This window comes from Clostridium liquoris, from assembly GCF_002995785.1.
GTDB lineage: Bacteria > Bacillota > Clostridia > Clostridiales > Clostridiaceae > Clostridium_AO > Clostridium_AO liquoris.
Genome location: NZ_PVXO01000028.1, coordinates 1 through 57,671, shown reverse-complemented (window position 1 = coordinate 57,671; position 57,671 = coordinate 1). Strand labels below are relative to the sequence as shown.

General features: G+C 32.1%; 52 protein-coding genes and 1 pseudogene (1 of these 53 running past the window's edge). 19 read left to right on the top strand and 34 right to left on the bottom strand.

Translation table 11 applies throughout. The annotated features are described in order from the left end of the window. A protein-coding gene (locus CLLI_RS04845) for a relaxase/mobilization nuclease domain-containing protein (RefSeq protein WP_106063108.1) crosses the window boundary here: on the top strand, window positions 1–1,342 show its 3' portion. Its footprint begins 2 nt before the window's first position; the window shows 1,342 of its 1,344 coding nt (coding positions 3–1,344); only part of the start codon is in view: it crosses the left edge, with 1 base visible at window position 1; its stop codon occupies window positions 1,340–1,342. A 19-nt stretch (window positions 1,343–1,361) separates the two neighbouring features. On the opposite strand, the gene CLLI_RS04840 is transcribed toward CLLI_RS04845, so the two are convergent. The 5 genes from CLLI_RS04840 to CLLI_RS04820 all read right to left on the bottom strand — a co-directional run bounded on the left by CLLI_RS04840 (window position 1,362) and on the right by CLLI_RS04820 (window position 5,977). Further along, complete coding sequence (locus CLLI_RS04840; RefSeq protein WP_242975529.1) at window positions 1,362–2,201, bottom strand: hypothetical protein; 840 nt, start codon at window positions 2,199–2,201, stop codon at window positions 1,362–1,364. Next, on the bottom strand, window positions 2,170–2,688 hold the full coding sequence (locus CLLI_RS04835; RefSeq protein WP_106063106.1) for a Mov34/MPN/PAD-1 family protein: 519 nt from the start codon (window positions 2,686–2,688) through the stop codon (window positions 2,170–2,172). The genes CLLI_RS04840 and CLLI_RS04835 overlap by 32 nt, the downstream gene beginning before the upstream one ends. Further along, window positions 2,688–4,430, bottom strand: a complete 1,743-nt coding sequence (locus CLLI_RS04830; RefSeq protein ID WP_106063105.1) for a ThiF family adenylyltransferase — start codon at window positions 4,428–4,430, stop codon at window positions 2,688–2,690. Before CLLI_RS04830 ends, CLLI_RS04835 begins: the two co-directional genes overlap by 1 nt. Before the next feature lie 5 nt (window positions 4,431–4,435). Continuing rightward, window positions 4,436–5,461: a nucleotidyltransferase domain-containing protein gene (locus CLLI_RS04825; RefSeq protein WP_106063104.1), complete on the bottom strand. Its 1,026-nt coding sequence runs from the start codon at window positions 5,459–5,461 to the stop codon at window positions 4,436–4,438. Window positions 5,462–5,767: 306 nt separating this feature from the next. After that, window positions 5,768–5,977, bottom strand: a complete 210-nt coding sequence (locus CLLI_RS04820) for a helix-turn-helix domain-containing protein (protein WP_106063103.1) — start codon at window positions 5,975–5,977, stop codon at window positions 5,768–5,770. 789 nt (window positions 5,978–6,766) lie between these two features. Here CLLI_RS04820 and CLLI_RS04815 point away from each other — a divergent pair. The 5 genes from CLLI_RS04815 to CLLI_RS04800 all read left to right on the top strand — a co-directional run bounded on the left by CLLI_RS04815 (window position 6,767) and on the right by CLLI_RS04800 (window position 9,969). Beyond that, a complete protein-coding gene (locus tag CLLI_RS04815; protein WP_170063649.1) occupies window positions 6,767–8,059 on the top strand; it encodes an IS30 family transposase in 1,293 nt (430 codons plus the stop codon). Between the two features lie 743 nt (window positions 8,060–8,802). Further along, window positions 8,803–9,099, top strand: a complete 297-nt coding sequence (locus CLLI_RS04810; protein ID WP_202972469.1) for a PC4/YdbC family ssDNA-binding protein — start codon at window positions 8,803–8,805, stop codon at window positions 9,097–9,099. Window positions 9,100–9,122: 23 nt separating this feature from the next. Continuing rightward, window positions 9,123–9,248, top strand: a complete 126-nt coding sequence (locus tag CLLI_RS14985; RefSeq protein ID WP_278335567.1) for a hypothetical protein — start codon at window positions 9,123–9,125, stop codon at window positions 9,246–9,248. Then, the gene (locus CLLI_RS04805) at window positions 9,245–9,544 is read left to right on the top strand and encodes a hypothetical protein (RefSeq protein ID WP_146127074.1); all 300 of its coding nucleotides are present in this window, start codon (window positions 9,245–9,247) and stop codon (window positions 9,542–9,544) included. Before CLLI_RS14985 ends, CLLI_RS04805 begins: the two co-directional genes overlap by 4 nt. A 2-nt stretch (window positions 9,545–9,546) precedes the next feature. Then, entirely contained in the window at window positions 9,547–9,969 is a 423-nt protein-coding gene (locus tag CLLI_RS04800; protein WP_106063100.1) for a hypothetical protein, read from the top strand. Window positions 9,970–10,018: 49 nt separating this feature from the next. On the opposite strand, the gene istB is transcribed toward CLLI_RS04800, so the two are convergent. Continuing rightward, the gene (gene istB, locus CLLI_RS04795; RefSeq protein WP_106063099.1) at window positions 10,019–10,780 is read right to left on the bottom strand and encodes an IS21-like element helper ATPase IstB; all 762 of its coding nucleotides are present in this window, start codon (window positions 10,778–10,780) and stop codon (window positions 10,019–10,021) included. Beyond that, on the bottom strand, window positions 10,777–12,357 hold the full coding sequence (gene istA / locus CLLI_RS04790; RefSeq protein ID WP_106063098.1) for an IS21 family transposase: 1,581 nt from the start codon (window positions 12,355–12,357) through the stop codon (window positions 10,777–10,779). Before istA ends, istB begins: the two co-directional genes overlap by 4 nt. Before the next feature lie 199 nt (window positions 12,358–12,556). Between istA and CLLI_RS04785 the strand changes: the two genes are divergently transcribed. From CLLI_RS04785 to CLLI_RS04745, 9 genes are all read left to right on the top strand, one after another. Continuing rightward, a complete protein-coding gene (locus CLLI_RS04785) occupies window positions 12,557–13,051 on the top strand; it encodes a hypothetical protein (RefSeq protein WP_106063097.1) in 495 nt (164 codons plus the stop codon). A gap of 215 nt (window positions 13,052–13,266) precedes the next feature. After that, window positions 13,267–13,476, top strand: coding sequence for a hypothetical protein (locus CLLI_RS04780; protein ID WP_106063096.1), 210 nt, complete (start codon window positions 13,267–13,269; stop codon window positions 13,474–13,476). Between the two features lie 16 nt (window positions 13,477–13,492). Continuing rightward, complete coding sequence (locus tag CLLI_RS04775) at window positions 13,493–13,852, top strand: DUF5681 domain-containing protein (protein ID WP_106063095.1); 360 nt, start codon at window positions 13,493–13,495, stop codon at window positions 13,850–13,852. Between the two features lie 4 nt (window positions 13,853–13,856). Then, window positions 13,857–14,540, top strand: coding sequence for a hypothetical protein (locus tag CLLI_RS04770; RefSeq protein WP_106063094.1), 684 nt, complete (start codon window positions 13,857–13,859; stop codon window positions 14,538–14,540). A gap of 258 nt (window positions 14,541–14,798) precedes the next feature. After that, window positions 14,799–15,038 (top strand): helix-turn-helix domain-containing protein, encoded by a 240-nt coding sequence (locus CLLI_RS04765; protein ID WP_242975528.1) that lies wholly within the window; start codon window positions 14,799–14,801, stop codon window positions 15,036–15,038. 12 nt (window positions 15,039–15,050) lie between these two features. After that, window positions 15,051–15,584 (top strand): HNH endonuclease signature motif containing protein, encoded by a 534-nt coding sequence (locus CLLI_RS04760; protein ID WP_106063093.1) that lies wholly within the window; start codon window positions 15,051–15,053, stop codon window positions 15,582–15,584. Window positions 15,585–15,763: 179 nt separating this feature from the next. Then, a complete protein-coding gene (locus CLLI_RS04755) occupies window positions 15,764–15,985 on the top strand; it encodes a hypothetical protein (protein ID WP_106063092.1) in 222 nt (73 codons plus the stop codon). Then, window positions 15,982–16,623 (top strand): recombinase family protein, encoded by a 642-nt coding sequence (locus CLLI_RS04750; RefSeq protein ID WP_106063091.1) that lies wholly within the window; start codon window positions 15,982–15,984, stop codon window positions 16,621–16,623. The genes CLLI_RS04755 and CLLI_RS04750 overlap by 4 nt, the downstream gene beginning before the upstream one ends. A 2-nt stretch (window positions 16,624–16,625) precedes the next feature. Next, complete coding sequence (locus tag CLLI_RS04745; protein ID WP_106063090.1) at window positions 16,626–17,939, top strand: site-specific integrase; 1,314 nt, start codon at window positions 16,626–16,628, stop codon at window positions 17,937–17,939. Window positions 17,940–17,987: 48 nt separating this feature from the next. Here CLLI_RS04745 and CLLI_RS04740 read toward each other — a convergent pair whose 3' ends face one another. Further along, window positions 17,988–18,167, bottom strand: coding sequence for a hypothetical protein (locus tag CLLI_RS04740; protein ID WP_009532310.1), 180 nt, complete (start codon window positions 18,165–18,167; stop codon window positions 17,988–17,990). Window positions 18,168–18,330: 163 nt separating this feature from the next. Between CLLI_RS04740 and CLLI_RS04735 the strand changes: the two genes are divergently transcribed. From CLLI_RS04735 to CLLI_RS04725, 3 genes are all read left to right on the top strand, one after another. Then, complete coding sequence (locus CLLI_RS04735; RefSeq protein WP_207655076.1) at window positions 18,331–18,894, top strand: hypothetical protein; 564 nt, start codon at window positions 18,331–18,333, stop codon at window positions 18,892–18,894. 28 nt (window positions 18,895–18,922) lie between these two features. After that, window positions 18,923–19,348 (top strand): DUF6508 domain-containing protein, encoded by a 426-nt coding sequence (locus tag CLLI_RS04730; protein ID WP_106063088.1) that lies wholly within the window; start codon window positions 18,923–18,925, stop codon window positions 19,346–19,348. A gap of 324 nt (window positions 19,349–19,672) precedes the next feature. Beyond that, entirely contained in the window at window positions 19,673–21,040 is a 1,368-nt protein-coding gene (locus CLLI_RS04725; RefSeq protein ID WP_106063087.1) for an Alw26I/Eco31I/Esp3I family type II restriction endonuclease, read from the top strand. 14 nt (window positions 21,041–21,054) lie between these two features. On the opposite strand, the gene CLLI_RS04720 is transcribed toward CLLI_RS04725, so the two are convergent. From CLLI_RS04720 to xerA, 26 genes and pseudogenes are all read right to left on the bottom strand, one after another. Continuing rightward, window positions 21,055–23,967 carry an Alw26I/Eco31I/Esp3I family type II restriction adenine-specific DNA-methyltransferase gene (locus CLLI_RS04720; protein ID WP_106063086.1) on the bottom strand — a complete coding sequence of 971 codons (2,913 nt, stop codon included), beginning with the start codon at window positions 23,965–23,967 and terminating at the stop codon, window positions 21,055–21,057. A gap of 148 nt (window positions 23,968–24,115) precedes the next feature. Further along, window positions 24,116–25,945 carry a JAB domain-containing protein gene (locus CLLI_RS04715; protein WP_170063648.1) on the bottom strand — a complete coding sequence of 610 codons (1,830 nt, stop codon included), beginning with the start codon at window positions 25,943–25,945 and terminating at the stop codon, window positions 24,116–24,118. Then, on the bottom strand, window positions 25,935–26,111 hold the full coding sequence (locus CLLI_RS14455) for a hypothetical protein (protein WP_170063647.1): 177 nt from the start codon (window positions 26,109–26,111) through the stop codon (window positions 25,935–25,937). The genes CLLI_RS04715 and CLLI_RS14455 overlap by 11 nt, the downstream gene beginning before the upstream one ends. A 188-nt stretch (window positions 26,112–26,299) precedes the next feature. Further along, on the bottom strand, window positions 26,300–34,039 hold the full coding sequence (locus CLLI_RS15105; RefSeq protein ID WP_207655075.1) for a helicase-related protein: 7,740 nt from the start codon (window positions 34,037–34,039) through the stop codon (window positions 26,300–26,302). Between the two features lie 65 nt (window positions 34,040–34,104). Beyond that, window positions 34,105–35,061, bottom strand: coding sequence for a DNA cytosine methyltransferase (locus tag CLLI_RS04705; RefSeq protein WP_106063084.1), 957 nt, complete (start codon window positions 35,059–35,061; stop codon window positions 34,105–34,107). Beyond that, window positions 35,058–36,755, bottom strand: coding sequence for a DNA topoisomerase 3 (locus CLLI_RS04700; RefSeq protein ID WP_106063083.1), 1,698 nt, complete (start codon window positions 36,753–36,755; stop codon window positions 35,058–35,060). The genes CLLI_RS04705 and CLLI_RS04700 overlap by 4 nt, the downstream gene beginning before the upstream one ends. Before the next feature lie 94 nt (window positions 36,756–36,849). Next, complete coding sequence (locus tag CLLI_RS04695) at window positions 36,850–39,168, bottom strand: VWA domain-containing protein (protein ID WP_106063082.1); 2,319 nt, start codon at window positions 39,166–39,168, stop codon at window positions 36,850–36,852. Then, window positions 39,168–40,058 (bottom strand): CD1107 family mobile element protein, encoded by an 891-nt coding sequence (locus tag CLLI_RS04690; RefSeq protein WP_106063081.1) that lies wholly within the window; start codon window positions 40,056–40,058, stop codon window positions 39,168–39,170. The genes CLLI_RS04695 and CLLI_RS04690 overlap by 1 nt, the downstream gene beginning before the upstream one ends. After that, on the bottom strand, window positions 40,045–40,317 hold the full coding sequence (locus CLLI_RS04685) for a conjugal transfer protein (RefSeq protein WP_106063080.1): 273 nt from the start codon (window positions 40,315–40,317) through the stop codon (window positions 40,045–40,047). Before CLLI_RS04685 ends, CLLI_RS04690 begins: the two co-directional genes overlap by 14 nt. A gap of 20 nt (window positions 40,318–40,337) precedes the next feature. After that, window positions 40,338–42,845: a CHAP domain-containing protein gene (locus tag CLLI_RS04680; protein ID WP_106063079.1), complete on the bottom strand. Its 2,508-nt coding sequence runs from the start codon at window positions 42,843–42,845 to the stop codon at window positions 40,338–40,340. Between the two features lie 4 nt (window positions 42,846–42,849). Then, window positions 42,850–45,300, bottom strand: a complete 2,451-nt coding sequence (locus tag CLLI_RS04675) for a VirB4-like conjugal transfer ATPase, CD1110 family (RefSeq protein ID WP_106063078.1) — start codon at window positions 45,298–45,300, stop codon at window positions 42,850–42,852. Further along, window positions 45,185–45,631, bottom strand: coding sequence for a PrgI family protein (locus CLLI_RS04670; RefSeq protein WP_146127072.1), 447 nt, complete (start codon window positions 45,629–45,631; stop codon window positions 45,185–45,187). The genes CLLI_RS04675 and CLLI_RS04670 overlap by 116 nt, the downstream gene beginning before the upstream one ends. 14 nt (window positions 45,632–45,645) lie before the next feature. Next, window positions 45,646–46,089: a hypothetical protein gene (locus CLLI_RS04665; protein ID WP_106063077.1), complete on the bottom strand. Its 444-nt coding sequence runs from the start codon at window positions 46,087–46,089 to the stop codon at window positions 45,646–45,648. Window positions 46,090–46,112: 23 nt separating this feature from the next. Then, entirely contained in the window at window positions 46,113–46,904 is a 792-nt protein-coding gene (locus CLLI_RS04660; protein WP_479723241.1) for a VirB6/TrbL-like conjugal transfer protein, CD1112 family, read from the bottom strand. A gap of 96 nt (window positions 46,905–47,000) precedes the next feature. Then, window positions 47,001–47,216, bottom strand: coding sequence for a Maff2 family mobile element protein (locus tag CLLI_RS04655; protein WP_106063075.1), 216 nt, complete (start codon window positions 47,214–47,216; stop codon window positions 47,001–47,003). 1 nt (window position 47,217) lies between these two features. Beyond that, a complete protein-coding gene (locus CLLI_RS04650; protein WP_106063074.1) occupies window positions 47,218–47,538 on the bottom strand; it encodes a single stranded DNA-binding domain-containing protein in 321 nt (106 codons plus the stop codon). A gap of 145 nt (window positions 47,539–47,683) precedes the next feature. Beyond that, window positions 47,684–49,423, bottom strand: coding sequence for a VirD4-like conjugal transfer protein, CD1115 family (locus CLLI_RS04645; RefSeq protein WP_479723242.1), 1,740 nt, complete (start codon window positions 49,421–49,423; stop codon window positions 47,684–47,686). 75 nt (window positions 49,424–49,498) lie between these two features. Then, window positions 49,499–50,035 carry a hypothetical protein gene (locus CLLI_RS04640; RefSeq protein ID WP_106063072.1) on the bottom strand — a complete coding sequence of 179 codons (537 nt, stop codon included), beginning with the start codon at window positions 50,033–50,035 and terminating at the stop codon, window positions 49,499–49,501. A gap of 20 nt (window positions 50,036–50,055) precedes the next feature. Then, entirely contained in the window at window positions 50,056–50,778 is a 723-nt protein-coding gene (locus tag CLLI_RS04635) for a phage antirepressor KilAC domain-containing protein (protein WP_146127071.1), read from the bottom strand. A gap of 10 nt (window positions 50,779–50,788) precedes the next feature. Next, the gene (locus CLLI_RS04630) at window positions 50,789–51,637 is read right to left on the bottom strand and encodes an ATP-binding protein (RefSeq protein ID WP_106063070.1); all 849 of its coding nucleotides are present in this window, start codon (window positions 51,635–51,637) and stop codon (window positions 50,789–50,791) included. Window positions 51,638–51,650: 13 nt separating this feature from the next. After that, window positions 51,651–52,442, bottom strand: a complete 792-nt coding sequence (locus CLLI_RS04625) for a replication initiator protein A (protein WP_106063069.1) — start codon at window positions 52,440–52,442, stop codon at window positions 51,651–51,653. A gap of 60 nt (window positions 52,443–52,502) precedes the next feature. Next, complete coding sequence (locus tag CLLI_RS04620; protein WP_106063068.1) at window positions 52,503–52,997, bottom strand: PcfB family protein; 495 nt, start codon at window positions 52,995–52,997, stop codon at window positions 52,503–52,505. A gap of 128 nt (window positions 52,998–53,125) precedes the next feature. Continuing rightward, window positions 53,126–54,358, bottom strand: a complete 1,233-nt coding sequence (locus CLLI_RS04615) for a DUF4238 domain-containing protein (protein WP_106063067.1) — start codon at window positions 54,356–54,358, stop codon at window positions 53,126–53,128. 184 nt (window positions 54,359–54,542) lie between these two features. Then, window positions 54,543–55,664, bottom strand: a pseudogene (locus CLLI_RS04610) (type I restriction endonuclease); the annotation flags it as partial. Window positions 55,665–55,700: 36 nt separating this feature from the next. Further along, window positions 55,701–56,312: a restriction endonuclease subunit S gene (locus tag CLLI_RS04605; protein ID WP_106063066.1), complete on the bottom strand. Its 612-nt coding sequence runs from the start codon at window positions 56,310–56,312 to the stop codon at window positions 55,701–55,703. A gap of 49 nt (window positions 56,313–56,361) precedes the next feature. Continuing rightward, window positions 56,362–57,348: a site-specific tyrosine recombinase/integron integrase gene (xerA, locus tag CLLI_RS04600; protein WP_106063065.1), complete on the bottom strand. Its 987-nt coding sequence runs from the start codon at window positions 57,346–57,348 to the stop codon at window positions 56,362–56,364. Window positions 57,349–57,572: 224 nt separating this feature from the next. On the opposite strand from xerA, the gene CLLI_RS15040 reads away from it, so the two are divergent. Then, a partial coding sequence (locus CLLI_RS15040) for a terminase gpP N-terminus-related DNA-binding protein (RefSeq protein WP_146127075.1) occupies window positions 57,573–57,671 on the top strand: 99 nt, incomplete at its 3' end.

Below are 57,671 nucleotides of genomic sequence, written 5' to 3'. Positions count from 1 at the left end.
GGCTATTACAAAAATACACCCCATCAAATCTACTCTCAATCTTGCTATTAATTATATTACTAGTAATGATAAAACTGATGAGCAAATATTGATAAGTTCTGATGGCTGCTCTCCTTCAACTGCCCATTTACAGTTTATGAATACAAGGGAAGTCAATGATACTAGAGGAACAGTTTTAGCTAGACATTTAATACAAAGCTTTGTTCCTGGAGAGGTAAGTCCTGAAAAAGCACACGAGATAGGTCTTGCTCTGGCTAAAGAAGTTTTAAATGGTGAATACGAATATGTACTAGCTACTCATGTAGACCGTAACCACATTCACAACCATATTATTTTTAATAATGTTAATTGGAAAACAGGAAAATGCTATCAGTCTAATAAACGAAGTTACCATAGGATTAGGTATCAAAGCGATAAACTCTGCAAAGAAAATAATCTAATGGTTATAGATGAATATTATGAAAAATATAAGAAAAAATATAAGACTAGGGGTAAATCCTATAAGGAATATCAAGAAGATAAGAAGGGAACTTCATGGAAAGGCAGACTCCAATTTGATATAGATAGAGCTATTAAGAAAGCTAAGGATTGGGAAGATTTCCTCCATCTTATGGATCAATATGGATATGAAATCAAGCATGGAAAACATATTTCTTTCAGAAAAACAGATGGTCAACAACGTTTTACAAGGACTATGAGAATAGGGAAAAATTATACTGAAGAAAGATTAAAAAAACGTATCCTAGAAGAAGTTGACATGAAAAGCAAACGCCCTAAAGCTCCTTTTAAACCTTTAGATAATGTTATTAATATAAATGCTAATGATAAGATTAAAAGCTCTCCTGGATACAAGCATTGGGCAGTAAAGCATAATCTTTATACTATGGCAGATACAATCAACCAGGTTAGAAGTGAAGGCTTTAAAACACAAGAACAGTTAGAAAAAGCACTCCAGGATAAAGCTTCTGAAATTCAAAATCTTCTTTCAGAAAACAAGGAGATAGAAAAACTAATTGAAGAAAAAAAGCAGACTATGGAAAACAGATATATCATTGAGCAGTATAAAGAAATTTATAGATATGCTAAAAATCATCCCAAGGATAAGGCTTTTACTAACGAGTATAATGCTCAACTTTTACTTTATAAAAAAGCAGTTACCGAAAGTTTTCAGAACTCCAATACTTTTCCTACCACAAAACAGATATTTGAAGAGCTTGAAAAATTAAATACAAAAAAAGAGTCTCTCATTGAGAAAATCAATCAGTCCCGCCAGGAACAAAAGAAACTATATCAGTATAAGAAAAACTATGATACCTATTTAGGGAAAGAGGTCGAGCGATGAACCCGACCTCAAGCCTGGTTTATTCTTCTTCAAAAAATCTATATATTTTCTTCCTTTTAGTAAACTTACGTGTATTCCCTCTTTCTTGCTGATAGATATATAACTCTTTTATATTGCCCCTATTAGCAAGAGAAAAAGCCTGTTTGGCTATTTCATAGTTGTGTCTTGGGTTAGTTGTAGAGTAAATATTAACAATAGTTTTTTCAGGTAAAGCTCTTACTTCTTTACATATTTCTTTCACAAATTTATTATTATAAATTCTAGAAACATCATCTTTTCTATCATGCTTTATTATTATGGTTCGTAAGGGTTTCTTAAGTTCAGGAATTTGACTTTTGGTTATAGGGTAAGTATCTTCTAAAATTAAATTAATCTCATTAGCATTTTCTGCATCTTTATTCTCATATTTAACTATGACATTCATATCCCTTTCTGGGAAACTTTCCTCAGGAATTGGATATTTTTCAAATGTTCCTCGTATTACAAGTTTGTATTGCATTGCAATTGGAACTAATATTAAGTTACAACTATTATATCCAAGAATTTTAGAACAAATCCAAAACCAAATATATGAATAATCGTGATAAATATTTCCCTTAAGCAAAATTTTTTCCTCATTACTTTTACGAATAAATTTAAACAATACAATTGTTGCTAATAATATTCCCATTGTACAATTTCCAGATTGCATAAGATAATAGTATTTAGCAGTAGAAAAATCAGGACTTTGACCCCCAAATAACGTTCTTATTATCTCAGATAAGTTTACGTGTTTAGGAAATAAAAAACAAAATACAAGCAATAAAATTTGAATAATTGCCCTTCCATTATCTATTATTTTGCCAACAAACTTTTTCATCAAAGTCCATCACATCCTCCCAATATATTGTTTTAATCAAATCAGGATCCTTTAGTAATTTTCCAAACTTCCAAATTCTTATAGCTTTACTGCCAACTATAATATGAAAATGCTCTATATTTCCTGGCGATTCTTTCATTATTTTCTTCCAATTTTTCAAGTCTAATCTGGAATAGTTAGGCAAATCTTCATCATGGGTATGCCATTCCCCAATATAACAATATATTTCATTGCTTGAATTAAAAATCTCATTAAATATTTCAATGTGTTTTTTATCTTTTCTAATAAATCTATTATATCTACGTTTATCGCTTGCATAAGGCTCAGTAATATATTTAATGGTAATATTATCATCTGATATGTTTTCTTTGCCTATTAAAATACCACCTGCTTCCAAGGATCTAGCCCCTAGCTGGATATATTTCCTCATTACTTGAAAAACAGAATAACAAATCTTTATTTCTATATTGTTTGAATTAATCCTCATTATTTGCCACCACACACATTACAAGCAATATTTTTAAAATCATTGCCTTTTATTGTAGAAATTTTATCTTTTTGATTATTATAGTTATCTGATAAAATAAAACCCGATTTTTTAAAGTAATAATCATCACCTTTTTCTGAGACTACTATATTTTCCTCTATTCTTCCTTCAGCAAATTTTTTAAGTAAATCAATAAATAATATGCTACTTTGAATAGATATAAGAGAACCATAAGGTATAAAGGTGCCACTACACCCAGATACATTTTTAGTAACATTTTGTCCTGGTTTACAGTATGAAATAGAATCATATAGTCCTAGTTTCTCATCTCGTTTAAAAATACATTCATAGCAACCTATCTTATCAAATTGAATTATTGCTACATGAGAACCTATATCTAGTGTTTCATTCCAAATATAAAACACAGGAGTATTAATTTTATTAGTATTTATATAGTCATTTATCCACATATTTAAAATTGCATTTCCTGTTGCCGCAATTACATAATCATAATCATTAAAATCTATACCACAATCATCAATTGCATCCTGTATTTTTTCAGCAACGGTTTTTATTTTTAAAGCAGGTAAGCTTCTCTCCCCAAATTTTCTAAGTGCTTCTACTTTATAATCCCCAATATAATCTCTTCCAAGTAAATGCCTGTAAATATTTTCTGACTGAAGCATATCATGATCTATCAAGGTAATATTTTTACATCCTGACTTTATCAAGTTATTAAACACATATCCGCCTATTGATCCACACCCTATTAAAAGATACTCTTTATTAGATAAAATATTTTCGTCAAAAGAGGTTCTGTTTAAAAGGCTGCGTTCATCTAGCCTTTCTACATACAACGGAATTATCTCTTTCATTTCTTTTAATTCAAGAGTAGAATCCATATTAAAACATGGAGCTTTTATAATAATACCAAAAGTATTAGAAATACCATTGGGTTGTTTGATTTCAAATATAATAAACAATTCTTCTTTAGGTTTTCTTATGATTTTTTCTATATCTGGTGTAATTTTTACATTTTCAAAAATTACATTCAAATATTCTACAGATATTGGCTTATCAATTTTAGGGGGATAAATAATATCCATAGCTTTACAATATAAATACAATCCATTTTTAATTGGGCTGTTATACCCCCATTCCTTAAAATCATTTGTATCTATACTTGCAAAATAGTCATTTACTTCAGTTCTTTTTAGATATTGTAAATGGGACTCATTCTTTCTTCTTTGTTTCTTTATTTCTTTTGTTGGACAATAAGATATTTTTTTACTATATTCTGAATTTGGTATAACTACTTTAGCTCTTTTCCATTCTGGTAAGCATAATATATAAGAATCAAATTCTTCTAAAAAGTCATTCCAATTTTTCTTATTTATTCCCTCTTCGATTATCAATTGTGCCCGTAAAATACATTGATTCAAAATTCCCAACAAATCTTTCTCTATAATAGAACCTTCTAAATCATATAAGCAAAGTTTACCTTTACTATCGATATGGGGAATATATGGTATTTCTTCCAATGCAATATAAATATCAACAAGATTCTGTCCCCAATCATTAGGAACTCCTATTATTATTGGAAACCATGAATTGCCTGCCTTTAGCTCACATTTAATCTTCACATCATAGCTTTGATTTTTATAACTCTCATTATTTTTTATCTTAATTCCTGATAAGTAAGGTCTATCTAATAAATCATTTTTTATTAAATTCAAGTCCATACAAGTTACTCCATTCCAGAAGAACTGGAACTTGGTATATAATTATATTGTTTCTTCGCTGTCTTTTCTTCCTCTGGAACCTCAAAATCTTCTCCAAATATTTTTTGGAGTTTTTTATACTTTTCATGTTCATCAGTTTCACTCTCTACATCATTTAAATCAGATTGTAGCTTTTCTGCCTTTTCTTTAAAATCAGTCATTTGTCTATCACTCATCTTTTCAAAAATATCAGAATTTAGTTCAAATGCAAGTTCCATTGGTAATGGTAATTTTATTCTATATAAAAAGTCTCCATCTTTATCAATTCCTTCAAATACAAATTTATTAACAATAGAATCTACTATATGAACTAAAGCACTAAAATCATCTTCTTCATAATATATAAAATTATCTAGAGCCATTAAGGTAAGTCCAATGCTTGGTGGTTCTGAATGTCCTTTTGCGTCAAATCTCCTATGTTTCCATCTTTTAAGATACCTTAATATCCTCCTGAATTGATCTCTTTGTTCCCCCTTCTCTACTCCATCATTAATATAATCTACTAATCCCTTGGGATCTGCCATCTCCCATTTCTGAGAATCTTTATTACTATTAATTCCTTTTGCAATATAAATCTGACTATCCGTATTTTCTTTATCCTCATAAACATACACTACTAAATCTACATGAAAAGAAGGTTCTCCATCTTTTTTATAAGTTACTGTTACGCAAGGTTTTTTTATTTCTGCACCATATTCTGTATGATTTTTTAAAAGCTCTTCTATATCTTTCTTTAAATCCATAGGATCATACTCTGATTTACTAACATTAAATCTTAATCCCACATCAATATCATATTCTCTGTCATCTCCTGGTTCTATTCCAGTATGCATAGCATAACTTCCCTGATCCAACTTCTTGAATGATGGTAAATCTTCATCCTTTTCTAAAATTCCTAATAAAATATCTCTTTTCTCTGCAAGTTCTGAATTGGTTCCATAATCAAGTCTTATCTTGTCATTAAATTTTTTAAATTCTGATTGAACACTCATTATTTTCCTCCTTTATCTGTAAGTTCATGCTTTCTAAAAAGAATATTTGTTCATATCAAATTTTCTTTACTCGGCTATAAAAACAACCTACATCATAATCATCTATTTCATTATTTATTCATTACGTACACGCATTCAAAAGTAATTCCCTAGTGCCAGCAAAAAAATCAAAGAATTTAAGATTCATATTTTACCTCCTATTCTAATAATCCTAATAATTATAATAATTATTTTATCATTCAAAAATTATTCCTCTATTATTTTAGTATTTGTATTTTTTACTTTTAACTATATTATTTAAAGCATCTAACCTTCATCAAATTCGTAACTTATTATATCTCCAATATTACAATGAAAGTATTCACATATTCTTCCCAATATCTCCATACTAATATTTTCACCTTTTCCCATTTTTGCTAATGTTGTGGGACTCATATTTACCGCTTTTTGAAGATCTGTTTTCATCATTTTTTTATCAATCAATAGTTTCCATAATTTATTATAGCTAAATCCCATTTTTAAAACCTCCTAACTTTGTTTTCATGGAGATAAACTATATAAAACATTATATCATATTTAGAAGTATTTAAGCCTGTTAATCTTCACAATATTTAATCCCTTTTTATTATATTTTGTATTTATAATTTTATTTATCTTATCTCCAAGAATATCTATTTTATTTTATAGTACATTAACATCTTTGCTAATCTATACTGAATGTTCCCAGGCATCTTAAAAACGCTTGTCAGGTTCCCTTTTCTTTATCTCATATACATTTGAGCCAGTTCATTTAATAAGCTTTTAACTTAACTACCCTTTGAAATAAGATCTCTTATTTTTTAAAAAAGAAATCTAGTGATAATAATCTTTGACATCTTTCAAAATTTTAACCTTGTATTATACCACACCCAAATTACTTTGTCAGCACCTAAGGGGCTGCTTTTTCTCATTATCTCTGATATGTTAATTGTAAAACTAAATTAGACCCCTTTTTGCTTTTCAGTCTAATTTAGTCTTACAAATCTAGGGGTCTAATTTAACCTTACAAATTTCTAAGACATATAACATTTGTTTTGTGAAGCCTGAGGGGGATTTGGATCAGAAGGAGCCGCCGCAGGGTAGTGTTGATATGGGGTTCTGAAAATGATAAAATATTCCATCCCGAAGCAAATGTAGCAATTAACTTTGTTTTGCTTGCCTTCGGGTAATTTCTTTACATCATTTTCAGGTTCACATGTCAACATCGGTGGAGTTTGTAGTATTATTATGTTATGCCCGGATAATAGCTCAAAGGAGGAAGCTATTATGGCAAAACATTTAACTTATGATGATAGATTGGAGATAGAAAGATATCTGAAATTGAACTTTTCTTTATCAAAAATATCTAGAGAACTTAATAGGCATAAAACAACTATTTCAAGGGAAATTTCCCTTAGATCTACTATTGATAAGAAGGGTTGCTACGGCCGTAGTTACAATGCATGTATTTATAGGTATGATTGTGATTTAAATAATATTTGCAAAGAAAAGATGTGTAAAAGTAAATATAAATACTGCAGATTCTGTGGTTATTGCAATGATAATTGTGAATATTTTAAGGAAGATATTTGTGAGAGATTAAAATCTTCACCATATGTATGTAATGGTTGCGAAGATAGAAATAGATGTACTCTTTCAAAATGCTACTACTCCGCGAAAATAGCCCAGAAAGACTATGAAGGTTTACTAGTTGAATCTAGAGTTGGTATTGAAAGTTCTCCTGAGGAACTTAAGAGATTAGATGATATTATTAAACCACTAATTAATAATGGACAATCAGTGCATCATGTACTTGCCAACAATAAAGATACAATCATGGTTAGTGAAAAAACTATATATAACTATATAGAAATAGGAGCATTATCAGTAAAAAATGCTGATTTACCAAGGAAAGTAAGATATCGACCCAGACGGAAAATCCAAATGGGATATAAGGTTGATAAAAAATGTTTAGAAGATAGAAGGTATGATGATTATTTAAACTTTCTAGATGGCAATAAAGATATTTCCATAGTTGAAATGGATACCGTAGAAGGTAAAAAGGGTGGGAAAGTACTGCTTACAATCCACTTTGTTGATACATCTTTTATGCTTATGTTTATTAGGGATGCTAATGATACAAAGAGTGTCAGAGAGTGCTTTAAGATGATTTATGATGCTGTAGGACCTGATTATTTTAAAAAGCTCTTCCCTGTCATTTTAACGGATAATGGAAGTGAGTTTTCAGATCCCAATAGTATCGAAAAAATACAAGGTGAAGAGAAACTCACGAATATATTTTACTGTTATCCATATTCAGCTTACCAAAAGCCAGAAGTTGAGAATAATCATGAATTAATTCGTAGGGTCATTCCAAAAGGCAAAAGCATGGATAATTTTACACAAGCAGACATCACGTTATTAATGTCTCACATAAACTCTTATACAAGAAAAAAGCTGAATGACCAGTCTCCGTATGACCCATTCAGCTCTAGACATGGATTTAAGTTAATAAATGCATTAGGTATCACTAAAATCGAACCTAATGATGTAATCTTAAAACCATCTCTACTTAAATAATTTAATTATTATCCGGGCATTTCATACTGCAACTAGGGGTCTAAATTAGTCTAACAAAAAAGTTTAATTATAGTAGACCTCTTAAACTTATGCCCAAATTTAACTAATCTGACTTTATTATAACACAAAAACGAGCTTTTTGAAGCTCGTTTTTGAAGGATTGTGCTTGTTTGTTCAGCAAGCGTAATACTGACATCACAAGCAATATAGAAAAAGCATAGCATTGAGTTTCACTTTTGGCAAGGCAGAAAAGGTTAACAAAGTATTGCAGTTAAAGGCTTTTATGACAATTATCTCTCATACTGCACAATGCAAAACCGAACAAATGAGTTTCTGTTTATTTGCCCTAAATCCTCTGTGTATTTTAATGATAATTATATCAACTTTATACTATTGTATTACTTAAGGGGTATCATCAGAGGTTCCCAGATAATCCAGAATTGACTTTTAGGAATAGGATATATAAAATATAGGTTAATCCATTAAAATCAATCTGGGGTCAATCTGGTTAATCTGAGGATTATATATAAAAAGGACCTCAAGAAAATTGTCGGAAAAATAAAGAAAAAAGTTTCAAAAAGTAGTGTACAAATTTCGAGACTTGTGGTATAATATATATAGGTCGGAAAAGACCAGTTAATTTAATATTTTGAATGCTTAGAGAAGCAAAGTTACCTTTAGACGAGGTTTAACTGGCTTCTCTTTTTTTGTTGCATAAAATCAAAACGAAAGGAACAAGGAAAATGGATAACAAAACAAATAAGCATGAATTTGCGTGTAATGCTGGTAAGGTTACCGAGTACGAAGTAAAGGAACATATTGACACTATCATGGTAGGCTTTCGTGGATTCTCAAAGGAAGTGTCGATTGTAAAGTGGAACGACAAGAAGCCTGTGTTTGATATTAGAGCATGGCGAGTATCTGACAGAGACGGATTGCAATATCCTTTACGTGGTATCACTTTCTCTAAGGAAGAGTTTATCAAGTTAAGGGAAATCTTGAATAGCATTGATGTGAATTGCATTGATGACTATATGTGAGCAAAGAATGTGAGGTATTGAATATGAATGGAGCAAAGACTGACGAAAGAAATTATTATGCTGAAAGCTACATTGCTTTAATCAAAGCAATTATCAAGGAAACAACTTCAATAATCAAAGACATAAAGAAAGCAATGGGTGAGGTGTGAAAATGGGAAAAGTAAAAGAAATATGTAGTGATGAATATAGAGAACTCACAATAAAGCGAGAGTTTCTCAATGAAGCAGGCCACTTTAGAGTTGTAGATACAACTGAAACAAATTGCGTTATCTGTGGCAAAGGCTTTAATGACCCAGAAAATCATGAGCAAGGTAAAGAAATCTGGTTTCATGATGTTGGTGACAAAAACGAAGAAAATGGCTTTTGCTATGGGCTTTGCGATAAGTGTTATAGACACCTTAAAAAAGCAATACTGAATGATATTGTTTCTGAATTGAGGTGTTAAGAATGGCTGAGAGAAAGAAGCGAGTAAAAAGAAATGGACACAAGCAAGGTACAGATAACTATGAGTTTGAGGTTGCATTTCAAAGCAATCTAAAAGATTTGCCTGAACAGCCACTTATAAATGACCAGGGTAAAAGATACGGGACTGTCAAGGTTGTAAATGGAAAAGCGACAGTAAACTTGGTTCTTCCAGAGTTTGTAAGGGACAACAACATACAGCCTTTTACACTAACGGATTCTATTTACTTAGAAATATGTAAGAATGATGTTGAAAAGCAGCTAAAGCAAATCTTAGGCAGTGAAATTACAAGCACAGTAAAATCTATTGAGTGTAATATAACGCAGAAAGTTAGCGGAAAAGCATCTCAATCTGATGTGTTGAATTTGCTGTGCCATGCAACATTATCAACTGTATTTGTCAAGTGAAAATTCCTCTATATTCTAATCCAAAATTCCTCTAGTTTAGGTAAAAAAATTATTGCTTTTCTAACCAAAGCTGTGTTTCTTTTAATCTATAAGAATTGCCATTCATATTTACAATATATGATTTATGAGTAAGCCTGTCTATCATTGCCGCTGTCATTACTGGATCCTTAAATATTTCATCCCACCTTTCAAAAGATAAATTTGTAGTTATTATTGTAGATTTTCTTCCTGCCCTTAAAGACAGGTAAGTAAATAAAAGTTCAGAGGCTTCTTTATCGAAAGAAATATATCCTAATTCGTCTGCTATAATAAGGTCATATTTTTCAAATTTCTTTTCAAAAGCCCTTAGTGTCTTTGCAGATCTAGATTCTTTTAGTTCATTTACTAGCAAAGGTATTGTGGTAAAAAGAACCTTATATCCTTTGTTACAGGCCTTAATTCCAAGTCCTATGGCTATATGTGTTTTTCCTGTACCAGGGTTTCCTGCAAGTATTATATTTTGCCCCGTTTCTATAAAATCTAATGATGAAAATACTTTTATCTTATCTCTTGCATCTTGAGGTAAATCCTCTAGGCTTAGGTCTTCTATATACTTTTTATATGGAAATCTTGCTTGCCTAATTCTATTTTTTATTCCATTTGCTTTTCTTAAGTCATATTCATTTTCTAATAAGGATAAAAGAAAAGCTTCATATGTTAAATTTTTTATATTTGCTTCCTTTATTTCATCCTCTATATTTCTAGTTATATATGGTAATTTCAACTCCTTTGCTACGGTTTTTATATTAGTTTTAACGATATCTTTTTTCATATTATCAAAGCCTCCTTATCAAAACCTCCTGATGAATTTTTTAGTAAATCTCCATAATGATTAAGGATTAACTTTGAATGCTCCTCTATTTCTGTGTTTTTATGCTTATTTTCATCTATGGTTTCTTTTTGTCTATTACATAAAAGCTTTATTTTTTCTGTATCTATATTTAAAGGATTTATCTTTTCCAATCCTTTTATTGATTCTTCTATTTTTTCTAAGCCTTCTTTTGAAATTAATTCAATTAGGTCTATGAAATCTTTTGGATTTTCGGTATAATATTTATTATATATCTCTTGAAGCTTGGAATTCATTTGTCGCATGGCTGTGCTTCTATGAATTGCTCCAGGCTTCTTTTTTAATGTATTCAGGTAATGTTCTATTTTTATATTCCATGTATTAGCTCCAAAACTTCTTACGTGTTCAGCTACTAATTCATTTTCATGATAGACTAGTATATTATTTGGATAAATTTTTGCTGTTACGAATTTTCCAACCAATGAATCTGGAACTGAATATTTGTTTTCCTCTATGTTTATTACAGAATACTTATTTACCCTTAACTCTACTACTCTCGAAATATCATATGATGGCACAAGTTTTATTAAGTGAGGTAATTCCTCTTCTAAAAATTCTTTTGCACTTTTATTTTCATTATGTTTCTGTGGTTTAGAATTTAATTTCTTAAGTTCTTCTTTTAAATACTCGTTGGCCTCTTCTAATGTTTCAAATGAATCTTTTTTACTAAATACTTTCCTCCTCACGTATTCTACAGATCTTTCCACATGACCTTTTTCATTTCCACGTCTGGCATTACAAAATCTATATTTAAAACCATAGTACATAGATAATTTTAAAAGATCTTCTGTAGGTTCCTTTTCTGTTTTACTTACAAATCTTGCTACTGCAACTTTCATATTGTCATATACTATTTCCTTATGAACCCCTCCTACATGGTTAAAAAATCTAACATGAGAATCTAGAAAACTTTCCATTTTTTGATTTTGATAAAGATACGCAAATCTGTAGTTTCCTCTTGCTGTTGTCATTACAGCCATTTGTATTGCTTTAGCTTCTCCACCTATTTCTAGTTTAACATGTCCCCAGTCAAATTCACTTACATCTCCTGGATCATATTCTTGCCTTATATATGCTTCCTTTTTCTCATTCAATTTATTTTTTATATAGTTACATACGGTTGAATAACTTATGTCATAGCCTTCTTCTTCAAGGCATTCATGAATATCTATTCTTTTCTTTTGCTGCTTACTTTTTCCTGCTTGTATCTTCTTTTCATTTTCCTCTAGATAAAAATCTATTTTATCCATTATTTCTTCTGTTAATTTAACTTTAGTTCTATTACTCGCATCGTATTTTGGTGATTCTACAATTTCTTCAGTTAAAATTAGTTTATCTCTTTCTCCCTCCAATAGCATAGCTCTTTTTTCTTCATATTCTCTGATATATTTTCTAATTGTTTTTCTATCAATTCCAGTTTCCCTATGGATTGCCCATTGAGATTTTCCTCCTAAAAACCCATCTATTATTATTTTTTGTTTATCCATTAAACTTATCATCCCCTAGCCTCCCTATGAATTGTCATAGGGTTATTATATATTTCTTCTAGAGGAATTTTCAATTAGAATTTGGGGTACTTTTAGAATATCATATACATCAACAGATAGTGATAATCACAAATGGGTTGGGGCAAGTAAAAACAGCAAATATAAAGAGGTAACGAGGACCATCACACATACAAGACAACACTACTATGTGTTGAAAGCATACGATAAAACTCGTGAGCAAGAGACACGAAACAAGAAAGAAAACAAACACAATGAATCTGTACCAAAAGGGTTGTTTAGAATAGAAATCATCATGCAAGACAGAATCATCAAAAAGCTATTTGGAGATAAAACCAGCTTTTCAGATATTCTAACTAAAGATAGCTTAATTGCAATCATTCAAGAATATAAAAGAATCTTCTGTGATGAATTGATTGAGCATGATGTGAAAACATATTTGAGTGGTTGTAAGTGGAAGCTAATTGAGTCTTTGACGCAGACGGACAATGTAGCTGAAACCATTGCTAAAGAGCGTGAGTTAATCCCAGATGTTGAGGTGTTAAAAAAGGCTATGAGTAAGTATCTTAAATTGCGACATAAGCCTACATCTAACTTATCGAGGGATATTAAAGCATACGCTGAAAGATATGCATTGCCACAAGACACAATTCTTACTTTGCATGATTTTAAGGAATCTTGTGGTTAAACATTCTGGTCGGTTTCAATCACAAAATGATTAAAATGATATAGAAAGTTTTCAAAAGCGAAATTGCTCAAATGGCTTGTAAATAGGCTCAAACAAAGCGTATAAGTGCTTCTACAACATTTTTGAGCAAAAACACATTTTCAAAAACTGTCCAATAAAGCTTGACAGATACACAAGCAGATAACAGTACAATAACAATAAGGGGGTGTTCACTAATGCAGGTAGAACGCATATCAGCAGACATTACATTGAAGCATAAACCCAAAACGGGAACACAGGCTTACAATATGCTGATCGAATCTCTCAAAGCAGAGATACAGGAAAAACAAGAGATTTTATCTCATCTCTCACAGGACAAAGTAAAACAGAAATTCATAGAGAACTGGAATCCTACAACAAGGAGCGTGAACATCTATGATATGTAGAAAGGAGTGATTTTATATGCCGTTTGAGAAAGGCAGGTCTGGTAATCCAAAAGGCAGACCTAAGCAAACCGCAGAGCAGAAATCACAAAAGGAGCACTTCAAGAGATTGCTAAAATCGTCTACTGTATCTGCCCTTGAATCCATTATCGCTATCTCACAGGACAGATACAACAAGGACCGATTCAATGCTTGTAAGTACATCATAGAAAAAGCATATGGAGCAAATACTGCTTTTCTGTTAGACGGTACAGAGGAAACAACTCCTACTGTGATTGAGGTTGTGCCACACAGAACAGAAGATGACGAAGATTGGGACGAAGTAATGAAAGCCTCACCCGATGAAGATGATTTAGAAGATGATGAATGGGAGGAATAAAACAATGAGCAAAACAAAAACAGTAGCAAATAATGGATTAAGTATTATTGAGAACTACAACAATCTCTTTACGCAGATTAACGCTGCCAAGACTGTCGATGATGTACGTACACTTCTTGCAGATGTCAGAAACTTTATTGCGATTTACAGGAAAGTAGACAATACTATGGCCAACAGAATTTATGAGAAGTTTCAAAGCAAATTGCAAGGACTAATTGAAGAAAATACCTTTGTGTATGAACGTATGCTCAACAAAGTAAATGAAATTCGTGATTGGGCTTATGACTATGCAGGAGAAAAGGACGATTCGCAAGCGGTACAAAGCAAGGTGCTTCAACTCATTGCAAAGCTACCAAAAAGCAAGACCACAGCCAATGAAAATGGAATCACAACAGTTATTTCAAATACCATTAACTCTGGTGTTGTTGGTAGTAAAGCAGTATTAGAGCTATTAAAATATCCTGCTTATGCTGACATGGTATCTGCAAGATTCAGAGAAAAAGCATTTGATGGTAGCAAGACCCCAGCACAACAAGCATTTGAGCGGATGAAAGAAACCAGTCTGAAAGAAGCTGAACAAGCGCTTTCTTCTGTGTATTTGCAAGGATTCCACTTTAGGAACGTAGAGAAACAAGCCAATGCCTTAAAGAAACCTACTCACTGGAATGCAACCGAGGATAACGCATAACAGATATACGCCAGAAGAAACCAGAGCCACCCAGATTTAATTTAAAGTCATAAGGTAATGATTCCTATAGGTATAGGACAAAGACCTTCCAGAGTCAACCAGTGACTCCAGAGGATAAACATAAAATTGAGAATAATATAAAATAGGTCGCTATGATTAGCCCAGTTTCCGAGGACGGAGCAAATACAAACATGGGTAATCAGTACAACAGTTCAGTCGAATATGTATTGGTCCCTCTAAGGAAAGGGAGCAATCATAATGAAAAATGTAAATACTACAACTAAAATTGAGAATATCGAAGCCATCAGCAACGTTACAGAGCTAAAAATACCTCGTATGGTACCTATTCAGACAGTAGCGGATGAATGTGGCTTCTCATATAAAACGCTGTGGAAGATGTGTAAAGAAAATCAGATTGTGTATATAAAGGCCGGTAATAAGTATCTCATCAACTTTGACAAGTTTATTGAGTTCCTCAACACCGGAGTGCAGGAATAGGAGGAATGCATAATGAACGCTGACGAAAGGAACGGTACAATAAAATGGAGTAAAATAAAAAGCTTTCCTCGTTATGAAATTTCTGACGATGGAATGGTATACGATACCAAGTCTGATAGATTCTTAGTTCCAAGCAATAATAACGGTTATTTATGGGTGTGGGTGCATTCGATTGACGGTAAAAGATATAAGAAAAGCATTCACCGACTTGTATATGAAGCATTTGTTGGTCCTATTCCAGAGGGGTTAGAAATCAACCACAAAGACGAAGTTAAGAGCAACAATAACCTGTCTAATCTGGAATCGCTCACCAAAAAGGAAAACTGCAATTATGGTAGTCGAAATCAGAAAATCAGCAAAGGTAATTCAAAGCGAGTATATCAATATACATTAGATGGTGTGTTGCTGAAAGTATGGAACAGCATTACAGAGGTCCAACAAGCACATTATGCTAGAACAGGGGTTGCAGAATGCTGTAATGGACATAGAGAGCATTTTAGAGGGTTTGTCTGGTCATTCACCAAGATATGCCAACGGGCCGCATAATTGCATGGTATCAGAATTTATAAAATTTGATACTATCTCTAAAGGCTTAAAAATAGGGTTCAAAAAGTACACGATAAAACTTTTGATTATTCTCAAAAAAGAGGTGTACTTTTTGATACTTGCCTGATATGATTAAATCAGAAACGAACAGTTGTTCGATAAAGAAATGAGGTGTTCAGATGAACAAAGACAATTACTTCAAGAGTAAAATATGGTCAGAACAGTTTTGTATGAGAAGAATCACAAACAATGATTTAGTGTGCAAAGATTGCTTATATCGTTATGATGATACAGAGATATTAGGCAATACATCACGATGTGAAATGTACGAAGAATGTAAACCTAATGATGTGATTGACGGTGGTCCATGTGATTTATACGACAAGGAGGAATCCGTATGAAGTATGTAGCATATCACAGGACAAGTACAAAGGACCAGCACTTAGACAGAGGAATTGCAGAACTTACCAAGTATTGCAAAACACATAATATCCAGTTGTATAAAAGCAAAGTTTATACAGACCAGAGAACAGGTAAAGACTTTGACAGGCCACGATATATTATGTTGAAAGAGGAAATCCTTGAAAGTGGTGATGTGCTGATCGTCACAGAACTTGACCGATTAGGGCGAAATAAGGAAGCCACACTAAAAGAATTACGATTCTTTAAGGACAACGGCATTCGTGTTATGGTGTTAGAATTGCCCACAACATTGATTGACCTATCAGCTATGGAAAACTCAATGGCTCGTATGATGTTAGAGACTATCAATAATATGATGATTGAGTTGTATGCAAGCATGGCACAGGTTGAAATTGAGAAAAGAGAGAAAAGACAGCGAGAAGGCATTGAACAGAAAAAGGCTCGTGGAGAATGGGACGACTATGGACGGCCAAGAATAATGAGTCTTGATGAATTTTCTACCCACTATCGCTTAGTACAGCAAGGTAAGAAAAAGCCCTTTGAACTTATGCGTGAATTGGGTATGACAAAACCAACCTTCTATCGTTACAAAAATCAAATTGAGAAAGGGTGTTAAATATGGCCTCAGTAAAGAGAGTTGAACATAAAAGCGGTAGAGTGGTATATCGCATTGTGATTTGTCAAGGATATGACAAACAAGGCAATAAACTGGTGAAGAATCTTACATATTCAGTAAACCAGTCTGCCACACCCAAACAACAAGAAAAAGAAGCGTTCAAATATGCCCTTGATATGGAAGATAAAATCAAGTACGGTTATGACTTTGACGCTGAAAAAATGTCATTTGAAGATTTTGCATACAAGTGGCTTGAGAGTGTTAAAGATAACATCGCCTATGGAACATACACAGGATATAAACAGGTGTTGGAAAGTAGAATCATTCCCTACTTTAAGGGATATAAAGTTGCCTACATCAAAACACCGCACATTGAAGCCTTTTATAAAACTTTGGTGTCAGACTATTCCACAGGCACAATAAAAAGATTCGCTAATGTATTGAATCTGATATTTAAGACAGCCAAGCGTTACAGTATGATTGAGAACAATCCATGCCAAGACGCACAAAAACCAAAAAGAAAAGATGAGGACGAGGGATTAAAGTTCTTTACCCCAAAGCAAGGCTTAATGTTTATGAAATCTTTGGATATGTCATACGAGGTAACCTATAAAGGCCATAAACGAATTGACGATACAGGAAAGCCTTATTATGTGAACGATTATGTGGAGTCCTACACAGTACCGACACAATACAAAGTGTTTTTTGCCATATCTCTATTTTGTGGTTTTAGAAAAGGCGAAACGCTTGCTTTGCATTGGGGCGATATTGACTTAAAGAACAAGAAAATATCTATTTCAAAGTCAGTTGGTATGACGGAAAATGGATTTGATTATAAGGAACCCAAAACAAAACAGTCTGTAAGAACAGTAACGATTCCAGACTATATACTGCCCCTCTTAAAGCAATACCGTATGGAGTATATGCAAACACGATTCCAACATGGTACGGCATGGCGTGGGGATATGAACAACGGTGGCAACCTCTTTATTCAAGCGGACGGTAAACTAATGGGCCATACAACCCCATATCAGTATTTTACCAAGCACTTACACCGTTACAATGAATGGGTGCAAAACAATCCAAACAAAGCTAAAGTTGAGAATTTAGAGGAATTGCCGATTATACCTCTTCATGGTTTAAGACACTCATGTGCTACCTTACTTAATTCGATAGATGTAAATATCATTGCAATATCAAAGACTTTAGGACATTCAACCTGCTCTACTACAATGAATATTTACGCTCATAGTTTTGAGGAACAGCAAGAAGAAGTTGCAGTAAAATTAAATGAGTTCTTACAAATACACGCTTAAAATGAGTAGAGAGCCAAAGGACAAAATCCAAAGGCTCTCATTTAGTCATCATTCATCTTTCAATTCCATGTGGTCAAGGGCATATTGCAAAGCCATGCTGATTAGTTCATTACGAGAACGATTCGTTTTAGCTGCTAAATCGTTATATTCCTCTTGCAAGGCTCTATCTATGCGTATCGTCATTGTGACAGATTTATCTTCTTTAGGTGTTACGATAAATTTCTCCATAATGCAATTCCTCCATTGATTTTAATTACATTATAGTATTGACAAGGCACATAAAACTATGACACAATAATAAGTTGAATTTACACTGTACTTTTGTATTACACTCTGCTATAATGGTATTGCTGACGGGTTAGTGATTGTTGGCAAGTCCAAGAGTGTTAGGGTGAACAAAATGCAACCAATATTTACAATGCAGTATGGAGAGTTTGCAGTTGCAGATTATCTATCCAAAAAAATAAAAGGTACTTCTGTTTTTATTCCTGCTTCGGCACAGGAAAAAGGTATTGACTTATTGCTATATCGCTATGACCATGGGTGCAACAAAGCCAACACTATTCAAGTTAAAATGTCCAGGACATATTATAATGACAAGGAAGATTCTGGCTATCCATTCTACTTGTGGTTTAATAGGTTCCCTGTTCAGCAAAACGCAAACTGGTATATACTGGTCGGGATATATGCAAAGCACTCTGATGATGTTAAAAATGCAGGTGCAAAAAGCACTAAATGGGACACGATAATGCTCGCATTTACGAATAAAGAAATGTTGCAATTTATGTCAGAGGTTAAACAAAGGCGTGACCCAACAAAAGATGATAAAATGTTTGGTTTTGGCTTTGATTCAAGCAAAGCTATTTTTCAAACGAGGGGTTGTCCAGAAAATCGTGATATGAGTCACTACCTTATAGAAAACCGCATTGACGAAATTACACATTCATTTATTTAGTGGTATCTTATTAAAGGGGTGGTGGAAAATGAATACCTACACAAAGTTAACCGCATATTTGCCTATTCTTGAAGCTGATAATTTTGGAAAGTGGATAGTTGATAGCAAAAGCAAAGGAACGATTGAGAGCCCTATACAAATGCCCTATGTAACTTATTCCAGAATGGTGAGACACTTTATAGATGATGTTTACACTTTCGCTGATGAATACCAAGAATACGGCCTTTACAGCTACAATGATATTCTGTTTGAAAACGGAATCGAATGGGATAATGTTTCCATGAGCGAAGTTGATACTTCTACTTTGGACGGAAAATGTATTACAGCCTTGCTTATGGGTGCAATTCGAGCAGATAGGTTTTCAGAGGGTGCGTTACTATACTTTTTTGAAACAGGTACAATTACAAAATGGCTTAATCGCCTTAAAGAGATAGATGAGAAAAAAGAGTCTTGACTGAAACAAACAGCCAAGGCTCTTTCTTTATACTATTGTTATACTAAACTTATGGCGTGATATGGCGTGATAGGCCGAGTTAGGGAAAGTAGAAATCCCAAAAAGGTAATACGGGTAGCACTTATGGAGAGTTATGGAGAGATAGGGCGAGTGCCTGTTAATCTTTGAAGAATTAAACTATTCAAAGTTGTGTATTTTTGTAGCTTTTTGAAAAGGTCTAATTTAACCTTACAAAGTCTAATTTAGTTTTACAATTGACCATTATCTCTGATACAATATAATTTGGTGCATTAGAGTATTTTATATATTTAAGGAGGTCTTTTTATGTCAGAAAAAATATGGCATCCAAATTTTATGAAATATATGGATGATATTGTTCGTCACAAAAATTATAGCGGATTGCCAATTGAAAAAAGAAACGATGGTACTTACGCTTGGATTGCTACCAAAAAAAGCAAAATAGGGCAAGCAAGAATACAGTGGGCTTTAAATAAAGCACATCAATTAGGAATACCTAATGAAGCAGGTGTATATGCTAAAGTAATGTATGAGGTGCATCCTACAAAGGAAAAGGTTTGCCAAATATGCGGTAAAACAATGTCTATTAGATATATTTATCCAAATAAAAATTTCATAAACTATTTAAACAAAAATTATGGATATAAAAATAATGTTTTTGATTCCATACATGATGTTAACTATTTTTTGGCAAAACAAGGATTATCAGAAGCTGAAATCAAAAAAATCTACATTAAAAGATTAAAATTTCCACCAAACAAACAAAATCTACCTTTAAATAAACTAATGGATGAAGTTGAACTTCATTGTAGAAGTGGAAATTCTAAATTATGTGGTCCTGGTGCAATGTCAAACTTTCCAGATCGTTATGATGGCTTCCATACTTACAATCGTTGTTGTAGAAGTGTACAAGACACAGGAAGACACGCTGATAATATGAAAACTTATACAAAAGATAGGCGGGCATATGAATACTGGAGTGATGGAAATATTCATGCAGCAAATAAATTTATGGGTAGTTCGTTCTTCAAAGGTGCTTCTGCGGACCATATCGGCCCTATTTCTTTAGGATTCATTCACGATTCACGATTCTTACAACCTATGGCTTCTGGAGATAATTCTGCTAAGAGGGATCGACTTGTAATGGAAGATTTTATAATATTACAAGAAAAAGAGAAAGAACATAACATTTGTCCTGTTTCATGGTATGCAAAACTTATTTGGGAACAAATGAAAAAAGAAAAAAATATAGATTTAGAAAAGTACAGAACTCTATTAAAAATCAATATGAATAATTTTATGTATTGCTTATTTCTTATTATCGAAAATACAGGTAAAAACGGTAAACTATTTCTTGAAAATTTCTATTTAAAACCCAAAATGAACGATTTTATGTATGATTACAATTTTAATCCAGATGGAACATTTAAACGTTCCAAAAGAAATATAACTGACTCAACAAACAAAGAATATTCTCGTTTTAAACGAATTGCTTTTGAATCAATTTACGATTACCAAGACAAAGAAAATAGAAATATAAAGAATACATCTTTTAAATCTATCAATAATGATTTGAAAAAATTATATCAAGGAATCAAAGCTGATCCACATGATATAAACAATAAATGTCTTTTTGAATCTATAATAGAAATACTTGAAAAAGAATTGTTTTAATAAAGAGGGACAGATTAAATCTGTCCTCTTTTATTTTTTGAAGAAAGATTTAATACATATTCTTCATAAGATATATGATTTTTTATAAACCTTTGAAATTCTGATTCACTTTTAGGTATTATAACATTTTTATTTAACTCGATTTTTTCCAAGTCTCCTATTGCATCCTTAACAGTTATTTGAGTTTCTTTACTTTCTGTTATTTTATCTGGGTACAACGATTCTGGACTGATATTCAAATCGTTTCTTACACCAATCACAATAACTCTTTTTCTTTTTTGTGGAACTCCATATTCATTAAACATTAAAGCCTCACCATGAACATTGTACCCAAGTTCTTTAAACAAAGTTTTTATTTCTTCATAAGTTTTTCCCTTTTTATAACTAAGAATTCCAATAACATTTTCAAATACAAAGACTTTAGGTTTAACACTTTTTACAACATCATAAAAGTCTCTAAATAATTTATTTCTTGGATCATCACTTCTTCTAAAACCTGCTAGTGAAAATCCTTGACAAGGAGGCCCACCACAAATAATATCTGTATTTTTATATATTCCTTTATTAATAATTTCAGTTTTTACTGCCTCCTTAGTTATATCCCCATATAAGACTTCAATTTCAGGATTATTAACCTTTAAAGTAACACAAGCACTTTTATCAAAATCATTTGCCAAAGCATGTGTTATCCCCGCTTTTTTCATCCCATAAAGTAAACCACCCGCACCTGAAAACAAATCTAACGAAATACCACAACCCAGAGATTTAATAATTTTTTCCCCTATCAAATATCCTATTACTGGAGGAACAGCATTACCTATCTGGTTTAAAATATCTTTTTGATTCCCATAGAAATAATAATCATCTGGAAAACACTGTAATCTTGCTGCTTCACGTGTTGTTAAAACTCGATTGTTAACTGGATGAATATAGCAACCATTACCAGGTCTATTGAAATATGTGGTTATTGTATAACTTGGTTTATCATATTGTAGTCTACCATATAAAGTTGTTCTTCCACCTGTTTTTTGTATTCCTAAAAGTCTTTTGGACTTATTCATTGTTTCTTGAGGAATATTTTGCCAATTCCCACCAGCTGGTACCGATGTAATAATCTCCATATCTAAATCACTCATTTTGTAACTTTTATTATTAATAACAAAATTATTAGTAATATACTTTTGTTTTAGCTTAGTTACTTCGTCAACTTTATTGTCAAGTTCACTTCGAAATTTAGAAAAAATTGATAATTGCTCATATATTGGTTTATTATTCATATGTTTTTCATAGTCTTCTTTGTTTGTGTTTAATTCTGCATTCATTTTTGTCTTTGAAATATTCTCTAGTCCAAACAGCTCATTTACTAAATCATCAATTTTCTCATCATTAAGCTTGCTATATTCTTGACTATTTTTAAATGCTATCTCAGATACTTGCTTCATTTTCGCAATATCATGTATTGGTATCGGTAAGTTATCCAACTCATAATTATTAACATGGTTATTGCTACTAAATAACTTAAAATACCAATTTAACAATTTTGAATTCAATAATCCAAGTAAATAATAAATATCTATTCCTTTTTTATTTTCTTTCACATAAATAAAATTGCATGAATTACCTAACACATAATTACAAGGCATAAAAGTAAACATTAACCTTCTTTCTTTATTTACATTTACTATTTGTTGACAAGCTATTCTCTCATTCTCAATGTAATATTTCTTAGGACTCTTTTTTACAAATTCATTCGTTACAAATCCATTATTACAATCTAATAATTCATATCGATCAATATTTCTACCTTTTACCAACTTATATTCAGTTTTGGCACTTATAATATCAGACTTGTTTAATGTTAAGTCAAGTTCACCTCGCATATTAACAATGCATTCGAACTCTTTCAATTTTTTAAAAGACATCATTTTATTCAATAAAGTATATTCTTCCTCTTTTAAAACCATCATTGAGTATCCATGATCTTTATTGACAAAATCTTTTACATCTATAATTATGTCTTTATTTTTCAAATCGGAGATTCTGACTTTGTTTGTTTTTTTGCTTTTTTCAATTATCAAATATGTTAATGACTGTTGAGCTTTAATATATTTATTAGTTTCAGGAATGTTGCATATCACTCTTAAGCCATTTTTTTCTAAAATTTCTTTTCTTAATCCCTCGCATGATTTATCTGTCAAAATACTTGAAGGAATTAAAATACCAATATTACTATTTTCATTAGAATAATTAAGCAATATTTCTTCTACAAAATATTTGAAAATATTAGAACTAACTTGTTTTGATAAGCTGTATCTTTCACTTGCTTGTTTTTTAATTTCTTCATATTTTACTTTGTCTGCCATAAAATCAGTTTCAAAATCATAGTTTCTTTTTTCAGCTCTTAAGCTTTTATATGGTGGATTTGTTACTATTATATCAAATTTATCTTTCCCAAAATATTTATTCACATCAATATATTCAACTTTTTCCTGGTTTAAATTATAGACCAAAGATTCCCCTATATTTAAATCATCTTCTTCTATTTCAATGTTAAAAAATATTTTTGTAAGCTTTTTTATATTTGAAACATAGAGTTCTTTAGCATTGAAATCTAATTCACAATAATAAATATTTTTAATAAGTATTCTTGCTTCTTCTTCAGTTAATTTATAATTACTATATATATATTTCAAATAAGCAAATATAAAGTTTCCAACACCACCACAAGGTTCAAAAAAAGTATTTTTCCATACCGGTTCTTTTATTTTAGTATTTTCAAACAGATTTTTTATAATTTTATCTGCTAATTCTAGTCCAGTATAATAAATGCCATTATTCCTTTTATATTTACTATCTAATTTAGATTGAAATTTTATACTTGATTTTTCTAATTCGCTCCATAATTCTTTTTCAATAGTTTCGTTCATATGGTATAATACCTCCTATATTTATATAATACCATATTTTTTAATTCGAGACAATATAGATGGGACGTTTTTCTATTCTTTTATAATGAAACAAAAAAGGACAGACCTAAGTCTGCCCCATACCCAATAGTTGCTTATGCTACTATCATTACATTTCTCTATCATTCTTATTATTTTCTACTTTCTCTTGTGGTTTTCCTATACTGTCCTTTGCTACCTTGTCTTTAAGTTTATTAAGTTTTGCAATAGTTGATTCTTTTTTATATTCCTTACCAAATCTTCCCTCATCCATTTCTTTTTCTGTTTTAAATAAATTCGTCTTAGTAGCTTCAACCCAGCCTATGAAGTCTATATCATGAAAGGACTTCTCTAATGGATAGGAATCTGCAAAATCATAGTCCGCATCATACATAGCATTAGATAGTTCTGTATAGGAATTTATAAAGCCATCCATCTTGCTAAAAAGCTCATTCTCCTTGGTTGATATTTCCACTGGTTCAATATCTTTTTCTTTACCAGTTGTAATATCATACTCTAAATCATATATAACCTCGTCAAAATAGTCATTTATTAGATTTACCCCATCATTATGCATAAATCTATCGTAAAGCTCATCTAATAGGTCTGGATTATCTATTCCCGTTTCTATTGTAATCAAAGCTTTAACGAAACCCTCGTAGTCCTCATCTATCATCTTATTTATAGTATCTATTATCTGACTATCTTTCTTTTGAGGATAGCTATCAGAATAGTTGCCATGATTCCAAAAAAACTTTCCATTATCACTCTGTAAGCCATAAACCTCAACAAATTGTCTTCCATCGAATAAAATAGCATTGTCTTTATCTATATCCAAAACAATAGTTTCATCTGATAGAGCAGTTTTTATTTTATCTCCAACCTCAAGAGTAACTTTTTCCCTATCATAAATATTCTTATCTTCTTTAACAATTGACATTTGCCCTAGCTTATCTTGATAGCTCAGATTTTCACTTTGAAAACCACTAACTTCTTGTGAAAAAGATAGGGTTTTTTCTTTGCCAATTATAAAATGATCCAGAAGTTCTATTTCAAAAATTTCAGTTACATTTTTTATCTTTTTAGTCATTTCTATATCTTCCCTGCTAGGAGTAGGATTGCCACTAGGATGATTATGAAATACTGCCATTCCCTTTACATCCTGATAATTAAATAGAGTCCTAGCTATAATTTTTAAATCTACTATTGCAGCATCAGTAGCTCCTTTAAAAAGCTCTTCTGCTCCAATAATCTTTTCATTACTATCATAAATTAGAACACCAAAAATCTCTTGTTGATGGTGTTGAAATCCTATTTTTAAAACTTCCTTTATTTCTTCTACATTTTCTACCACATTTAAATCTATAAGTTCATTACTAGCAAAATAGCTTGTAAAATCTTCATACTTATCCTTAAGGCTATAATCCTTTTCTCCATAAGCATTTTCTGAATCACTGGCTATTTCATAGGTCTTAGTCGAATAGTAGCTTCTTCCTGCTACCTTTGATATGAAACTATTATTTTCTTTATTGTAGCCAATAGTATCTATAATCTTCATTCCTATTTTTTCAAAATATTCTTTAGTTTCCTCTATTCTTTTATTAGGAGTATCATTAGAAAATGCTAGAAATACACTATTAGCTCCTGCCATTAAGCCCTCTCTTAAGGCCTCTTTTATGCTGTTTTTCCAACTTAGTCTAGTTCTCTTAAGATGAACAGGATGGTTTTTTGTATTTGCAAAAATAATAGTCCCAGTATCTTTAGTAGGTAAAGTTATTGACTTTACATAGTCTACAAAGGTATCAGGACTATTTATTGCTTGTCTACTATTTTTAATATTAGCTCTAGCATAATCTAGGAATTCTATAAGAGGTCTTATTTCATCATCTCGATTTTTTATTTTTTCATAAAGTTCTTCCTTGCTATTACAATTAAATTCTTTATACAAATTATTTTTCATTCCCATACACCTCCTCATCAAGATTTGTAAGGTGAGGTTTGAATAATTCTTTTATTTCCTTAACTTTTTCATCCTCTGGATTTTCTCTAATATATGCCATCATTTCACTATGGCTATTAAGGCCAAAGTATTGGAGCAATCTATTTTTGTTTTTTTTGTTAAGCATAAAACTCCTCCTTATAGTTTTTATTCTTATTTGTTTTAAACCCTTAGTTTACTATTTTCCCAAAAAGTTAAGCTCCGAGTTTCCTCAGAGCTTTTTATTAGAACATCAGGAGGCTACACCCCCTGATAACCCCTGTGGACTTCGTTTTTTATGAATTCATAGAATTCACCAAAAATCAAAGTAATATATTATCTTGCACCCTTATTCTTTTCTTTATCTTTCTCATCCTGTAATGGGCTTGATTCTTCTTTAACTTTGGCTTTAAACTTTTCTAGTTGCCCAAGTGTAGATTCCTTATCATCCTTCTTAAGGCCATCAACATCATAAGTTGATTCAAAGTAATTACTACTTCTAAAATCATTATCATATCTATCTGGAATACCATCATTATCTAGGTCTTTTGAAAGTGGATCATAGAAATTCCCATCATCATCAATTTCAAGCCCAAGTTTCTCTCTTAAGTCTTTCTCATCAACCCTTACATATTCATCAAAATCTCCATGTTCAAGTTCAAGTTTAAGATTTTTAAGGGCTTCTTCTTTGCTTACAGACTCATCCTCCTCACTTTCAAGATAACTTCCATGAGATACTTCTTTATTATCTACATACTGTGTCCATGAATAATCTTTAAGACTTATTTCATATTGTATTTCGTGTTTCCCATCTTCTGTAGTTGTATAGGCAAGTCCAATATGGCCTTCATTAGGGAAAAGTTTATTGAAGTCATCATAAGCATAATCTTCTCCAAATTCCTTATTACAATAATCAATAATAAGCATTTTAATATCCTCAATAAGGGGATTTAGATTTTCTAAATCTTCCACTTCACCCATATCAAGAAGTCTATTAATTTCTGCAAGTCTTATTGTCTTGTTTTTTAATTCCTCAGCCTTATCAAAAGGTTTCTTTACTTCTTCCTTAGCAATTTCAATTTGTTCTTTGGTAGCTTCAAGCTTTTCTTCAAATCTTTTTAAACTATCAGGAATCCTCTCCAAGACATTATCCATTCTTGTAATATTTCCATCCCTATTTTGTCCTAAATCTCCATAATGATTGTTTGAGCCTTTTAAATTAAAATTATGCTCATTTGTAAGGAAGTTATAGGTTACTTCTATAGGAAATCCTCTGTATTCTCCAATAAGCTTTTTATCTCCTAGTTTCACCCCCTTAACTGCTTCAAGGATTTTATCTCCTGCAAGTTTTCTATCTGTAATTATTTCATCGCCGATTTTTATGGAAGTAAACTTATTATCACCCGTTCCCTGTGCCCTAGTTCTATCAATATCACTTTTAGCACCTTCAATAAGCTTCTTATATTTTTCAATTTCTCTTGGATAGGTCTTTATAATCTTATCTTCCAAGCTATAAAGATTGCTCTTGTAGTTTCCTTCAAGCATTTTTAATTTGGTTACTTCAATATCCAGGTCCATCTTTTCTTTTATTAAAGGGTTACCTGTTGCAAGGGCTTTAATTTCAGCATAAGAAAGAGTATTCTCATCAACATCTTCCGCCACTCTAGCAGGTGTTTTTGAAGTCATAATCTGTGAGATGAATTTCTGCTTATTTTCTATTGTCTGCCACAAATAACTATCAAAAGTATTCTCAGTAACATATCTAAATATCTTAACCTTGTCATTTTTATTACCACGTCTTACAATACGACCTGCTCTCTGCTCTAAGTCTGCAGGTCTCCAAGGTACATCAAGGTCATGGGTAGCAATAAGTCTATTTTGTACATTAGTACCTGTTCCCATCTTTTGGGTAGACCCTAAAAGAATCCTTACATGGCCTTTACGGACTTTAGAAAATAGTTCATCCTTCTGTTTTTCTGTATTAGCATCATGGATAAATGCTATTTCTTTTTCTGGAATACCCATATTCAAAAGCTTGTCCCTTATATCATCATAAACATTAAAACTTCCATCATTCTTTGGGGTAGACATATCAGAAAATACTAGTTGAGTTGAACGATTATCCCTTGTTTTATCCCAGATAGAAAAAATATTTTTTACACATACATTGACCTTGCTATCAGGATCATCAGGTAAAAGAGGATTGATAAGCCTTTGGTCAAGGGCTAGTTTTTTACCGTCATTCGTGATTTTTAACATATTATCTTCTTCTGGTTCAACCCTTCTATCCCTTACCCTGTCTGCTCGCTCCGAGATGCCTTTTAAGACCTCTTTCTGTTCATCTGTAGGCTTTGTCACTATAGTTTCATATTCTGCTTCAGGAACTTTTAAATCAAGCATATCAGCTGTTTTTATATCTGCCACTTCTTTAAACATGGCCATAAGCTCAGGAAGGTTATAGAATTTGCTAAACCTTGTTTTAGCTCTATATTTATCTCCTTCAGGTGAAAGCTCTACTGCCGTTACAGTTTCACCAAATGTACTTGCCCATGAATCAAAATGTTGTAGGTTATTCTTTTCAAGTTCATCATATTGAAGATAGCGTTGCATGGTATAAAGCTCGGTCATACTATTTGACACTGGAGTACCTGTAGCAAATACTACTGCCTTTCCTCCTGTCATTTCATCTAAATATCGACATTTCATAAACATATCAGAAGATTTGAGTGCTTCACTCTGACCTATTCCTGCCACATTTCTCATTTTTGTATAAAGAAATAGATTTTTATAATTATGGGCTTCATCCACAAAAAGCTTGTCAATTCCTAGTTCCTCAAAGGTAACTACATCATCCTTTTTAAAATCATCGTTAAGTTTTTTTAGTCTACTTTCAAGTTTCTTTTTAGTATTTTGTAGCTGCTTTACTGTGAAATTCTGACTTCTGTCATACTTATACTCTTCAATGTATTCTAGGATCCCTTCAATTTCCCTATTTATATGATTTTCTTGATATTCTTTACTCATAGGTATATTTTCAAATTGTGAATGGCCTATAATAACTGCATCATATTCTCCTGTTGCAATCTTACCTATGAATCTCTTTCTATTCTTAGGCTGGAAATCTTTCTTGGTAGCAACCATAATATTTGCTCCAGGATAAAGTTCCATAAAGTCCCTTCCTATTTGTTCAGTTAGATGGTTAGGCACTACAAATAATGCCTTGTTACTCATTCCAAGCCTTTTTGACTCCATTGCAGAAGCAATCATTTCAAAGGTCTTACCTGCACCTACTGTATGGGCAAGAAGGGAATTTCCACCATAAAGTGTTCTTGCAACTGCATTTTTTTGATGGTCTTTAAGGATAATACCTGAATTCATGCCTTCAAAGCGAATATTACTTCCATCATATTCCCTGTTACGCACAGAATTAAATTTTTCATTATAAAGCTTTTCTAAACGGTGTCTCCTGTCTGGATCTTTAAATATCCAATTTTTAAACTCTTCTTTTAAAAGTTCCTGTTTCTGACTTGCAAGCATTGTTTCTTTTTTATTGAGTATGGAAGACCTACTACCATCAGGATTTATAACCCTATCCCATACCTTAGTGTCTTTTAGGTTAAGGGCATCTTCTATAATCTTATAAGCATTAACTCTACTAGTACCATAGGTCATATTTGCAAGGTCATTTCCTCCATCCTTGCTCTTACCCTCAATTCTCCATTCAGCTGTAAAAGGTGAGTATCTAACATGAATATCCCATCTTGCAAATCCTGGTGTTTTAAGAGTTTCAAAGATAAAGTTTTCTACATCTTTTTCTGGTATCCATGTAGCTCCAAGTCTTACTGTGATTTCTGAAGCAGTGAGTTCCTTTGGCATTACTTCCTCAAGGCTCAGTTTTTGTATTTTGAGGTTTGCAAGATTGTCTTCTATTTGTTTGAAATTAGAATTATCCTTATCCATAAAGCCTATAGAACCCTTAATATAATTTATATATTCATTTAAAACATTTATCTTATCTCTGATGTTTCCACTTAAATATTCATCAGCACTTACATAGTTAAAGGCCATAGGATTGTGCTTTTCTTTCTCTGTAAAGGGAAGTGCATTGTTTTCTCTGTCAAATTCCTTAATATCAAGAAAGATCTTGCCTTTTAAACTCTCTACTAAGACTTTTTCATCAAGGTCTGTAAGTTCCTCCATATATCCAAGGTCTACTCTTCCTTTTTCTGCAATAGAAAGAATAAGGGCTTCGTCTGGTGTGTCCACATGAGTTACTGGCACAGCCTTTTTTATTGTTCGTTTTGTAAATATATCGCCCTTTTCCTTGAACTTTCCTTCCTCAAGTTTTTCAATACTTGAAATAAGAGCAAAATTACTATCCTCAGATAAAAGCCTTGTATTCATTCTTCCATTTATAAAGCCATTTTTCTTGCTAAATTCATCATATATATCATTAAGTTTTCTCTGAGCTAGTTTAATCTCAACTTCACTTCTATCTTCTAACTGTAAATCAATCACTTCTCTAAGAGCATTTCCAAGAGCTATATAATCTCTGATTTTATCTAGGTCTTTATCATTCCTATCCACTTCTCTCATTATAGAGTCTTCTCTAATATAGACCTTTCCATCTTTTTCGGTGAATGAGAAGTTCTTTACATTTTCATCAGCTGGAATAATCTCAGCTTCTTTTTCTCCTTCCTCTCTTTCAACTTTTATAGGCTCAATCTTTCCTTGAATCCTATTTATAGCTTGTGAAAGTTCAGTTTTTAAATCATGATTATCCTTGGCCAGGCAAGTAATGGTCTTTCCAAATCTGCCTGATACCTCTGTCATTTCACCAAGTATCATTTGAGGATTTTCGACAAAATATTTATTGTAACTTAGGCCCTTATCATCTATTCCAAGTTCATACCATGGCTCTTCTCTTTCTATTACTGACTCCTTCTTTTTAAGGAAAATAATATCACTAGTTACTTCAGTTCCAGCCATACCCTTGAAAGTATTATTTGGAAGTCTTATAGCTCCAAGAAGCTCACATCTTGCACCTAGATATCTACGAATTGAATCATCCTTTTTATCCATTGTCCCACTGGAAGTAATAAATGCAATTACTCCACCACTTCTTACCTTGTCTATTGATTTAGCAAAGAAATAGTCATGAATTAAAAAGTTGTTCTTGTCATATAATCTATCATTTACTTTAAATTCTCCAAATGGAACATTGCCAATTGCCACATCAAAAAAATTATTGGAAAATGAGGTTTCCTCAAATCCCTTAACCTGTACATTGTTTTCGGGATATAATTTTCTTGCTATATTGCCTGATATACTATCAAGCTCTACACCATAAACCTTTGATTTCTTCATGCTTTCTGGAAGGCTTCCCATAAAGCTACCAACTCCACATGAAGGCTCAAGTATATTCCCATTTTCAAATCCCATGTTTTCAAGTGCTTGATAGATTCCATCAATAACTGTTTTAGGAGTATAAAAAGCTGTAAGTGTAGATTCTTCACAGTCCTCATATTCACTTGGACTAAGGTTTTCTTTAAGAAAGTTTCTTGCCCTTTCCCATTGTCCTGTTTTACTTTCATCAAATACCTCTGATAGACCACCCCAGCCTACATACTTAGCAAGAATTTCTTGTTCTTCTCTATTTGCTTCCCTATTTTCTTTTTCCAAAATTTTAAGGACTTTTATAGCATTAATATTATTCTCCAGCCTTTCTTGTGGTGGAAGGCTTTCAGGAATAATTTCATCAGTAATAACAAAGTTTTCAATCCTAGGAGTTTCTCTCTCATCTTGTTGTCTATCTTCTATATCTTCAAAACCTCCAAAAGAAAAAGTCATTTGTTCATCTTCTTTAGCTTTTTCTTCATCAAAGTCATAAAGTTCAGTAGTATAAATAAACTCATTAAATTCATCTATGCTTTCAAATTGAAGCCTTCTTACCTGTCTTGCATCAATAATATATTCTTCTTTCAATTCATAAGGAAGCATTTCTATAAGAAGCATATCTTCTCTTACACTTGTAATAATAAAAGGATTGTCCCACATTTTTATAACATCATCCCTAGCAATAGGCACTCTATTTAACTCTTGGTCTTTTAAATCTATAAGATAATCATTTATTTTATAGGTTTTATAACCTTCTTCATCCATAAAAATCTCTATTTCTCTTGAGTCTTCAAAGTTTTTACCCTTATAAAGTTGATATTCTACACTATCAACTAAAACCTGTCTTTCATCTTTATCAAGTTCTATATGATTAAGATTGCTTTTTGGAATTATAATAAATTCTGTACCTACTTTAGCTGCAATAAGTTCTTCATCTATTTGTTCTTCCCCTTGCATAAAAAGAATTTCTGGGTCTACCTCTTGTGAAACTTCATTTCTTGTAAAATCATCAAGTTCTCCAAAGAATACTCTATGAATTTCTTCTTCGCTTAATTGTTTTTTAACTTCACTATCCCTTAATTCCTTAAATGTTTTAGGAAAATCTTCAAGAACAAGTCTTTCTGCTCCAATTTCCCTTAGTTCCTTAAGATTAAAGTAGCCCCATTCTGGTTCAAGACCTGCTACAAGACCATAAGCATCTTCTGTTTCAGGATCATACTCTGTCAAATACCAGGTCCAATTACTTCTAAATGGAATAATATATGCTACATGAACTGTTTTATCTGCTGCAGATATTTCTTCAGTTTCTCCTAGTCTAGGAACATTTTCTAATATTGCTTCATTCATAAGTTCTTGAGGATTAACTTTTGAATAGTATTCTGGAACAAAAAAGGAAGCAGATTCATCATCTACTCCCTGGTCCTCATCTATGCTTATTCCTTCATCTAATTGTAAACGTACTCCTTCATTGCCATCTCCCTTAACTCGTGATTCAGGTTCTCCATGAGTCCTGTCCACTTCATCCAATCTTCTGCCTTCAGTTCCTCTGTCAGTCCAAAGCTTTCCATCATCCTCGGTTTCTCCATCTCTATGAACCTCTTGGCTATCTCTTCCACTTCTAGAAGATGCTTCATAAGGCTTTTCTCCAGGAACATCTCTTGGAATAATCTCTCTTTCTCCTCTACCATGAAGTTCAGTCTCGCCTGGGCGAATCTGTGAGTCAGGTGTGTCTGATCCTTCATTAGAACTTTCTCTGTTACTTCCTTCATCTTCAAGGTTATCTCTTCCGATGTCTCGCATTCCCCAAATATCATCTGATACTCGTTCTCTACCTTCTCTTCCATCAGATATTCTTCCAACATTTCCTCGAAACTCATCATCTATCCCTCCTATTTTTTCTTCCTTATCTGTTATTTCTCTATTTTCATTGTACCGCTCAATTGCTCCTTTTGTCAGCACCTTATTTTTATCAATATCTTTATCTATAGCTACTGTTCTTTCAAGGATGTTTGCCACCATTAAATTTAGCTCATTACCTACTATTGTTAGTGAAATTTCATCAAGACTTCCAAGGATATCATTAATCTTATTTCTATCAGCTTCATAATTTATATCAAGCCTTGCAGCATATCCTATTTTAAAGGACTCTGTAAGAAAATCATTGAAGATCTTTCTATAATTAGGAGCTATCTTAAGTTCATTTAAAAGATAGTTACCCTTGTTGATTACTTCTGTATATGCAATATTTTCAAGAATTTCATCTATTGTCATATTCTTCATTTCATCTTCACTAAAAGCTCCATCAAATCCTAAAACTCCCCTTAGGCTATCTTCCCCATTGGTTAATTCCCATAATTCTACTTGATTTGTAGCTCTTGTCATTGATACTGTTTGGCTGAGATCAAAGATGTAGGTTACTTTGCCATATTCTCCATAATTCTTATATATGGGGATTCCTCTTTCGCCACGCTTTACAGTTCTATTAAATTTCCTTCTCCAAAAATCAAATTCTCCACAGGCTCTTGCACTAGTATTCTTATCATAGATACTAAGCTGACTAGTAAAATCATATTTATAATTATTTCCAACGGTTCTCATAAGTGAAATATATTCATCACTACTAGAGAGAGCCTTTGCCTTGATTTCTTGAATTAAATGTTCAAAATCATTTATTCTCATGCTTTTTCTCCTCCTTGCATAATTAAAGGGTTATGGATTTTACTCCATCACCCATCTTTATAAACTTATAAGCTACAGTTTTGAATCTCCTTTACTATCTCTTCAAGGACATTAACCACTATACTGTTGCCTGCCTGTTTATATAGAATACTTGACATACAGTTTTTTCTTCTTGGAAAAATCTTAATAAGCTTATCAAAATCACTATCATCAAATCCCATCAACCTAAAACATTCTCTTTCAGTAAGATATCTATACCTGTTATCACCTATAGCAAGTATTCCAGAGTTAGGGACTCTTACTTGCTTAGTAGATATGGTGTAGCAAAAGTCTTCTATTACTTGAAGTCTTCCTTGAAATTTTGGCTTATATTCTGGATCATAGAGTATTTTTAACATTGAAGGCTGCTTGACTAAAAATATATCTCCATAAGTCTTCATTACATCCTTTTCAAGGAAATCTGATAAATGTTTGGTTTCCTTGTGTTTTAGGTTTTCAAATTTAAAAGGATTTTTGCCTAGATAGCTAATAGCAAAAATCCTTTCTCTTTTTTGTGGTATCCCAAAATTTATTGAATTAAGAATCTCATATTTTGTTTCATAACCTAGCCTTTCCATTTCTTCAAGATAATAAAAAAAGGAAGCTCTCATTTTTCTATCAAGAACTCCCTTAACATTTTCCCATATTACCCATCTAGGCTTGTCTTGTCTTTCCTCTATTATCCTTATTGTTTCAAATAATAGACTGCTCCTTGTTCCACTTCCTTTTTTCCCACCAAGTTTTTCTCCTACCCTAGAAAAATCCTGGCAGGGACTACCATGCATTAGTAAATCAATTTTTTTATCTGGAAGACTATAATTGCATACGCTTAGTGGCTCATAATTTTCATTGAAAAGTGCATTATAACTTTTAACACAGTTTCTATCTATTTCAACATAATCTACTATCTCAAAGGGAATTTTACTATTGATATAAGCCTTCCTTATAGCACCTATACCACCGAAAAGCTCTACCACTTTCATTTTTGTGAAATAACTTCCCTTATTCTTTTTTCTACATCTCCTATAAAATCCTTTAAATCAGCTTTTCCCTCTGAGATTTCATAAAGTTTCACTTCCCAATCTACTGTTGTATTTGGATTTCTAAGGAAGTCTGCTACTAAGGATACTAACTGCTCCCCCTTCTCTGTTGAAATAAGTTTCCTTTCATCTCTTTTTATAAGTTCCTTATTAATTAGGTTTTCAAGTATCCCAGCCCTTGTTGCTGGAGTCCCAAGTCCTTTACGTTCTACCTCCACATCTTGCCTTGCTTCACTTCCAGCAAGTTCCATAGCCTTAAGCAAGGTGTCTTCTGTATAGGGCTTAGGTGGATTAGTATATTTCTCATTTATTTTCTTACTCTCTACCTTAAGCTTGTCGCCTTTATCTAGCTTAGGAAGAACCTTATCTTCTTTCTTCTTTATATAAGGAGTAAGATATTTTGTATATCCCTCATCAATTACAACTGTTCCTGTAGTTGTAAATTCATAGCCTTTTACACCACATATAAGCCTAGTGTTTTCAGTAATAAGATTTTCTGATCTTGCTGCTAAAAGCTTTGCTTTTATAAGTTCAAATACTTTTTCTTCTGAGCCTTGTAAACTTGTAGTATCAAAATCAAGGGAAGCACTTGTCGGAATTACGGCATGGTGATCTTCGACCTTCTTGGAATCAAAAATACTCTTAAAGTTCTTCTCATCAAAGTCATTACCAAAGGAATCTACATAGCTTTTAACATTATCAACCATATCATCTGTAAGAAACCTACTATCTGTCCTTGGATAGGTTATAAGTTTCTTTTCATATAAACTTTGTGCATAATCTAAAGTCTGTTTTGCACTATATCCAAAATACTTATTACATTCTCTTTGAAGTGTTGTTAAATCAAAAAGCCTATCAGGTCTAGTAATTTTTCTCTTCTTCTCTATTTCCTTTATCTCAATAATCCCAGGAATAGATGAAAGTAACTTATCAGCTTTCTCTTTTTCATCAATCCTTGATGTTTCTAGTTTCATATTGTTAGCATCTATCTGGACTGTAAAATACTTTTCTTTTTCAAAATTCCTTATTGCTTTATCTCTATCTACAACCATTGCAAGTGTCGGTGTTTGTACCCTACCTACTGAATAGTTATTATTATGAAGACAAGAATAATATCTAGAAAGGTTCATTCCTACTAGCCAATCAGCCTGCCCTCTTGCTAGTGCAGACCTATATAAATTTTCATATTCTATTCCATCTTTAAGATTATTGAAACCTTCCTTTATAGCCTTATCTTCCATTGATGAAATCCAAAGTCTTTTTATAGGCTTTTTACACCTCGCCTGATTATAAACAAGCCTAAAGATAAGTTCTCCCTCTCTTGCTGCATCACAGGCATTTATAACCTCAACAACTCCCTTATCTAATAACAACCTTTTTAAAATGTCATACTGCTTCTTGGTATATTTTGAAACTTCATATTTATAATTATCAGGAAATATAGGAAGATCTGCTATATTCCATTTTTTATACCTTTCATCATAACTTTCTGGATTGCTCATCCTAACAAGATGTCCTACGCACCAACTTACAATATAATTATTTCCTTCAACGTATCCATCTTTTCTTGAATTTGCACCTATGACCTTGGCAATACTCATTGCTACACTTGGTTTTTCTGCTATTACTAATTTCAATTTACTTCCTCCATTTCTTTTTTGGACAAAAAAATAGCGGCTCAGATTTTATACTTATCCAAGCCGCCATTATTCATCTATTTACTTTTTCTTTTTACCAGGACTGGTCAGGTTTTTTAAGTGAAAATGTAAATACTATTTTCATCTTTCCATTTGTTGACCCATCATATTTTGCAGTCTTTGTTTTTAAATTGAACTCCCAACCCCTATAATTATTCTTGAAATCTCTATAATAAACATCTTCTGTTTCTCTTATATACTTTCCATTACTCTTTATTACACGAGTAAATCTCATCTTCATACCATTCATATCAATATCTTCACCATCATCATAAGTTTTCTTATCAGGCAAAGTTACAAATTTTTCAGGATACCATTGATTGACCTTAACACCTTCTGGAAGATTCATGTCTTTAAGATTATTTTTGTCCTTCTCTCTTTCAAGATTTTCTCTTAAATCCCTTACATCATCTTCAAGATTTTCAAATTTCTCTTTATATTTCTCGTTGTCTTTTTCAAGTCTATCCTTTTCTTTGTTAAGGTTAGAAATCTTATCATCAAGTTTATTTATTTCATCATTTAATTTTTCTTTATCCTTACTTGATTGATTTTTTTGATTTTCTAGCCCCTTTTTCATCTCTTCTTTCGCCTTTTTCAAAGCTTCTATCTCTTCATTCATCTTCTCCATTTCTTTTCTTAAATCTGCTTCAAGTGTATCCTTATCTTTAGAAAGTTTATCAATTTCATCTTCTAGTTTCTCTACCTTCTTATCAAAATCTTCTATTAGTTGATTTAGCTTGTCTTCAAGCCTTTCTTTTTCTTTATTTATTGAATCCAAACCCTTGTTTAGTTCCTCAATTTCTTCCTTAAGTTTTTCCCTTTCCTCCTTTGTCTTATTCTTTTCATCAGCTAGTTCTTTTTCAAGTTCTGCCTTTTCTTTATTTATTTCATCAATTTTCTTATCTAAGTCATCAATATTTTCTTTTAATTGATCTCTTTCTGCTTTAGATTCCCCTTTTTCTTTTTCAAGTTGATTTTCAATTTCTGTTTTTTCCTTATCTAGTTGGTCTAGCTTATCATTAAGGTCAGAAATCTTGTTATCAAGTTCTTCCTTGTCCTTCTCATGCTCAGCCTTTTCCTGATTAAGTTTATCCTCAAGTTCTTCAATTTTCTTATTAAGTTCTTCTTCTACTGAATCCTTTTCCTTCCTTAAATCTTCAATATTCTTATCTAATTCTGAGATTTCTTTCTCAAGTTCTTTTTTATCTTCCTCCATCTTATTAATTGTATCTTCCAATTCTTTTTCTAGACTTTCTTTGGCTTCATTTAACTCGTCAGTTTTTTGATTAAGATCTTCTATCTCTTTTTCAAGAGCCTTCTTATCTTCTTCTGTTTTTTCTTTCTCATCAGCCAGTTCTTGTTCTAATTTATCCTTAGCTTTTTCAAGTTCATCGGTTTTGTCTTTTAAGTCATTAATTTCTTTATTAAGCTCTTCCTTATCCTTAGCTGCCTGCTCTCTTTCCTCAGCAAACTCTTTTTCAAGTTCTGCTTTCTCCTTATCCAATTCATCAATCTTGTTATTAAGGTCTTCAAGTTCTTTTTCTAATTTTTCTTTTTCTATCTTATCCTTTATTTCATCAGTTAGATCCTTGAAGGTATCTTCTAGGTCACCTGTATCTGAATCCTTAAATTTATCATCTCCACTTGCTACTTCTTTTAAAAACTCTTTTGCTTGCTCATTACAATCAACAGCTACTGTGTAAATATCAAGTACATCAATATTATCACTTTTTGCAAGGTTAGCTTCTGCTAAGGCACAAAACTTACCCTTACTGGTATTAGTATCTTGTCCTGCCTTATCATAATAGAAACTTCCCTCAGGAACCCTTTTGTTATTGTTCATATAATCATCAAGGTCAACCTTTGGCTCATAGATACGATTTGCTTCTCCATCTGAAAGAAGGACTATGATTTTTTTATCTCCAGTTGAGTTTTTAAATATCATTCTTGCTTCATGAAGACCTCCTTGTGTAAAGGTCATATTTTTTGCAGCTAGCCCATCAATAACACTAAATAGCTTGTTCTTATCTTTTTTCTGGAAGAAGTCTACCCCATCATTTTTATGATGGATTACATTAGACTCAAAGCTAATAAGTGCAATATTTGTATTGATATTATAGGTTTCTTGTTCCTTCCATATAGACTCTGCCATATCTTTGGCTGACTTTTTAGCCTTTGTCATTTTAGTTCCACTCATTGAACCTGAAATGTCAACTACAATAACCATATCCACATCATAACTTGTCTTATCTTTTTTCTCACTTGCCGATACAGGAGTCACTACCCCGCACATTATAGTAAAGCTAAGCATTCCTGCTAAAATTTTTTTAAATAATCCAGTTTTTTTACCCATTAAATCAAATCCTCCTTTGTATATTCAGTATCTTCATCTTCTACTTCTTCATTACTTTCTTCTTCATCACTACTGCTGAAAAAATCATCATCATTTGGGATTTCATCATCTTCAAAATCATCAAATCCATCTTCATTAGCCTTTACAACCTTAAAGTAATATCCTGCTCCACCTACTACCGCTATGATAAGTAGGACAATTAAAAAAGAACCCTTAGAATCTTCCTTCTCAGGTTCCTCTTTTTCAGGTTCTTCTTTTTTTACTACTTCCTTTTTAGGTTCTTCCTCGACTTTAGCTTTACCATTTCTTTCCTCATCTTGCTCAATCATATTGAGTAAATCTTGTTCAGATACCTCAGTTAAGAGTTGAACATTGGAGTCAGGCTCATCATGATTGATAATCAGATGGAAGACCTTGCCACTTTTTGTTTGAAAGGTAAAGTATTCTCTTGCATCAGCCTTTGGTCTTTCCTTTATTTGACCACCACTAGCTTCATCTAAAACATCTGCTATCTCACTCCTTCTTGGATATTCCTTATTATCTGCTCCAACAGATTCTATAATAGTTCCTCTTGCCTTGCTAGGGTCTGTCGGTTCATAAGGATTTTCCTTTGGTATAGTTGATTCCTCTTTAGGCTTATTTACATCAACAACAAAGCCATTTCCTGTTTCCGCTGGATTTAATGAAGGTTTATTTACATCAACTATGATATTATCTTCCTTATCCTTTGTAGATTCAGGACTATTAACATCAATTACAAACTCTCTTTCAAGTTCTCCGCTAGTGTCTGATGCAAAGACTGTAGTCACGAAACTTATTCCAACCACACTTGTAATTGCAAGTGCCAGTAATATTTTTATAGCTTTTCTCTTCTTATTATTCTTTTCCATAGGTTAAATTCTCCTTTTCAAATTCTTTAAATACTTTATTTTCCTTTTCTCTTGTTTTTTCTGCCTCAATAAAAACCTTTACTGCTTCTAAAAGATTAATCTTCTGCTCATAACATATAGCCATAATCTCTTGACCAGCTATTTCCTCTTCTTCCAACCTTAAAAGTTCCAATTCTTCTTCACTTTTTTTAATTTGGTCTTTTAGCTTTTTCTGGTCCCTTTTTATTTTCTTATATCTATTTTCTGTTTTTTTATCCATTCATTTAAACCCTCCTTCTTTTAATAGGGGAATCCCCACTTTGCACTACTACCATAATAGGCAATCCAATCTGAAAGCTTAGTATCTTTTACAATACCGATATTCTCTCTTATAATCCCATTTCCAACATAAATACCAACATGACCATAAATTTTCCCAGCCTTAGTATGATTATGAGAGGGTACTGCTACCATCATTCCAGGTCTAAGCTTTAAAAGATCATTGCTATCACAGTACCAATAATACTGATCACAAGCATTCCCACCTGGTCTTGGGAAACCTGCATTTACATAAACATTACTTACCCATGCAGCACAGTAGCCGTTACCTGCAGTGGGTGTCCTATATGCTGCTGATACAAGAGCCTTTTCTTTATCTGAAAGATTAGGATTGTTTATAAAATCCCCTACTATGGTGCTATCTGGAATAACAGGAGTTACACCACTTCCTCCAAAGTAATATTCCATATTGCCACCTGTTTCAAGAAGTGCTTCATAGTGAGCAAGATTGTCCTCATATCCAGCAAATTCCTCCCTTGCTACAGTATCAAGTTCTTTTTTCTCAACTGTAACCTTCAAAATATACCAGTCATAAGGCTCCATTACACAGTATCTATCTTCACCACTTCCATAGCATACCTGCCTATATCTGGTTTCCACCACAGTTTCATAATCAACCTTATACATCTTATTAAATAGATCTTTTAATTCTCCACTAAGGCTTGAAGCATTGGTCACTTCTCCATATCTAGCAGTTATAAAACTTAAAAGCTCGTGAATGTCATGCCCTATATCAGTATCTCCTCCTACATGGTACTCATCATATCCAGGATAATAGCTTTCAATATTGGCAAGTTCATCTGCCAATTCATACTCAAGGTTGGTAAATTCACTATTTATATCTGCAAGAGTATCTTCGCCTGACAAGTATGTGGTACTCATAACTTGACTTGTTACTGATGATATTCCACCAAGAAAAAAAGTTGCAATCTGGCTTAAGGTCATAAAACCTATAATAACGACTGCAAGAAGAATAAGGAGTCTCCTAATACTTCTTCTTATAACCTGAGAACTTCCTTTTAAAATATTTTCAATTCCCCTTTTAAGTCTATCTTTGAAGGTAACTGCAATATTATACTCTTCATAAATTTTCTTTTTCGCTTGCTTTCTCTTAATCAGTTTTTTGTAGGCACTCTTCTTCTGAAAGTCTTTTTCTTTTCTCAAAACTTCAATTTCTGTCTGATATTCAGCCTTTGCCATATTCTTCTGATGTTTTAAAGCCAATTCTCTTTCAACCTTTAAGGGACTTTTTCTTTTTCTCTGAAGTCTATTCTGGGCTTGTCTTGTCATACTTGCATTAAGATATAAACCTTTATCTGCTGCGTCAATAGCTACATTTTCATCACTTCCAGCTCTCATGTATTCAGAAGCCATGTAACTTGCTCCAGATATTCCTCCTACAAGCTTACTTGTCTTATCATATTTAGGCTTATTATAAAGCTTACTTGTTTTTTTCCTTTTCTGAATTAATTTACTTTCATTTTCCCGATACTTTTTCTCTGCCCTCTCACTAAGACCTTTACTTTCAAATGAAGATTTTTCACCTGCCCTATTAGCCATGCCATCTTTAAGGTCTTTAACATCATCTGTGGTTAATTTTCCATCTTTCCTTTTGTTCGTCTTTTTTTGATTATCATAAATAGCTTTTCTTTTGTAATAATCTTTCTTTGAAACTTTGCCATTCTTTTTAAAACTCTCTACACCATAGCTTGTTTCCTCATAATCATCTGCTTTTATCTCATTATCATGTTTATCAGAAATAGTAGGATCATCAGTATCTTTTGCAAGTGAAGCATTGATCTTAGTTTCTTTATCTAGAGTTTCATACTTATTGGTTTTTTCTTTATCTTTCAGATTATTTATCTGTTTCTGCTTTTTTCTTTTATCTTTATTTATTGCTTTCTCATTTAAACTATCTGAAAGATTCCTATCACCTCCTGTAATATCTTCCTTGTCTTCAGCTATTTCATTTTTCCCATCACTTGCCTTTGCTTGAATATGATTTAATTTTGTTTTCTTCTTTACAATAGAATCATCAAATCTATCTTTTTCATGGACTCTTTTGCCAAGGTAATTGTTAGTCTTTTTTCTTCCACCTATATCAAGACTTTTATGCTCTTTTATAGTCCCTTTTACTTGGCTACTTTCTGAAGTTCTTTTTTCTAAATTGCTTGAATCACCTATACTTTCTTCTTTTCTACTATAATCAATTGTTTCAGGAATTTTACTATCCACTTTTTTCTCTTTATCCATTTGTTTCTTTATTTGTTTTTGAGATGAAGAAAGCCCACTTTTCTTATCCGTAGGCTCATCATTCTTCTCAAGATTATTTAATTTAGACTTTGTTTCTACAATGGAATCTTGGAACCTTTGACTATCTTCAACCTTCTTATCCTTATAGTCTTTTGTTTTTTCTCTTTTACCTATGTCAAGATTAGTTCTCCTTTTTTTCTTATTCTTCTCATTCATTTTCTTACTCCACTTCCTCAGGCTTTGTTGTCATCTTCTTATAAAGAATTGTATCTTTAGGAAACTTATCTACAAAGGGAACTATGGTATTTCCAAAGAATAAAAGCCCTTCTCCTGCATTAGAATTAGTAACATAGTTTAATTGAAAAGGAGAAATTTTAAGTTTCTTTGCTAGGATCTCTCTATCTCCAGATGCCTGGTTAAGCATTAAAACAAAGTCTGTATTATCAAAGATATTTTCAATTTCTGCACTTCCCAAAAGGTCTTTCACATTTTGAGTTATTCCTGTTGGAACTCCACCCCACTTTCTAAATCTTTTCCATATCTCCACAGAATACTGGGCTGTTTGCTGGTCCTTTAAAAGTAAGTGGAACTCATCTATATAATATCTTGTAGCCCTATTAGCTCCCCTATTTGAAGAAACCTTATTCCATACCTGATCTTGTATAACCAACATACCTATTTTCTTAAGTTGATTTCCCAGTTCCTTTATATCAAAACATATAAGTTTCTTGTTAAGATCCACATTACTTCTGTTATTAAATACATTTAAAGAACCTGTAACATAGATTTCCATTTCTGTTGCTAATTTTCTTCCTACACTTTCCTCCTGCTCTTGAAGAAGATTATATAGGTCACTTAATATAGGCATATTCTCAGGCAGTGGATTTTCAAAGTAGTCCTTATATATTTTGGGTAGACACCTATCTATTACAGATTTTTCAGCTGCAGTTAGACCACTTCCACCTACTACAAGTTCAAGCATACTCATTATAAAGTTTGCCTTATCCTTTAAAGGTGCATCTCCATCTCCATAGTTCATATTGATATCAAGTGGATTTAGATAATCCTTTGACTTTGCTGAAATCTTAATTACTTCACCATTAAATTCCTTTACAAGACTTCCATATTCTCCTTCTGGATCTGTAATAATTACATCATCATCAGTAACTAAAATAGCATTGGCCATTTCCCTTTTTGCAGCAAAGGACTTACCAGCTCCAGGTGTTCCAAGAATAAGTCCATTAGGGTTTTTTAATTTCTTTCTATCTGCCATTATAAGGTTGTGGGAAAGAGCATTAAGCCCATAGTATAAACTTGTATTTGAACTCATAAATAGTTCCTCAGTTGTAAAAGGCATGAATACAGCAGTTGATGAAGATGTCAGTTGCCTTTTAATTTCAATCTTATTTACTCCTAATGGCAGGATAGATATAAAGCCTTGCTCTTGTTGGTGGTCTAATCTTTTTAATGCACAGTTATTACGATTACATATTGAAGAAATCTGAGCTATTGTATTATCAAGTTCTTCTTTATTTTTACTTAGATTCATAATTGTAAAGGTTACATAAAACATTCTTTCATCTCTAGACTGTAGATCAGTCAAAAGATTCTTTATATCATTACCATAAACATTAAGGTCTGATGGAATAATATCCATATCATAACCAGCTCTTACGGCTTTTTTCTGCTCTTCAATCATCATTTTCTGAAGATCAGTATTCTTTCTTTTTACCATCTTGATTGCATCTACCTGGTCTATAGCATGAATATGAAGACTTACATACATATTATCTTCAATAGAAAGAATTTCTGATAAGAACCTATCTGAAAGTTCACTAGCTAGAATCTGAAAATGGCTCAATGCACAGATATAATTTCCCATCTGCATATATTTAGGACTTATGAACTTGAATGTACTAGGCATTATAAGTTTTCTTGTGTCCCTATCTTCAAGTCCTTGTCCATCATAATCAAACATTTTATCAGGATTTAGCATATCGTGAAGTAACTTTAGCCTTTCAACACCTATTAGTGTTTCAGCCCTTACCCCCATACTTTTTAGATTCGATAGAACATCTATCTCTATCCTTTCAAGTACAGGTTTTGCTTGATCATAAGTCTCTGCCCTTGTACTTACAACAACATATTTTGACTTTTTAAGACCATTATTCCCTTTAGAAAGCTGGTCCTTAAGCATTTCCCTAAACTCTTTTCTTGTCTCATCAAAATCATCTCCCTTATCTGGTATAGTAATTGCATTTTCCATTTCCTTGATCCTTCCTACCTGATTAACAAAACTCAACTGAAGCTCTGTTGTAGAATCAAAGGAATTTAAAAAGCCTGCAAATTGATTGAAGATAAGGTCTCTATCTTCTTCAAGTGCAAGCTGATAATTTATATCCTCATATTTTATAAGTTTATTGTACTTCCCTTCACCTACATAGCAAATTCCATTCCTATACATCTTTTTATAAGGAATGGTATCTTCAATGGTGTGTCTTTTCTTTTCTTTTTTAAAAAAATCAAGGAATGAAGAGCTTTTCTTATGATTAAATTTAAAGTTTTTTGTTTCTCTTGCTGCCTTTTTTAACTCTTTTTCCTTTTTTTGAAGTTTTTCTTCCTGTCTTTTTCTTTTTTCTAGATTTCTTTGCTGGACCTGATTTTTTGCCATTTATGTCTTGCTCCTCCTCCCTCATTTGTATAAGTTTTTCCTTACTAACCCTAACTTTAGGCTGGTATTTTTCATGAAGATATACATACCTAAGGTACTTCTCACATGGAAGACCATCTTTTTCATAAAAGACCACAAAGAAAACAGGGATAGTAAGTATAATCATTAAAAAGACAGCCAGGTCATTTCCAACTACACCCCTTGTTTTTAGATATGTTGGAATACCAATAAGACCTGCTACCGCAAATCCAATAAGCTGTCTTTTAGTAAGATTGAGTGCAACTTTGGTCTTAACATTACTCAAATCTTTAGGTATCTGAACATAAGCCACTTTCTATCACCTCTCTATTCCATTAGCTTTTCTATTATTCCTCCAAGCTCTATTTCACTTTCTTCATTATCATCTATACTTTCTTCTAACTCATCAGATTTACTTTTTAATATTATTCTAGTATCATCCACTCCTTTTCTATTTTTCTTAATCCTATCAAGTTCTGCAAGATGACTATAAATAGTAGCAATTTCATTTTCAATTTCATAGATTCTATCATCAAAGTCTTCATAATCATCAGTTGCCATTTTTGTAAGGCTATTATGAGCTTTGGCAATCTCTTTCATAGACCTATTTAAGCTCCATGCTTTTTCATTAAGATCTTCTAAAAAATCTTCTGTATAATAAACTCTTTTTGTAAGTTCATCTACCTTCCTTTTCTTTTTAATTTCAGAAGCTATAAGACCTACTCCTGCAAGTGCTAGACCTACTATTACTTTCTTATTTTTAAGTTCCAAATTACATTCCTCCTAAATATATTTTAATGAGCATTCATTATGCTCTTTGCAATTGTTCCACTCTTTAACATCATAATCCCAAGAAGTACCGTATATCCAAGAACTCCGAATATGCTGGCATGAATATCTGTGGTTACATGAATTGTCTTTACAAGTACCGCATATATTCCAAGGCATATCATAAGAAACAATCCCTGAAGCCCAAGTGCAAATAATCCCTTGATATAATTTGTTCCAATCTGTCCCCATTCTTTATTTCCCATGGTTGCAAATGGAATTGCTGATACTGAGCTATACAAGCAAATTTCAATCATTCTTCCATAGGTTATTACTATGATTATGATTGATACAACCTGTATTGAAAGCTTTACAAGTGAAGTATCTAAGGCTATCAGTATCAGATTCCATAAGCTTTCATCTTTAAGATGCTCTACCATTGCTGCCACATCCATTGAATCTAGGACTGCACTTGTATTTATCACTCCCGCCGCCTTAGTTACTAGTGTCTGTGATACGTCAAATACTGCCATCGAGAAGGTGAAAGCATTGCTTACAAGCCATACTGCAATCCACATCTTGATAATATATTTGAAAAAATCAAATGTATCAGTATCAGAGTGCATATTGTTCTTTTCCATCACCATATTTGTGAGTTCTATGCACAAGACGGCGGTTATGATAATTCCCGCTATGGGAATAACTACAGTGTCATTAATATTCTTCACAAAGCTGAATACTTCTGCATTCCAGCCACTTGGTGTTTTCCCGACTTCCGTAGCTACAAGACTTACATTGTTATTTATATCTAAGAACATCGCTTCAAGATTTGCCTGGATAATTCCGATGAAAATCTCCTGAAAGAACTCAGTTATTTTATCGAAAAGCCCAAACATATTTTATCTACCTCTTTCTTAGTTAAGTGTATTTGCAAGTAAAGGTATTAGTTTCATTCCAATAAGCACAATTCCCCCACCTGCCATTAATTGTTTAATTCCTTGTGATTTTGCTCCTGGGTTATCATTTCCATATCCCTCCATAAGATTAATTACTCCCCAAGCCCCTAGACCTGCTCCAATTGCTGAAACCAATGTTTTTAATACTGCTATTCCTTCCGTAAAAAATGCCATATTATTTTTCCTCCTTATTTTCTTTTTCAATTTTATTCATATGCTTTACAATGAAGTTCCTATAAACCTTGTCATTATTCTTCCTAGTTTTAATGAAACCATAAACATGAACAAGATCACCTACTTTAAGATCTTTTGCTACTTCTGACCACTGGCCATAGGCTGAACAATTTGTATAGTGTCTTTTCCCATTCTTCTTTCCTACAAGAGAGAAGTTTGTTACATTTATGGTTTCTCCATCCCAGTCAAAAGAAGCTGTTTTCACTTCTCCTACCACATTGGCTGTTACATTTTTCATATCTCTTTCCTTATAAGTTGCCATCTTTTAATCTTTGCCTCCTAATTTTTTATGAAATAAAAAAAGCGACTGGACTTTATTTCTAATCCAATCGCTATAAATCAAATCTATTAACTTAGCTGCTCACTTTACCAAGAGGGACTTCTCACCTTTACCTTCATATTCTCACCTACACCCTTGTTATTATAGACTCCTTGTTGAGCCTTGCCTTACCTTGCCTTTTCATATACTCTTCAACATCAAAGTAGTTCTTATCATCATAGTCTTCTAAGAGCTTGTAATTCTTATGTTTTGTAATATCAAACTTCTCTGAAAGAAAAGGTCTTACACCTCTAAGCTGCATAATACACTTGCTTCCATCCATTACAAAGAGTTCGTCTTTGGTCATAAGTTCCTTGCCAGTTTTCTGGTAGTTAAGCCCAAAGGATTTTTGATTACTTCTTGTTTCTGATGTATTAAATAAATCAATAGTTTCTTTGCCTAGAGTTTCAGAAATCTCTTTTAAAGTTCCATTTTCCTTTCCCCCTAGGAATAGAGTGGTATCACAGTTACCTATAATAGTATCTGCATTATCCTTATAAATTGCTTTAAGTTGTGATTGAGCCTGTAGAACTATACAAGCACTTATTTCCCTTGAACGAATTGTTGCTATAAGCTTTTCAAATTTAGGGATTAGACCAATATTTGCAAACTCGTCTAGAAGACACCTAACATGAATTGGTAGCCTTCCTCCATATACATCATCAGCCTTATCGCAGAGCAAGTTAAACATTTGGGAATACATAAGTGATACCACAAAATTGAAGGTATCATCTGTATCTGAAATGATAACAAAAAGAGATGTTTTTCTATCCCCTAGGGTATCCAACTCCATCTCATCCTCACTCATTAAATCCCTTAGTTCCTTAATGTCAAAAGGAGCTAACCTTGCACCACATGATATTAAAATAGATTTTGCAGTTTTCCCTGCTGCCAACTTGTATTTACGATATTGCTTAAGAGCAAAATGGTCTGGATCCTTTTCTTCTAAGGCTTCAAACATATAATCTACTGCATTTTTAAAATTCTCATCCTCCTCTCTAACTTCACTAGCATCTATCATTGCCAGTAGAGTCGTAAAATTTTGTTCCTCTTTTGGTGTTTCATAAAAGATATAGCCAATAAGGGCTGTATAATAAAGTCTTTCAGCTTTCACCCAAAAATCTTCTCCTGCCTTTTCTCCCTCTCCTTTGGTGTTGGCTATAATAGTCTGAACCAGTTTTAAAATATCTTTTTCACTTCTAAGATAGGCAAAGGGATTATATTTCATGCTTTTTTTAAAGTTAATGGTATTTAGAGTTTTTATTTCATACCCATTCATTTCTAACATCTTGCCACACTCATGAAGCAGACTTCCTTTAGGATCAGTTACTACATAGCTTGAATGAAGCTGCATAAGATTAGGTTTTACAAAGAATCTTGTCTTCCCAGAACCAGAACCTCCAATTACAAGAACGTTTTTGTTTCTTGCATACTTAGGATTTTTAGGTCGACTATTCATAGTAATCCTTTCTGTCTGTGTAAGAAGAAGATTATTTCTATAATCTTCATCCATATAGGGAGCAATATCCTTTGAATTTCCCCATCTTGCTGAACCATATTCCTCACCTTTTCTAAATTTTTTAGCATTTTTACTCTTGCTATAAAGGATAAGTTTAACTATTGCTGCTAGAATAAATCCTACAAGTAAATCCCTTGGATTAAAGCTAGGGAGATAGTTCATTGTTTGTATTTCCAGGACCGCTTGAAACAAACGGTCTATTAAATCACCTCCTATATATGAATTTATATGGTGAGAAAAAATATCCCCTAAATAGAAAAATGTAAGATAAGGTATATTCTTTTTAACAAAAGTCTTCTTATCTTGCACATGAAATAAATTTTTTATATCTCTTTTTGCTTCTTCTATTACACTCAAAATACCACCTCCTTAACTTGGAGTTTCCTATCTTTCCTCACCTATATCTCTTTTCTTTTTATCCTTATTTACAGGATAAATTTTATCTACCTTTCCTTTATATTCATTCAGAAGTTCAATGGTTGATTTCTTTTTTCTATCTAACTGCTTTTCTGAAAGTTTTACTTCCATTCCATCAAGTAAAAAATCGGATATATCAAGAAAGTTCCAGTCTTTATCTCGTGGGATAATTTTGAAAATAGAATTGATAAAATAATCATTTCCATCCATCCTATAGGTCTGTCCGTAAACTGATAGGTTTAAGAATCCTTCATCATCAATAAGAATATCTACACCATTTTTAAAATCTGCATATTCAACTAACTCGTATATGTCCCATAAGCTTGAATTTATAACTTTCATTTCTCTGTCCTTATGAGCTAAATCTATATATTTATGAAGCACTACACAATCATAGTCTTCTAGTTGTATTAGCTTTTCCATTAGTTCTTCTATTTCTTCACTGTGTTTATCAAATTCAAACTCATCACAGTCAATACAACTTTTTTCATTTAACATTAACATCAAAATCACCTCCTATTCCCTCAAATTTCTCCCATTTCTTTAAGTAAAGAGAAAAAATATGCTCTTCCCTCTGGTCTTACTACTGTATAGACTCCAGGCTCTCCATTATATTTATTGATATAATCTTTTAATTTAAAGTAATCAGCTGCAGTTGAGTAAAATCTTAATTTTCCTTTTTGATTTCTATAAAGATAACCCCTATCTATAAGTATATTTATAAACCTATTCTGAGAAACCCCTAATTCCTTTGCAGTATCCCTAAGGCAAATGCAGTCTTCTAAGGAAATAAACTTATCAAAGAATTCTCCTTTAGGAATAAGACCTTCTAATTCTTCTGTCCTTGCTTCTATTTGCCTTAAGGCTACTAGATAGCCTCTTGCTAAAAGTTCTTGATCATTCATTTCTTCTTGACCAGTAAAATAGCCCCCATATTTCCTAATTGAAGGAAGAACCTCACTTGTTACCCAATTCTTAAACCTTATGGCACGTTCAAGTTTACTTCCAAAGATAAGGGCATACATTCCAGACTCATTTATTACTAGCATATTCCTTCCTTGACCTGATACTGTAAAACACCGTTTCAGCTTATCTCCTTCATAAACATGGCTTGCTATAGCATCACTTGGTCTTTTATACCCTAGAGCTTCTGCTATATCTTTTCCAACAAACCAAGGTTCATCGTCAATTAATATTGTCCTTATTTGTCCAAACTCTCTATTTTCAAATACCTTTATTTTATACATTTCTCTCACCTCATCTATCTCCTAAAAGTAGGTCTCTAGTTTCTCTTAATTTTTTTCTTCCCAGTTCTGTTCTAATGTCTTTTCCTGCAATCTTAACAGGAATACACATCTCTCTAATCCTTGAATAAATCCTCTCCTTATCAATATCATTACTTCCATTCATAATCACACCAAGAGGAATATTCGTTGAAATAATAGTTGGTTTCTTTGATTCATACCTAGTGTTTATAATCTGATAGACCATTTCATTTACATATTCTGTATTTCTTTCAATCCCAAAATCATCAAGAATAAGAAGGGATACACTAGATAACCACCTATAATACTCATTCTTATCAATATCAAAGCCACGTTTTTCAATATCATTTATAATCTGAGGAATATTTCTCATCTTAACTCTTATTTGATACTCCTCTATAACCTTATTTGCAATACAAGCTGCTAGGTAAGTCTTTCCTGTTCCTACATTTCCATGAAATATAAGGCCACTATTGTCTTTTGATAATTCTTTGAAGTTCTTAACAAAGTTTTTTCCTATAATAACTTCCTGTCTTTTAGGCTCTATAACCTTATCAAAATCGCAACTTATAAGGTTTATGCTGGTAGTAAAGCATTCTTCCTTAAGTCTTCTAATATGATTTGCCATTTCTTCATCTTTTCTTTTAGCTTCTTCTTCTCTATCACATTTACATCCTCTACCAAATATTATTTTTTTACTTCCAAGATAGCTAAGTGGTTCTGAATCTATTTGCTCACCACACTGTCTACAGTAAACATGTCCATCTTTTTCAAAGGCTTTATTTGCATTAAAAGAAAATTCAACTCCATCAATTTCAATTGTTTTTATTTTATCTTCCATTTTCTCTACCTCTCTAATTATTTAAGTTCCATTCGCTTTCATAGTCTAAAGGATCACCTGTATAGGTTTTTTCACTTTTAAGCTTTCCTTCTCTCTTATCTTTTAAATACCAGGTCATAATTGTTGAAGCATGGTCTTTATAGGTTTTTCCTGTACTTTGCATATAGGCTGATAATCTTTCAATATAATCATTTAGATTAGGAATCTTATCCTCTAATTTGCTTTCTTCTTCATCAGAAATAATTACATTAAGGAAAGTTCCTTTTTTCTGTTTTCCACTAAAATCAATATAACTCTTATCAATCTTATTATTCTCTATATAGTTAGGTTGTCTTTTTGATAAGTCTAGACTTTCCCTTTTGGCCATTCCAGAATTATCAAAATCACCATTCTTGACTTGTCCTTTTGACAAGTCTTGATTTTCCCTTATGACAAGTCTAGGATTTCCATTTCTAAAAATACTCATAAAATCTTTAACATAAATTTTAGTAGGATTACCCTGTCCTGCTCTTTTCTTTTTTATAAGCCCAATTTCTTCAAGATCCTTTATAAGTTTAACTGCCTTTTTAATGCCACAGCCTAGTTGTTCAGCTGTTTCTTCAACAGTAAAATAGATATATACTCTTCCATTTTCATCTATCCAGTTGTTTTTATAAGACAAAGTGCTTCTCGATAAATACATTGAATAAAGAACTTTTGCGTCTATTGATAACTCCTTAAACATCTCATCTTCTATAAGAACTATAGGTAAACGGATAAACCTAAAACCTTCAGAATCCCTCCCATAAAAGTAATCAAAATCCATTCACTTCACCTCATCTCAATAAAAAAGACATCTAAGATTTCTCTTAAATGCCTGGTCCTTTTATCTCTCATGTTCATGACGTTTTTCCTTAACCTTGTCTTTAACTGCCATATTTTTCACCCTTTCCTTAAATTTATTTAGTATTTCTTTTGTAGACTCCCTTTTGTTTTCTTTCTTTTCAGATCTTTCTATAGCCTTTTTAAAAGCTAAATCCATAACCTTGGTATCCTTGGCTTGGAAGAATACAGAGTAAAGCCCTGATTCCTTATTCTTCATAACAGAAAAATTAACTCCGTATCGGTTAAGCTGCTTTTTTAATTCCTTGACCTCACCTTTCTGTAAATCAATATTTTCAAGCTGACCCTTCTTTACCATATCCTTAAGCTTTCTTGAATTAGTTTTTCTTTTTTCGCTAAGATATTCCGCAAGTGGCTGACTTTTCTCAGCAGCATCTTCCATGATTTTTTTCATTGCTTTTAAAATAGCTTTTGCAGAATACTGTGCAACCTTAATCTCAATGTTTATAGCTTTGTTATTGACATCATCATTTACCATCTAGGTAACCTCCTTTCTAGGGGAAATAAAAAAAGCGGCCCAGACTTTTACATCTGAACCGCTAATATTCATTAATTTATTAAACTAAAGTTTTACAGTCTGATACAAACTTATATTTACTATACTATTTACAATTCTCTCGTGGGAAAAAAGTTCACTGGGACTTCCTTTAACTGTCTCATAAACTCTCCTGAGATAACACAATCTTCCTTTGGCGTATTCCAGTAGTAATCTAAATATTCTAGTAATACTTTTGCATATTCTTGCATTTGTCTCCAATGATTTTTGAGTTTTTCTTCTTTAATGAAATCCGGTTCACGATAAACCCTACATAATATTGCCCTTCTAGTTTTAAGATTGTAGTTACGTGGAAATGTTTCTCTAAAGTCTCTTGGTATCTTTTTTAATGATTTTGGTAATTTAAGTATAGGAATATCAAGATAGTATTCAATACTCCTCGACTTAGCAGCCATAAATGTACCGATGCCGTCATAACTCGTGGTGGTTTTTGCTGAAACATGGAATTTTTCTCGAAAAGCATTCAATTCCTTGTCTTGTATGAATTTCTCAAACTCTATCGAATTCAACGCCAATATTCTCTCGTCCGCACTAACATATTGGTATTTGTTAAAAGTATAAATGCATTCTGAATCCTGTATTTCTTCTGCGATTTTTCCATAAAGTTTACTATCATAAAACATCACCATCTTTTTTTGAGATATCGGAAAAAAGACAACTGTACCAATATCCCCCAGACCAGCACGATGGATCCCTAAAGGATTAACAATAATTACAGGAACATCTGATGTAAAAAAAGCAATATCCGTTTTATTTTCTAAAATAATCATCTTTAAATCATCAATAGTAGATAAAATATCGTTCACAAAATCTAAATTATACTCAGAGGTTATTTCACTTTCAACTTTCTTTTCAACCATCTCATTTATAACGGACTTATTCAAATCACTATTTCGATTATACAAAACATCAGTTAGTATTGTTGTAACCATGTCTTGATTATGAGCAAGCATCGCTTTAGTCCTACTTATCTGATATGCAGTAAATTCTCTGATATTTTTAATATCATTTGCTGTTAGTACCTCACCACGATTAATTTTTAAAATTGTACTTCCCCATTTGTTTTCTTCTTCAGCAAGTTTATTTTCTACTTTCCCATCCTCATCATAGAAAAAATCTTCCGAACAAACAGAAGAAGTTGGTATATTATCTCTAAACAAGTTACCCTTAAATTGATAAAAAGATATTAGTACTTTTTCTTTTTTTGTTCCTTCATTTTTAATCATTGAAAATGGTTTCATATAAAAACGAGGAACATAATGTTGATTCTTTGTTATTTGCATAATAGTATTCACCTTTCATCTATTATTATGATTTATTAAAAAACTTAAATCTTTCCTCATCATGCACTGCTCACAACAATTAGAGTCTAATTGCTCTAAGCAATGCATGAATTATTTTTATAAAAGTTCCTGAAATCCTTGATTTCAAAGCATTTATTGCACCCATCACTATTATGACACGTTCCCCTGTTGCCATAACTAATAGAAGTTTTCTTTTTCTTCTTTCTAATTCCTCACAGCATGCAGTTATAGCTTCCTTTTGATAATATCTATTGGTTATTTCATCTTTCATATTAATATTTCTTAAACTCTTTTTTTGAGTTCTTCTGTCAATCATAAGCTGCAATTCATCTTTTTTAAAGAAGCCATAAATCCTTCTTTCAGAATAACCGTTGTAATCATCCCAAATATAAGTTTCAAATCCATTGGTAAAGAAAATAACTGGCCTTACATTATATTGATTTTCTAAACAATCAGCATATAATTTAGCTTGCTGTTGTCCAACCTTAGGATCTTTACTGCTTCTCTTTGCTTCAACCACTGCAAGAGGTTTTCCATTATCACCATACAAAACATAATCAGCATAGCCTTTTTCTTTATTATTAGGCATTCCAAAAATCTCTATTTCTTCTCCAATATCTTTATTAAAATCCCATCCAGCAAGTTTAAGTTCTACATCTATATAAATCTTTCTTGTTTTAAACTCGCTTATTTCATCTATATTAAATTTATAATTTTCAGTGTTATCTTTTCTTTTTTGAGTTATTTCTTTTCTAAGCTCTTCATTTTCTTTTATAATATCTTCAAGCTTTTTATCCTTTGAGCTTAATTTTTCGTATAAATCTTTAAGCTCCTCTGGTCTTACTTTTTTTTCTTCTCCTTTTGGAAGAGAATTTTCGTCAAACTGTTTTTCCTTATAGTCATCACCATAGCAATAATCAATCCAGTTAACAAACTGGTACAAATTATGCAATGAAAGAATTGCCTCTTCTCTTGTTATATTTTTATTAGTGTGAACTGCCACATTACCTAAGCTAATAACAAATTTAAGTAAAGGCAGCATTCCGCTATCAATAAGTTCTAAAAAGCTATTATTATGAATTAAACTGCTTATATTGTCCTGATAGGGCAACTTTAAATCTTCGTCAAAACTATATACCCATTTAACAGCAAGTTCTAATGCACGTCTGCTTAAAATAGCAGTGGTTGCTGGACTTACTAATATACTTTTTTCTGCTTCAATACAGGCATTTGAAAAACTGCTAAATTCCTTTTTAAGCTTTAAAAATTCAAAGTTAGTACACAAAGGTTTCATCCCCCTTTTAATGTCATATACTGCTTCCTATGAATATATTACCATATTGAAACAATTTTTGACATAAAGAATCTTGGATTTCTCCAAGACTTTTATGGTATTCTCTATTTCAAATTTCAATTTGTCGACTTGATTGACGAAGGCGGCAAATTGGTTTTGGAGATCTAGTGGTGGAAAAATAAATTCTAGTTCTGATAACTGTCCTTTACTTAATATACCTTTCAAAGACATATTTATTGTGCTTTGAATATATCTTTGTGATAATCCAAATTGTTCAAACATAAATAACACATTATTATTTACTGGTTCAATAGCATTTATTTGTTGATTAAAAGCTACCTTTCTATCTGCAATTGCAACATTTCCAATGCATTTAATACTACCAGCAATACAGGTCATTAATATGCTATTTTTCTCAACAGATCTACCTACCTGTAGTCCTTTTTCTGATAAATATTCTTCTGCTACTGTTAAATATCTATTAGGTGTATTTATATTATCTGATTTAATCCACTCTATGTAATCGCCATAATATTCACTAACTTTTCTTGATGGTGTGTTTCCAGTAATAATATTACATTCATCAGATAACTTTTTCTTTTCCCAATTCATAGGATTTGAAACTGGATCTCCAAACATCTCGATAAATCTCGATTTACTTATTTTTATATTTTATTAAAACATTTCCTTACCCGATATACTTTCTATGTGCAATCTTAACATTATTTTGATTTACCATTGCATATTGAAGGGTCGTATCTATCTTCTGATGTCCTAAAAGCTGCTGTACCTGCTCTATAGGCATTCCCTTGTCAATAGCTCTTGTGGCAAGTGTTCTTCTAAATTTATGTGGATGTACCTTATTAATATTAAGCTTTCTTCCCAAAGCTCTCATCCTAATTTCAACTCCACTAATGTTTAACCTATTATATGGCTTTATTAATGAAACAAAAAGTGCCTTGTTGTCATCAACCCTACTATTAAGATAATTTTGTAAATGTATTTTAGTTTTTGCATCAAAATAAACTCTTCTTTGCTTATCACCTTTTCCTTCAACAATACATTCTCTCTCGTTAAAATCTATGTCGCCAATATTTAATTTCACCAATTCTCCAACACGTATTCCAGTAGAGTTTAATAAGTCTATAATAGCAAGATCACGTATTTCTTTGCAATTATCACGCATTATTTCTAAATGCTCATCTGTATATGTTTCTTTTACAATCTTTCCAGCTCTTATTTTATGAATACGTCTTACCGGATTTTTTAAAATATAATTTTCATCTTCAAGCCATGAGAAAAATGTTGAAAGAATTCGCCTAATATTATCAATACTAACCTTGCTGCAATTTCTTTTTTTATAATATTCTGCTAAGTATCCTCTTAAATCCTCTGTTGTAATATGTTTAACTGGCTTATCTAATGTTTTTAACATATTTTCTATGGTTGATTTATAATATTTAATGGACTTTTCTGAGCAGCCCTCTACCTGCTTTGCACAAATAAATATGTTACAATAATCTACTTCTTTATTCTCTAAATTTTTATTATTGGCTTCATCTATAAAAGTTAACCCTTGCAATTTTTTAAGCAATACCTTATGAAGCTCTTCCATTTGCATATTATTAAGTAAATTAATCATTCCCTGTTCAATTTCAATAATAAGTTTTTCCATTACAATCTTCCTTTCTTAAAAAAGTTTTAGATTGTAGTATTATTGACACCTATAAGCATTTAATTTCCAAACAAATACTGAATAAGCCTCTATTTTTGTTAATGGTAAAATAAAATTACCCGAAAAAGGGAAAGGTTTTTCCCCAGTAAGTATATCATCAAATACCCTCTGTAGTGTAAAATTTAATTATCTACAGAGGAGGGATTGAAATGCTGGGGGTCGAAATGAATACAACAATTATTACACTTTTCAAAAAAGGCTATAACAAAACGCAAATAGCTAATATGTTGAAGGTCGACAGAAAAACTGTAAGAAATGTTCTT

What these genes read in the sequence shown, in the direction of transcription:
- CLLI_RS04840 (WP_242975529.1), bottom strand. Translation starts at nt 2,201, where the DNA reads ATGAAAAAGTTTGTTGGCAAAATAATAGATAATGGAAGGGCAATTATT.
- CLLI_RS04835 (WP_106063106.1), bottom strand. Translation starts at nt 2,688, where the DNA reads ATGAGGATTAATTCAAACAATATAGAAATAAAGATTTGTTATTCTGTT.
- CLLI_RS04830 (WP_106063105.1), bottom strand. Translation starts at nt 4,430, where the DNA reads ATGGACTTGAATTTAATAAAAAATGATTTATTAGATAGACCTTACTTA.
- CLLI_RS04825 (WP_106063104.1), bottom strand. Translation starts at nt 5,461, where the DNA reads ATGAGTGTTCAATCAGAATTTAAAAAATTTAATGACAAGATAAGACTT.
- CLLI_RS04820 (WP_106063103.1), bottom strand. Translation starts at nt 5,977, where the DNA reads ATGGGATTTAGCTATAATAAATTATGGAAACTATTGATTGATAAAAAA.
- CLLI_RS04815 (WP_170063649.1), top strand. Translation starts at nt 6,767, where the DNA reads ATGGCAAAACATTTAACTTATGATGATAGATTGGAGATAGAAAGATAT.
- CLLI_RS04810 (WP_202972469.1), top strand. Translation starts at nt 8,803, where the DNA reads ATGGATAACAAAACAAATAAGCATGAATTTGCGTGTAATGCTGGTAAG.
- CLLI_RS14985 (WP_278335567.1), top strand. Translation starts at nt 9,123, where the DNA reads ATGAATGGAGCAAAGACTGACGAAAGAAATTATTATGCTGAAAGCTAC.
- CLLI_RS04800 (WP_106063100.1), top strand. Translation starts at nt 9,547, where the DNA reads ATGGCTGAGAGAAAGAAGCGAGTAAAAAGAAATGGACACAAGCAAGGT.
- istB (WP_106063099.1), bottom strand. Translation starts at nt 10,780, where the DNA reads ATGAAAAAAGATATCGTTAAAACTAATATAAAAACCGTAGCAAAGGAG.
- istA (WP_106063098.1), bottom strand. Translation starts at nt 12,357, where the DNA reads ATGATAAGTTTAATGGATAAACAAAAAATAATAATAGATGGGTTTTTA.
- CLLI_RS04780 (WP_106063096.1), top strand. Translation starts at nt 13,267, where the DNA reads ATGCAGGTAGAACGCATATCAGCAGACATTACATTGAAGCATAAACCC.
- CLLI_RS04775 (WP_106063095.1), top strand. Translation starts at nt 13,493, where the DNA reads ATGCCGTTTGAGAAAGGCAGGTCTGGTAATCCAAAAGGCAGACCTAAG.
- CLLI_RS04770 (WP_106063094.1), top strand. Translation starts at nt 13,857, where the DNA reads ATGAGCAAAACAAAAACAGTAGCAAATAATGGATTAAGTATTATTGAG.
- CLLI_RS04765 (WP_242975528.1), top strand. Translation starts at nt 14,799, where the DNA reads ATGAAAAATGTAAATACTACAACTAAAATTGAGAATATCGAAGCCATC.
- CLLI_RS04760 (WP_106063093.1), top strand. Translation starts at nt 15,051, where the DNA reads ATGAACGCTGACGAAAGGAACGGTACAATAAAATGGAGTAAAATAAAA.
- CLLI_RS04755 (WP_106063092.1), top strand. Translation starts at nt 15,764, where the DNA reads ATGAACAAAGACAATTACTTCAAGAGTAAAATATGGTCAGAACAGTTT.
- CLLI_RS04750 (WP_106063091.1), top strand. Translation starts at nt 15,982, where the DNA reads ATGAAGTATGTAGCATATCACAGGACAAGTACAAAGGACCAGCACTTA.
- CLLI_RS04745 (WP_106063090.1), top strand. Translation starts at nt 16,626, where the DNA reads ATGGCCTCAGTAAAGAGAGTTGAACATAAAAGCGGTAGAGTGGTATAT.
- CLLI_RS04740 (WP_009532310.1), bottom strand. Translation starts at nt 18,167, where the DNA reads ATGGAGAAATTTATCGTAACACCTAAAGAAGATAAATCTGTCACAATG.
- CLLI_RS04730 (WP_106063088.1), top strand. Translation starts at nt 18,923, where the DNA reads ATGAATACCTACACAAAGTTAACCGCATATTTGCCTATTCTTGAAGCT.
- CLLI_RS04725 (WP_106063087.1), top strand. Translation starts at nt 19,673, where the DNA reads ATGTCAGAAAAAATATGGCATCCAAATTTTATGAAATATATGGATGAT.
- CLLI_RS04720 (WP_106063086.1), bottom strand. Translation starts at nt 23,967, where the DNA reads ATGAACGAAACTATTGAAAAAGAATTATGGAGCGAATTAGAAAAATCA.
- CLLI_RS04715 (WP_170063648.1), bottom strand. Translation starts at nt 25,945, where the DNA reads ATGAAAAATAATTTGTATAAAGAATTTAATTGTAATAGCAAGGAAGAA.
- CLLI_RS14455 (WP_170063647.1), bottom strand. Translation starts at nt 26,111, where the DNA reads ATGCTTAACAAAAAAAACAAAAATAGATTGCTCCAATACTTTGGCCTT.
- CLLI_RS15105 (WP_207655075.1), bottom strand. Translation starts at nt 34,039, where the DNA reads ATGAGAATAAATGATTTTGAACATTTAATTCAAGAAATCAAGGCAAAG.
- CLLI_RS04705 (WP_106063084.1), bottom strand. Translation starts at nt 35,061, where the DNA reads ATGAAAGTGGTAGAGCTTTTCGGTGGTATAGGTGCTATAAGGAAGGCT.
- CLLI_RS04695 (WP_106063082.1), bottom strand. Translation starts at nt 39,168, where the DNA reads ATGGGTAAAAAAACTGGATTATTTAAAAAAATTTTAGCAGGAATGCTT.
- CLLI_RS04690 (WP_106063081.1), bottom strand. Translation starts at nt 40,058, where the DNA reads ATGGAAAAGAATAATAAGAAGAGAAAAGCTATAAAAATATTACTGGCA.
- CLLI_RS04685 (WP_106063080.1), bottom strand. Translation starts at nt 40,317, where the DNA reads ATGGATAAAAAAACAGAAAATAGATATAAGAAAATAAAAAGGGACCAG.
- CLLI_RS04680 (WP_106063079.1), bottom strand. Translation starts at nt 42,845, where the DNA reads ATGAATGAGAAGAATAAGAAAAAAAGGAGAACTAATCTTGACATAGGT.
- CLLI_RS04675 (WP_106063078.1), bottom strand. Translation starts at nt 45,300, where the DNA reads ATGGCAAAAAATCAGGTCCAGCAAAGAAATCTAGAAAAAAGAAAAAGA.
- CLLI_RS04660 (WP_479723241.1), bottom strand. Translation starts at nt 46,904, where the DNA reads ATGTTCTTAGATATAAATAACAATGTAAGTCTTGTAGCTACGGAAGTC.
- CLLI_RS04655 (WP_106063075.1), bottom strand. Translation starts at nt 47,216, where the DNA reads ATGGCATTTTTTACGGAAGGAATAGCAGTATTAAAAACATTGGTTTCA.
- CLLI_RS04650 (WP_106063074.1), bottom strand. Translation starts at nt 47,538, where the DNA reads ATGGCAACTTATAAGGAAAGAGATATGAAAAATGTAACAGCCAATGTG.
- CLLI_RS04640 (WP_106063072.1), bottom strand. Translation starts at nt 50,035, where the DNA reads ATGTTAATGTTAAATGAAAAAAGTTGTATTGACTGTGATGAGTTTGAA.
- CLLI_RS04635 (WP_146127071.1), bottom strand. Translation starts at nt 50,778, where the DNA reads ATGTATAAAATAAAGGTATTTGAAAATAGAGAGTTTGGACAAATAAGG.
- CLLI_RS04630 (WP_106063070.1), bottom strand. Translation starts at nt 51,637, where the DNA reads ATGGAAGATAAAATAAAAACAATTGAAATTGATGGAGTTGAATTTTCT.
- CLLI_RS04625 (WP_106063069.1), bottom strand. Translation starts at nt 52,442, where the DNA reads ATGGATTTTGATTACTTTTATGGGAGGGATTCTGAAGGTTTTAGGTTT.
- CLLI_RS04620 (WP_106063068.1), bottom strand. Translation starts at nt 52,997, where the DNA reads ATGGTAAATGATGATGTCAATAACAAAGCTATAAACATTGAGATTAAG.
- CLLI_RS04615 (WP_106063067.1), bottom strand. Translation starts at nt 54,358, where the DNA reads ATGCAAATAACAAAGAATCAACATTATGTTCCTCGTTTTTATATGAAA.
- CLLI_RS04605 (WP_106063066.1), bottom strand. Translation starts at nt 56,312, where the DNA reads ATGTTTGGAGATCCAGTTTCAAATCCTATGAATTGGGAAAAGAAAAAG.
- xerA (WP_106063065.1), bottom strand. Translation starts at nt 57,348, where the DNA reads ATGGAAAAACTTATTATTGAAATTGAACAGGGAATGATTAATTTACTT.